This window comes from Pseudomonas sp. GW822-FHT03F08, from assembly GCF_058801265.1.
This window is the reverse complement of sequence record NZ_JBXANC010000001.1, coordinates 113,633-171,303: the sequence shown is the minus strand read 5'-3', so window position 1 is coordinate 171,303 and position 57,671 is coordinate 113,633. Positions and strand designations below refer to the sequence as shown.

The following is a 57,671-nucleotide window of genomic DNA, read 5'->3' as shown; positions in this document are numbered from 1 at the left end:
GCTCTTGCTGGCAATCGACTGCGCCGAGAAACCGCCCCAGCACAGCATGCCCATGATTTCTTCCAGGGCTGCGGGCGCCAGATAGGCGCGGTATTGGCCGGGTGGCAGGGTGCGCAGCGGTCGCCCCAGAAACTCGAGTTGCTCGCGGGCCTGCTGGAAGCGTTTGGCGAAACCTTCGCTGCTCCACTCGTGCCCGGCGTAGCTGGCTTTCACCGCTTCGCCGTTCTCGTGGAACAGGCTGAAGTCGAAGTTGAAGCTGTTGGCCTGATGCCAGCCAAACGCGCCGGAAGAACTGGCGAAACCACGGCTGATCGGGCCGGCAGCGTAGAAGCCGACCAGATCCAGACCTTCGGCTGCTTGAGCGATTTCCGCCACGACCTGTTCGGTGTCCGGCAGCGGATGCTCCTGCACGTTCTTGCTCTGCCAGCCGGTGTGGTTGAGCAGCAGATAGGGATCCTGAGGCAGCAACGGCAGGGTTTCGCGCAGTTGCTGCAGGCCTTCGGCCAGACGTTGCAGGTCGGTGGTCGGCTCGCCGGACAGGGTGATGTGCAGGTCGGCATGGCGACCGTCGTCGATCAGTTTCAGGCCGATACCGGCTTGCTGCACTTGCCCGGCCTGACGCACCTTGGCGTGGTTGAAGCGGACGAAGGCCGACGATTCGGCGTCGTAACTCAGAGTGAATTGTTCCGGCTCGCGCACGGTATCGCGCAGCCAGTTGACCAGAACCTTGAAGGCTTCGACCTGGCTCTTGGAAGTACTCATCAGGCGTCTCCCCCAAACACATCAACATTGCTGAACACGCAGGCCGGCGAAGCGTGGCCGACGCGGATCACCTGGTTCGGTTCGCCCTTGCCGCAGTTCGGCGTGCCCAGCACTTTGGTGGTGCCGGCGTTGCCGACGGCGCGCAGGCTCTTCCAGAAGTGCGCGGAAATACCCCGGTAGTTCGGGTTCTTCACCACGCCTTTGAGTTCGCCGTTTTCAATCAACTGGCCCCATTCGCAGCCGAACTGGAATTTGTTGCGTGCATCGTCGATCGACCATGAGCGGTTGGTGCTCATCAGAATGCCGTTTTCGATGCCGCCGATCAGTTGTTCCAGCGGCTGATCGCCCGGCTCGATGTTGAGGTTGGCCATACGGTCGATCGGTGGGCGATTCCAGCCACAGGCGCGGCTGTTGGCGACACCGTCCAGACCCGCGCGGAACTGCGACAAGGCACCGCCCAGCGGCCGTACCAACAGGCCTTCGCGAATCAGGAATTGCTTGCTGGCTTTGGAGCCGTCGTCATCGTGACCGTAACTCGCCAGTTCTTCGGGAATGCCCGGATCGAACGTCACGTTGAGCAGTTTCGAGCCGTATTGCAGGCTGCCGAAATCCGAGGTTTTGACGAAACTGGTGCCGGCGTAATTACGCTCGTCGCCGAGGATCCGGTCCAGTTCCAGTGGGTGACCAATGGATTCATGGATCTGCAGCATCATCTGGTCAGGCATCAGCAGCAGGTCGCGCGGGCCTTGCGGGGTGTTCGGCGCGAGCAGCAGTTGCAGCGCCTGATCGGCGACTTGCGGGCCGGCGCCGATCAGACCGCAACGGCTGATCACGTCGGCGCCGCCCTGCTGGCCGAAGTTCTCGCGGCCGAGGCTGCGGGTCTGGCTGTCGTTGCCGTCGTAGGCGGTGACGTCCAGGCCCGGATAAACGAAGCGCTGGGCCTGGCGCAATTCGGCCCCGACACTGCTCAGGTAGATCTGCTCGACGTGGGTGATGCCGATGCTCACTTCCCAATTCACCAGGCGCTCATCCTTTGGCACCGAGGCGGACTCCGAGCCGAGCAGCTCGAAGCATTCGCTCAGGGACGGGAAGGGTTGTTCAAGATTGGGTGAAAAGTAGTCGGCGCGGTCGCTGGACACCGGCTGCTGGCTCAGGTCGAGCAGGGCGTGGGGCTTGATCCGCCGGGCCTGCTGTTCGGCGCGCTCGAGGGCGGCTTGCAGGCCTTGTTGCGACAGGTCATTGGTCGCGGCGTAGGCTTCGACGCCGTTGACGCGAACGGTGAGCATCGCGCCTTCGTCGCGGCTCAGGCTCGGCGGCTCGGCAACGTTCTTGCGCACCGACAGGTACTGGCCGGACTCGCGTACATACCGCAGGGAAAAAAACTCGGCGCCCGTGCGCAAGGCAGCGAAGCGCTGCTTGAGCTGGGGGTGGAAATCGAACATCAGGGAACCTCCTTGTTATGGGAGTAGCGGCGAAGCGGATTCGGCGGGGAGGGGTGAAACGATTGCGCGAGGACTAGAGTAGGCCTGCGTGGGGGTAGGATCAAGTGAAGAGGGGGTGTAGGAGGATTTACTGCTTTGAGTCGGCTGATCGTTCCCACATTGCATGGGAACGATCACCGCCCGGTATTACGACTTACTGAGCAACAGCACTCACATCACGCAGTGCCTTGCCTTTCACCGGCGCATCGCCAGCGACGTAGTACGGCGCCTTGCTGCGCGGCAGTGGCTGACGGCCACGGATCTTGTCGGCGATTTTCTCGGCCATCATGATCGTCGGCGCGTTCAGGTTGCCGGTGGTGATGATCGGCATGATCGAGGCATCGACCACACGCAGACCCTGCATGCCATGCACGCGGCCTTCGCCATCCACTACGGCCATCTCGTCGGTGCCCATCTTGCACGAGCAGGACGGGTGGAACGCGGTTTCGGCGTGCTCGCGGATGAACTTGTCCAGCTGCTCATCGGTTTGCACTTCGATGCCCGGGCTGATTTCGCGGCCACGGAAAGCGTCCAGTGCAGGCTGTTGCATGATTTCACGGGTCAGGCGGATGCCGTCGCGGAATTCCTGCCAGTCTTGTTCGGTGGCCATGTAGTTGAACAGGATGCTCGGGTGCTGGCGCGGATCCTTGGATTTGACCTGGATGCGACCACGGCTCGGCGAACGCATGGAACCCATGTGCGCCTGGAAACCGTGCTCTTGCACACCGTTGCTGCCGTTGTAGTTAATCGCCACCGGCAGGAAGTGGTACTGGATGTTCGGCCATTCGAACTCTTCGCGAGTACGGATGAAACCGCCGGCTTCGAACTGGTTGCTGGCGCCGATGCCGGTGCCGTTGAACAGCCACTCGGCACCAATGGCCGGCTGGTTGTACCAGAGCAGCGACGGGTACAGCGAGACCGGTTGGGTGCAGGCGAATTGCAGGTACAGCTCGAGGTGATCCTGCAGGTTTTCGCCGACGCCCGGCAGATCGTGAACGACCGGGATGTCGAGGCTTTCCAGCAGTTTCGCCGGGCCTACGCCGGAGCGTTGCAGCAGTTGCGGCGAAGCGATCGCGCCGGAGCAGACGATGACTTCTTTACGGGCGCGGGCTTCAACGCGCTCTTCGGCAGCGCCGACCAGGTAACGCACGCCAACGGCGCGCTTGCCGTCGAACAAGACTTTGTCGGTCAGGGCGTGAGTGACGATGGTCAGGGTCGAACGCTTCTTGGCCACGTCCAGATAACCTCGGGCGGTGGAAGCACGACGGCCTTTCGGCGTCACGGTGCGGTCCATCGGGCCGAAGCCTTCCTGCTGGTAGCCGTTCAAGTCTTCGGTGCGCGGGTAACCGGCTTGTACGCCAGCTTCAACCATGGCGTGGAACAGCGGGTTGTTGCCCGCCTTCGGCGTGGTCACGCTGACCGGACCTTCGCCACCGTGGTAGTCGTTCGGGCCGATGTCGCGGGTTTCCGCTTTGCGGAAGTACGGCAGGCAGTCGAGGTAGGTCCAGTCTTCCAGACCTGGCAGTTTCGACCAGCCGTCGTAGTCCATCGCGTTGCCGCGGATGTAGCACATGCCGTTGATCAGCGAGGAACCGCCGAGGCCTTTGCCGCGACCGCATTCCATCCGGCGACCGTCCATGTACGGTTCCGGATCGGTTTCGTACGCCCAGTTGTAGCGACGGCCTTGCAGCGGGAAGGCCAGTGCGGCCGGCATCTGCGTGCGGAAGTCCATGCGGTAGTCCGGGCCGCCTGCTTCGAGCAGCAGGACGGTGACGCCTTCGTCTTCAGTCAGACGGGTCGCCAGGGTGTTACCGGCAGAACCGGCACCCACGATGATGTAATCGAATTCTTGGGACATTGAATGCACCCTCTTTGAAAGTTGGTCAGGTCAGACAGCCAGCGCTTCCCGTGTGGGAGCGGCGAGCAGACATGCCCGCGAAGGCGGCTTCGCGGGCAGCGCACGATGGCGGGTCTTAGAACACCGAGACGTAATCGCCCAGCTCGACCTGTACCGATTTGATGCGAGTGAAGTTGTTCAGCGAGCTGATGCCGTTCTCACGGCCAACGCCCGACTGCTTGTAACCGCCGACCGGCATTTTTGCGTCGGACTCGCCCCAGGCGTTGATCCAGCAGATACCGGCTTCCAGTTGATGAATCACGCGGTGGGCGCGGTTCAGGTCGCGGGTGACGATACCGGCGGCCAGGCCGAAGTCGGTGTCGTTGGCGCGGCGGATCACTTCTTCTTCGGTTTCGTAGGTCAGGATCGCCATTACCGGGCCGAAGATTTCTTCACGGACGATGGTCATGTCGTCGGTGCAGTCGGTGAACACGGTCGGTGCCACGAACGCGCCTTTGGCGAATTCGCCGTCGGTCAGACGGTCGCCGCCGCACAGAACGCGAGCGCCTTCTTCTTTACCCTTGGCGATGTAGCCCAGCACGTTTTCCATGTGCGCGAAGCTGACCAGCGGGCCGAAGTTGGTGTTTTCGTCTTCCGGGTTGCCAACGCGGATGCGGGCAACGCGCTCGACGATCTTGGCTTCGAAAGCGGCTTTCAGGTGGCTCGGTACGAACACGCGAGTGCCGTTGGTGCAGACCTGACCGGAGCTGTAGAAGTTGGCCATCATGGCGGTGTCGGCGGCGCGATCCAGGTCGGCGTCGTCGCAGATGATCAGCGGGGACTTGCCGCCCAGCTCCATGGTCACGTCTTTGAGCGACGAAGCCGAAGCGCTGGCCATGACCTTCTTGCCAGTGTCGGTGCCGCCGGTGAAGGAGATTTTCTCGATGCGCGGGTGCTCGGTCAGCCAGGTGCCGACTTCACGGCCGCTGCCGGTCAGGACGTTGAACACGCCGTTCGGAACGCCGGCTTCGGTGTAGATCTCGGCCAGTTTCAGGGTGGTCAGCGAGGTGACTTCGCTTGGCTTGAAGATCATCGCGTTACCGGCCGCCAGGGCTGGAGCGGATTTCCACAGGGCGATCTGGATCGGGTAGTTCCACGCGCCGATACCGGCAACCACGCCCAGCGGCTCGCGACGGGTGTAGACGAATGCGGTGTCACGCAGCGGGATCTGCTCGCCTTCGATGGCGGGTACCAGGCCTGCGTAGTATTCCAGCACGTCGGCGCCGGTAACGATGTCGACGTATTTGGTTTCGGAGAACGCTTTACCGGTGTCCAGGGTTTCCAGAGCAGCCAGTTCATCGTTGCGCTCGCGCAGGATGTCGACGGCGCGACGCAGGATGCGCGAACGCTCCATGGCGGTCATCGCGGCCCAGATTTTCTGGCCCTTTTCGGCGCTGACGACTGCGCGCTCGACGTCTTCCTTGGTCGCACGTTGCACTTGTGCGAGGACTTCACCGTTAGCCGGGTTGATGGCTTCGAAGGTGGCATCGCTGCCGGCGTCGGAGTACGCGCCATCGATGTAGAGTTTTTGCAGTTCGAAACGGGCCATAGTGTCCTCGCAAGTGCATAAGTGGTTGGCGTTGACCACCGCGATCAGGCTGCGGTGGCGTTCAGGGGCCGAGCGTTTTCTCTGTGCTCTAGCTCACCTTCTTGGCCAATTGGAAATCCATGTATTCGTAAGCGATCTGTTGCGCCTGCGCGGTGTCGAAAGCGTCTCCCGACAGCGCGCCGCGCAACCACAAGCCGTCAATCAGAGCTGCCAGTCCACGGGCGGCGCTGCGCGCATCTTCGAGCGGCAACACACGGCGGAACTCGCAGCACAGGTTGGAATACAGACGGTGATCGTTGATCCGCTGCAACCTGTGCAAAGACGGCTGGTGCATGCTGGTGGCCCAGAAGGCCAGCCAGGTTTTCATTGCCGGGCCATTGACCTGGCTGGCGTCGAAGTTGCCTTCGATGATCACCTGCAGATGCGCCCGGGGGCTGCTGTCTGCCAGCGCCTGACGGCGCGCGGTGACGTTCTCGCTGAGGACGCTCATCAGATACCGCATCGTGGCGGCAATCAGGCCGTTTTTGTCCTGAAAATAGTGACTGATGATGCCATTCGAGACACCGGCCAAACGGGCGATCAGCGCAATGCTGGCGTCCCCCATTCCGACCTGATCGACGGCCTGCAAAGTGGCTTCGATCAGTTGTTGGCGGCGGATGGGTTGCATACCGACCTTGGGCATCTTGCACATCTCCTTAGGCCTTCCAACGGGCGATAAACGCCGATCGGATTGAGGGCCAGTCTATTTTGTTTTGATTGAACGTTCAATCAACAAAGAATAAGATCTGCGACAAATCGTCGCTGCCTACAGATTTTTCCTACGTGTAAGTGGCGATAAACCGACATCCGAAAATGCTCGAAACCTGCGCGGGGCAAGGCGCGGTTCGACGTTCGATGGACGTGTTGAATGGGCAAGACGCTCGAGGCCAGGTTTCGGATGAACGTCCAGACCTCGGCCACGACGGCGATTCGCGGTGCCATCTCTGCAGGTTCGGGCTTTTTTCGGGGTGTCTTTATATCACCCGCCGGTCGGCTGCCAACTAACCGATTGGTCGGGTTCCGTGTTGCCTTGTGTTCTTCTCTCGCACTGCCTGGAGCATTTGTGCCATGAGTTCTGCCTCGCTTATAAAGACCCCGCCCGAGAAGGTGACGGTCAACGGTTGGGTGTTCTACACCTCTACCGCGTTGATTCTGTTGTTGACCGCCATTCTGATCATCGCCCCGCAAGAGGCCGGCAGATTGTTGGGAGTGGCTCAGGCCTGGTTGTCCCGCAGCTTCGGCTGGTACTACATGGTGGTGATCGCCGCTTACCTGGTGTTTGTGGTGGGCCTGGCGTTTTCTTCCTACGGCAAACTCAAACTGGGTAGCAAGGACGACACCCCGGATTTCAGCTATGGCGCCTGGGCGGGGATGCTGTTCTCGTCGGGTATCGGTATTTCGCTGCTGTACTTCGGCGCCTCCGAGCCGCTGGATCACTACTTCAACCCACCGGAAGGTGCGTCCGCTACCAACCTGGCGGCGCGTCAGGCTGTTCAGCTGACTTTCCTGCACTGGGGCCTGCACGGCTGGGCGATCTACGCACTGGTCGGTCTGGCTGTTGCCTATTTCGCTTACCGTCATAACCAGCCGCTGGCACTGCGTTCGGCGCTGTACCCGCTGGTGGGCGAGCGTTGGGTCAAGGGCGCTGCCGGTCATGCGGTAGACGGCTTCGGCATGTTCGTGACCCTGCTGGGTCTGGTGACCAACCTGGGGATCGGCTCGCTGCAAGTATCTTCGGGCCTGGAAAACCTGTTCGGCATGGAGCACAGCAACACCAACCTGCTGATCGTGATCATCGTGATGAGCACCGTGGCGACCATCGCTGCCGTGTCCGGCGTGGAAAACGGCATCCGTCGTCTGTCCAACCTCAACATCATTCTGTTCAGCGGCCTGCTGATTTTCGTGCTGCTGTTCGGCCCGACCCTGCACCTGCTCAACGGCTTCGTGCAGAACATCGGTGACTACCTCAACGGCGTGGTGCTGAAGACTTTCGACCTGTACGTCTATGAAGGCGACAGTGCCAAGTCCGACCGCTGGCTGGGCCTGTGGACTCTGTTCTACTGGGCATGGTGGATTTCCTGGGCCCCATTCGTCGGCATGTTCATCGCGCGGATTTCCCGTGGTCGTACCGTGCGTGAACTGGTGGCCGGCGTGCTGCTGATTCCGCTGGGCTTCACCCTGGCGTGGCTGTCGATCTTCGGTAACTCGGCACTGGACCTGGTGATGAACCACGGTGCGGTGGAGCTTGGCAAGACGGCGCTGGAACAGCCGTCGATGGCGATCTATCAGTTGCTTGAACATTACCCGGCGTCGAAAGTCGTCATCGGTGTGTCGATCTTTGTAGGTTTCGTACTGTTCCTGACCCCGGCCGACTCTGGCGCGGTAATGATGGCCAACCTTTCCTGCAAGGGCGGCACCGTCGACGAAGACGCACCGCACTGGTTGCGGATCTTCTGGTCGGTCGTGATCACCCTGGTGACCATCGGCCTGCTGTTCGCCGGTAACTTCGAAGCCATGCAGACCATGGTGGTGCTGGCCGGTCTGCCGTTCTCGGTGGTGCTGGTGTTCTTCATGTTCGGCTTGCACAAGGCCATGCGCCAGGACGTGCAGATCGAACAGGAGCAAGCGCAACTGGCTGAGCGCGGTCGTCGTGGTTTCAGCGAGCGCCTGACTCAACTGGACCTGCAACCGAGCCAGTCGGTGGTGCAACGTTTCATGGACAAACACGTTACTCCGGCGCTGGACGATGCGGCTGCACAGCTGCGTACCCAAGGCCTGGAAGTGCAAACGCTGCTGGGTAAATCCAAGCGTTGCATGGGCGTGCGCGTCGAGATGGAAGAGGGCAACCCTTTTGTCTACGAAGTGAGCCTGGACGGCTATCTGGCGACCCCGACCGAATCGGCCCAGTCCGATGAAGCGCGCCAGCGTTACTACCGCGCCGAGGTGTACCTGCACAACGGCAGCCAGGATTACGACCTGATGGGCTTCACGCAGGATCAGATCACTCGCGATGTGCTCGATCAGTTTGAAAGCCATCGGCAGCTCCTTGGCCGGGTGTACAGCTAATAGCGATTGTTCATTCCCACGTCCTGCGTGGGAATGATGAAAACAAAAACGCCGCGATCCTCTCGCGGCGTTTTTGTGTCTGCTCTCTTTACCCCAGGTTCTTGCCGAGCAGCGCGTGATACAGCTCGCTGTCCCCAAGAATCCCCACCACATGGTTGTTGTCGTGCAGCACCAGCTTGTTGCCGGTCTGGTAACGGATCTGCAAGGCGTCACGCATGCCGATGTTCGAATCCACCAGTGTCGGACGACGATCGAGGCCTTCCACCGCTTGCCCCGGCACCCAGTTCTGCAGGTCGAGTACCGAACCGTTCTTGCGTGCACCCTTGATGGTGTTGCCTTCAGCCAGGTCCAGCCACGAATCGCCGCCCGGATCGAGGCACACCGAACCGTTGATGCGTTTGCAGTTGTCCAGGGTGCGCATCAGGCTGCGACCGCAGAGCACGTTCAGCGGATTGGTGTGGGCAACGAAGGTGCGCACGTAATCGTCCGCAGGATTGAGCACGATCTCTTCCGGCACGCTGTACTGGATGATCCGGCCGTCTTTCATGATCGCGATGCGGCTGCCGAGTTTCAGCGCCTCGTCGAGGTCGTGGCTCACGAACACGATGGTCTTGCTCAGCTTGCGTTGCAGTTCCAGCAATTCATCCTGCAGACCCTGACGGATCAGCGGGTCGAGGGCCGAGAACGGTTCGTCCATCAGCAGAATGTCGGCGTCCATCGCCAGCGCGCGGGCCAGGCCTACACGCTGCTGCATGCCGCCGGACAGTTCGTTGGGTTTCTTGTTGCGCCACTGGGTCAGGCCGACCAGCTCAAGCTTGTCGTCCACCAGTTTGCGCCGTTCTTTCTCGGGACGGCCCTGCATTTCCAGACCGAAGCTGATGTTCTCGCGCACGGTCAACCAAGGCATCAGGGCGAACTTCTGGAAAACCATCGCAATGCGCTTGGTGCGCATCATTTTCAGTTCGGCCGGGGTGCAGGAGGCGATGTCGATCTGCTTGCCTTCGTGCTCGACGAACAGCTTGCCGCGGCTCACGGTGTTGAGGCCGTTGATGCAGCGCAACAGGCTGGATTTGCCGGAGCCGGACAGGCCCATCAGTACGCAGATTTCACCTTTCTCGATATCCAGGCTGGCTTTTTCAACGCCGACAATCTGCCCGGTCTTTTTCAGGATCTCGTTACGGGTCATGCCCTGATCCAGCAGCTTGAGCGCCTCGCGTGGATCCTTGGCGAAGATAACGTCAACGTTATCGAAGCGAATAATGCTCATGCGTCACCCCCTACTTTTGCGTCGGGTTGTTTGCAGATACGGTCGAGCATGATCGCCAGCAGTACGATCGCCAGGCCCGCTTCGAAGCCCAGGGCGATATCAGCAGTGTTCAGTGCGTTGACCACCGGTTTGCCGAGTCCGTCGGCGCCCACCAGTGCCGCGATCACCACCATCGACAATGAAAGCATGATGCACTGGGTGATGCCGGCCGCGATGCTTGGCATGGCGTGGGGCAGTTCGATCCGTGAAAGCAGTTGGCGACGCGAGCAGCCGAAGGCCTTGCCGGCGTCCATCAGTTCTTCCGGGACATCGCGGATGCCCAGGTAGGTCAGGCGGATCGGCGCAGCGATGGCGAACACCACCGTGGAGATCAGGCCCGGAACCACGCCCAGCCCGAAGAGGGTCAGGGTAGGAATGAGGTAAACGAAGGTCGGTACGGTCTGCATCAGATCGAGCACCGGCCTCATCAAAGTGTAGAACATCGGTTTATGCGCAGCGACGATGCCCAGCGGCACGCCGATGACCACGCAGACCAGGGTCGCGAACATGACCTGGGCGAGGGTTTCCATGGTTTCCTGCCAGTACCCCAGATTGAGGATCAGCAGAAAGGAGGCGATCACGAAGGCGGTGAGGCCCCATTTGCGTTGAATGAAGTGCGCGAGCAGAGCGATGAGGCCGATCAACACCAGCGGGTTGAACCAGGTCAGCGCAAACGTCACGCCGTGGATCATCGTTTCCAGGGTCACGGCGATTGCGTCGAAGGTGCTGGCGCCGTGTTGCGTCAACCATTCAACGAAGCCCGCGATGTACTGGCCTAAAGGGATTTTCTGATCAATCAGCATGGTAGTGAACGTCCGCATGCAAGGAAATAAACAGCCCGGACGGCCGGAGCCGTCCGGCATAAGCGATTACTGATTCAACTTGGCTTTCACGGCCTCCAGGCCAGGTTTACCGTCAATGGTGGTCACGCCAGCGAGCCAGGTATCGAGCACCTGTGGATTCTTTTTCAGCCAGGCCTTGGCGGCCGCGTCAGGCTTCATCTTGTCGTCCAGGATGTTGCCCATCAGGGTGCTTTCCATGTCGACGGTGAACTCCAGATTCTTCAGCAACTGACCGACGTTGCTGCATTCTTCGACGTAGCCCTTGCGGGTGTTGGTCGCAACGGTGGCCGCGCCGAAATCCGGGCCGAAGAAGTCGTCGCCGCCGGTCAGGTATTGAATCTTGAAGCGCTTGTTCATCGGGTGCGGCGCCCAGCCGAGGAAAACCACGGCGGTGTCGCGTTTCTGCGCGCGGTCGACCTGCGAGAGCATGCCCGCTTCGGACGATTCGACGACTTTGAAACCCGCGGCTTTCAGGCCGAAGGCATCCTTGTCGATCATGCTCTGGATCAGACGGTTGCCGTCGTTGCCCGGCTCGATGCCATAGATCTTGCCGTCGAGTTCTTTCTTGAATTTGGCGATGTCGGCGAAGTCATGCAGGCCCTTGTCGTACAGCGCCTGCGGTACGGCGAGGGTGTATTTGGCGCCCTTGAGGTTGGTGCGCACGACTTCCACGGTGCCGGCATCACGGTAGGCCTTGATGTCGTTTTCCATGGTCGGCATCCAGTTGCCGAGGAACACGTCCATGTTCTTGCCGTCGGCCAGCGACTTGTAGGTCACGGGCACGGAGATCATGGTGGTCTTGGTCTTGTAGCCGAGGGCGTCGAGCACCACGCTGGTGGTCGCGGTTGTTGCGGTGATGTCGGTCCAGCCGACATCGGAGAAGTTAACGGTACTGCACTGCGCCGGTTCTGCGGCTTGAGCCAGTAACGGCAGACTCAGCATGGCGGCCAACAACAACGACGGGGAACCTTTCATGGATGGACTCCTTGGTGTTTTTTTTGGCAGTGTTCCGACTGGACCACCGCACTTATAGGTTGCGGTTGGATGGCGTTCTGGAGACAGCTCTACCACGGCGCCTTGCAATCGAGTCGATACGATCATGTACCAGTGAAAATCTGACGCCTACAGGGTGCGTCGTATCCAGTACAGGGATGGTCGCATCCAGTGTCGGTGACGTCGTTTACAGCTTTTTTCAGCCCCGTTTGGCCATCTGAACCGCATAAAAACGGCGAAAACACGGGCGAAAACCGGCACGGCGTTAGTGGGCATGAGTGCGTCGGTGTCAGACGCCGAGCGACCCGGGAAAAGCCTGATGATGCGGGCATTCCGGCGGATCGCAGCTTGAGCGTAGCAGCTCCGCCAGCGGGCGCTTCACGCCCCGGACGGCACTCTCAGGAGCTCTGCATCAATGGCTATCAGCGTTTTCGACCTGTTCAAAATCGGCATCGGCCCGTCCAGCTCTCACACCGTCGGGCCAATGCGCGCCGCGGCGCTGTTCGTCGAGTCTCTGCGCGACAAATTCCTGCTGGAGCAAGTGCGGCGGATCGAGGTGCAGCTGTTCGGTTCGCTGTCGGCCACCGGTGTCGGTCACGGCAGCGACAACGCCGTGATCATGGGACTGATGGGCGAGTGGCCGGACGCGATCGATCCGTCGCAGATCGGCCCACGAATCCAGGCCCTGCGCGAAACTCACACCCTTTTACTGGATGGTCGTTTGTCGGTGCCCTTTATATGGGCCCGCGACATGCGCCTGATCGACGAAAACCTGCCGTTCCATCCCAACGCCATGACCCTGGTTGCCGAAGGCGATCACGGCGAGATTCATCGCGATACCTACTATTCGGTCGGCGGCGGTTTTGTCGTCGATGAGGCGCAGGCGTCCAGCGGTGTGGTGGATCTGGATCGCACCGAATTGCCTTATGACTTCTCCAGCGCCGTCGAGCTGCTGGAGCTGTGCAAGCAGAACAATCTGCGTGTCGCCGAACTGATGATGGCCAACGAGAAAGTCTGGCGCAGCGAAGAGGAAATCCGCGCCGGGCTGATGAAGCTCTGGCGGGCGATGCAGGATTGCGTCGAGCAGGGCCTCAAGCACGAAGGCATCCTGCCCGGCGGCCTGAACGTGCGGCGGCGTGCGGCCAAGTTGCACCGCAGCCTTCAGGAATTGAACAAGCCCAATGTGATCGGCTCGACCCTCAGCGCCATGGAGTGGGTCAACCTGTTCGCCCTGGCGGTGAACGAAGAAAACGCGGCCGGCGGGCGCATGGTCACGGCACCGACCAACGGCGCGGCCGGGATCATTCCGGCGGTGCTGCACTACTTCATGAAATTCAGCGAGGCAGTGACCGACGCCAACGTGGTCGACTATTTCCTCGGGGCGGCAGCGGTGGGGATTCTGTGCAAGAAGAACGCCTCGATCTCTGGCGCTGAAGTCGGTTGCCAAGGCGAGGTCGGTTCGGCCTGCGCAATGGCGGCGGCAGGGCTGGCGGAAATCCTCGGCGCAAGCCCGGAGCAATTGTGCAACGCGGCTGAAATCGGCCTGGAACATAACCTCGGCCTGACCTGCGATCCGGTGGGCGGTCTCGTCCAGGTGCCGTGCATCGAGCGCAATGCCATTGCGGCGGTCAAAGCGATCAATGCGGCACAGATGGCCCTGCGCGGCGATGGTCAGCACTTTATTTCGCTGGACCGGGTGATCCGCACCATGCGCGATACCGGCGCCGACATGCATGACAAATATAAAGAGACTTCGCGGGGCGGGTTGGCGGTCAGCGCGGTCGAGTGCTGATTCCTCTGAGAACACCAGACCAGTCAAAACTGCGCACCAAGCGAGCATCGGCAATAAAACGCGCCACCTTTTGGCGCGTCGCAATCAGATAAGAGTCTTTCCCACCTCCAGCGCGTGATTGATGCTGGCGACCGTCCGTCACCCGTGCCTGCGGTGACACTGTCCGACAATCGCGCCCGGCCCTGTTCCCACAAGTGCTACCGATTTGCTCACGCGCTTCGGGGCAGGGCTTTCACCGCCGCTGATGGCACTTCGAACTACCTTTCGTCGGACGGCTTGTATAGACGCGTCGCGACGTCGTTTTCAGGAGTTATTGAACGCACATTCAATTTCAGGCATGGCAATTGCTCTGTCATAACAAAGCCCCGTCTCACGCAAGAGAACGATGGCAATAACAAGAGCCTCCGCCTGAGGCCATCACCCGCTTTGTGTGAGGAGATACCGCGATGACGTCGTTCAACTCCGGGGCTCAACCCCAGAACCGTGCGCCTCAATCCATCGGCTTTCTGCTGCTGGACAATTTCACGCTGATTTCCCTGGCTTCCGCAGTCGAACCGCTGCGCATGGCCAACCAGTTGTCCGGTCGCGAGCTGTATCGCTGGACCACCCTCACCGTCGACGGTGGCCAGGTCTGGGCCAGTGACGGTCTGCAGATCACTCCCGACGCCTCCATGCACAAAGCCCCGGCTCTCGACACCATCATCGTGTGCGGCGGGATCGGCATTCAACGCACTGTTACCCGTGAACACGTCTCGTGGCTGCAAAGCCAGGCGCGCCAGTCCCGTCGCCTCGGTGCCGTGTGCACCGGCAGTTGGGCCCTGGCCTGCGCCGGCCTGCTCGACGGCTTCGATTGCAGCGTGCACTGGGAATGTCTGGCGGCGATGCAGGAAGCTTTCCCGCGCGTTGCGATGAGCACCCGTCTGTTCACCCTCGACCGCAACCGTTTCACCAGCTCCGGAGGCACCGCGCCGCTGGACATGATGCTGCACCTGATCAGCCGCGATCACGGTCGTGAACTGTCCGCCGCGATCTCGGAAATGTTCGTCTACGAGCGCATCCGCAACGAGCAGGATCACCAGCGCGTGCCGCTCAAGCACATGCTCGGCACCAACCAGCCGAAACTGCAGGAAATCGTCGCGCTGATGGAAGCCAACCTGGAAGAGCCGATCGACCTCGACGAACTGGCGGTGTACGTCGCCGTGTCCCGTCGCCAGCTCGAGCGCTTGTTCCAGAAATACCTGCACTGCTCGCCGTCGCGCTACTACCTCAAGCTGCGCCTGATCCGTGCCCGGCAACTGCTCAAACAGACGCCGATGTCGATCATCGAAGTGGCGTCGGTCTGCGGGTTTGTGTCGACGCCGCACTTCTCCAAGTGCTACCGCGAATACTTCGGCATTCCGCCGCGTGACGAGCGCGTCGGTTCCAACACCACCCAGCAGGTGGCGATGCTGCCGCTGCCGCAGGCCATCGTGATGTCGCCGCTGTCCGGGCCGATGTCGGCGCTTAGCCAGGCGCGCAACGAGTCGACCTTTGCCAGCGTGCGCCTCTGATCAGAGCGCGCGCTTGAAGTACACGACGCGCTCGGTTTCCTCGAAGCCGAGCGCCTTGTGCGTCGCTTGACTAGTCAGGTTGTCGACACCGGTGTCGGAAGCCATTTCCACGCAGCCGTTTTCCCGTCCCCACTGCGCAACGTGCTCGATCAACCGGGCGGCCACGCCATGGCGGCGCTGTTCTGGCACCACGTAGATGCCTTCCAGATACACCACCGGCGAGCTGTCGGTGCCGTTGACGTAATCGGTGCGCAATGAGGCTTCGGCGAGGCCGACCGGATGGTTCTGCGTGTCGTAGGCGACGAAGTTGATATAGCGCTGCGGCGCTTTCAGTTGCTGCTCGATTTCATCGCGATGTTCGTGTTCCGAAGCATCGGGCCAGAGGGCCTGGCGCAGGGGCAGCCAGCCCGATTGCTCGCTGGACTGGCAGTTTTGGATAAGGAACATCGGCGTTCGCTCGTGGTGGTCGTCAAGGCCACCACTCTAGCAAACGCCCGGGATGTCAGGCGCGGGTCTGCTGATACTGCGCCAGGGCCGGCAGCAACTGCTTGTCGATGGCTTCACGCACGGTCGGCTGAATACTCGCGCTGCTGGTGTACATCTGCTTGACCATGGTGCGCAACGTATTGGCCCGTACATCGTCCAGGCCCCGCACCGCGCACTCGCAGGCCTGCTGGGCAGACGAGCCCGACGGTACTTCGAATCCCAACGACTTGAGTTGGCCCAACAGGTCTTCCTGATCGATCAAATCGGCATACATCATGACGCGAATCCTTCTTCGGCAACGGAGGTCGTGACTCGATTCTGGTAGGCCTGCCCAGGCACGGCAAGGGCGATTTGTCGCAGTGTCCACATTGGCTATGAGCATGTCGTTTTCGGCTAACTTGCCGTGTCGGGGAGTGGGCACACTGAACCCAGCTCGCTTCACGAAGGTTTGGTCACCCTCGGCATGGCAGCTCCTCAACAGTACCCTCGCCCCGATCCTGTCACGGCTTGTATCGGGGCTTTTTTTGCCTGCGAATAACGCTGCCGCGGTCTAGCGCTGCAACACCAGAATCCGCGACAGCAACTCATCCCGATCGATGTAGCAGCCCTGAAAGTGCCGGGCCCCGGTGGTCGGGTCGAAGGCGTTGCGCGCATGCAGGGTGCGGCGGTTGTCGAAGCACCACAACTCGCCCGGATTGAGCCGCTGCATCAGCCGGAAGCGTGGCTCGCGGGTCATGGCGATGAAGCGTCGATACGCGCGATACAGCAGGGGCATTTGCTCGACTGAGGTGTCGAACGCGCCGCGCAGAAAGTTGGCCATGCGGATTTCCGCAACCCGGCCCAAGGCATCCAGGGCGATGATCGGGGCGAGGCAGCGATAGTCGCTGTGGCGGTCCTTGTTGCGAAATTCCACCGGGATCTCGCACAGCGCCTTGAACGACGAGGGATCTTCCTGACGCAAGGCTTCGGCAATCGCAAAACCGTCGACGAAAATACTCTCGCCACCCTCGGCGTCGTTCACCAGACAATGCAGAAATTGCAGCCCCGGTTGCAGCTCGCGAGTCGGCAGGTCGGTGTGCAACGGCAGGTTGAAAGCGGTGTAGGCATTGCTGTCGGCATCGGCCTTGGATTGCACGTTGAACAGCACGCCGAAATTGCTCTCGCGGATGAACGAAATGCGCTGGGCGATCAGCTTCAGCGAACCGGGTTCGGTGGGCACGCCGCGCACCTGGGTCAGACCGATGTCGCGCACGGCCAGCAACCATTGCAGCAGCGCGGCGTTGTCGTTCATCAGGGCTGAATAGTCGAACACCGGCAACTGCAAGTCGCTGCGCCAGAGAAAGGCTTTCGGTTTGGCGGCCAGGCGTTCGACGCGGGTCTCGTCGTCATAGGCGTGGGCCCGCAACCAACCCGCATCGAAGCAGCTGAGGTGGCCGTCCTGCCAGTCGATACGCAGGCAGCCATCGGTGTCGATGTGCGCGGCGGAGGGCGACAGATCCTGCGCCGCATCGACGATCTCGAACACCTGCTCGCGGGTAACGCTGTAGACGCACTGCGGACACGGGCAGTTGTCCCGCAGCCACACATGGTGGAACGGGCTGACGCGCCCGTCGGCCCATTCGATCAGGACGCGATCCGCCAGGTTCTGCACGCCGTTCAGCGCGCTGATCAACGGATAAGTACGGAAATCGGCAACTGCGGCGGCGGTTTGCATGGCGGCTCCTTGCGTTGGATGGATTTACCGGGCTGGCGGCAATGCGATGACCCGGCCGATGTAAGCCGGGGCGGGCAGGTCGGCCTGCTCGGCGACGATGGCTTGCAGGCGGCTCAGGGTGTCCGGGGTAAACGGAGCCGAACGCGGCCCGGCGAGGTCGACGTGCAGCAGCATCTGTTCGTTGCCGGCCAGTTCCTTGTCACCGCCGGCCAGGTGCAGGCTGTGATAGAGGTGCAGGCGTTTCTGGTCGTGACCGATGATCTGTGTGCGCACTTCGACCTCGGCATCGAGCTTCACTTCGTGCAGATAGTTGAGGTGCAGTTCGAGGGTGAACAATGAGTTACCGCTGGCCTCGCGGTTGTTGCTGTCCATACCGAGGCGGTCCATCAGGGCGTCGGTGGCGTAGCTGAAGATCAGCAGATAGAAGGCGTCACGCAGGTGGCCGTTGTAGTCGACCCAGTCGGGGATGATTCTGGTTTGGTAGGTGGTGAGGGTGGGCATATTTATCTCCAGGCACGTTCGTACCCACGCTTTGCGTGGGTACGATCAATCAACACATCACTCGCTGAAACTCATCCCGTGCTTCTCTTTGGTGGTCTTCACCGCCTCAAGCACCGCCAGCAGGCAATCATCACGATAGCGCTCCAGCGCCGAAATACTGTGTCGCCCCAGTTGATCGCTGGTGCCATCCACCACATCGTCGATCAACTTGTCCGTCAGTTCCGGTGCCGGCAGATAGGTCCACGGCAACTGCAACGCCGGGCCGAACTGCGACATGAAGTGACGCATGCCCGCATCGCCACCGGCCAGGGTGTAGGTCAAAAACGTACCCATGAACGACCAGCGCAGACCGGCACCAAAGCGGATCGCATCATCGATTTCACCGGTGGTCGCCACACCGTCGTTGACCAGGTGCAGCGCCTCGCGCCACAGCGCTTCGAGCAGGCGGTCGGCGATGAACCCCGGCACTTCCTTGCGCACATGCAGCGGGCGCATGCCGAGGGATTCGTAGACTTTCATCGCCGCTTGAACCGCTTCCGGCGCGGTGTTCTTGCCGCCGACCACTTCAACCAGCGGCAGCAGGTAAACCGGGTTAAACGGGTGACCGACCACGCAACGTTCCGGGTGGGTCGAACTCTCGTAGAACTCGCTCGGCAACAGGCCCGAGGTGCTGGAGCCGATCAGGGCATTGGGCTTGGCCGCCGCGCTGATCTTGCTGTGCAGTTCCAGTTTCAGTTCGAGGCGTTCCGGGGCGCTTTCCTGGATGAAATCCGCATCGCGTACGCATTCTTCAATGGTCGCCACAAAGCGCAGGCGGTCCTGCGAGGCGCCCGGCGCCAGACCGTTTTTCTCCAGCGCGCCCCAGGCATTGGCCACGCGTTTGCGCAGCGCCGCTTCGGCACCCGGCGCCGGGTCCCAGGCCACCACGTCGAGGCCATGGGCGAGGGCGCGGGCGACCCAGCCGCTGCCGATGACGCCGCTGCCCAGTGCTGCGAAGGTTTTGATTTCGGTGATAAAGCTCATGGTCACTTCCTGGAATGAGGCAAAAAAACGGTGGGCGCCAATGGCCCGCCCACCGGGGGAAAGGGTGGCTTCAGCCGCGCTGGGTCAGGCCCATTTTCTTGCGACCTTCCGCCGGGGTCAGTACGCGGGCGCCGAGACGGCTGAGGATTTCGCTGGCGCGTTCGACCAGTTGGCCGTTGGTCGCGAGCACGCCTTTGTCCAGCCACAGGTTGTCTTCCAGACCGACCCGCACGTTGCCGCCGAGCAGCACCGCTTGCGCCGCCATCGGCATTTGCATCCGGCCGATGCCGAAGCCGGCCCACACCGCGTCGGCGGGCAGGTTGTCGACCATGGCTTTCATGGTGGTGGTGTCGGCCGGCGCCCCCCACGGGATGCCCAGGCACAGCTGGAACAGCGGGTTGTCGAGCAGGCCTTCCTTGATCATCTGTTTGGCGAACCACAGGTGACCGGTGTCGAAAATCTCAAGCTCCGCCTTCACGCCCAGCTCGGTGATGCGCTTGGCGCCGGCGCGCAGTTGCGCCGGGGTGGAGACGTAAATGGTGTCGCCGTCGCCGAAGTTCAGGGTGCCGCAATCCAGGGTGCAGATTTCCGGCAGCAGCTCCTCGACGTGGGCCAGACGGGTCAGCGGGCCGACCAGATCGGTGTTCGGGCCGAACTCCATCGGGTTCTCTCCCGGGCCGATTTCCAGGTCGCCGCCCATGCCGGCGGTGAGGTTGACGATGATGTCGACGTCGGCTTCGCGGATGCGCTCCATGACTTCGCGGTACAGCGCCACGTCGCGGCTGAACTTGCCGGTCTGCGGGTCGCGGACATGGCAATGCACGACGGTGGCACCGGCCTTGGCCGCTTCCACAGCGGCTGCGGCGATCTGTTTCGGAGTGACCGGCACGTGAGGGCTCTTGGCGGTCGTGTCGCCAGCACCGGTGAGTGCGCAGGTGATGATGACGTCGTGGTTCATGGTGCGTTTTCCTTCAGGCGTGATGGGTCTGTTCGCAGCCCGTGGCGGGCTGCGAAGTGGTTCGTTCGTTGCGGTTTATTTACTGGTGAGCTGGAGGTTTTCAGCCGCCGGTTTGCCATCGAAGGTGGTGACGCCTTCGAGCCAGCGCTGTTTGTCCTGCGGGTGATCCTTGAGCCATTGCTTGGCCGATTCGAAAGCATCCTTGTGATCGAGCAGCGGCTGCATCATCCGGCTCTCGTCTTCGGCGGTGAACGTCAGGTTGCTCAGCAGGCGGCCGACGTTCGGGCATTGTTCGGCGTATTTCGGCGCGGTGACGGTCCACACGGTGGCCATGCCTTCGTTCGGGCCGAGGGCGTCGTCGCTGCCGGTCAGATAAGTCATCTTCACGTTGACGTTCATCGGGTGCGGCGCCCAGCCGAAGAACACCACGGCTTCCTTGCGGCGCACGGCGCGATCGACGGCGGCGAGCATGCCGGCCTCGCTGGATTCCACGAGCTGGAATTTGCCGAGGCCGAACTGGTTCTTGGCGATCATCGCCTTGATCTGGGTGTTGGCGCCCGAGCCTGGCTCGATGCCGTAGATCTTGCCGCCCAGTTCTTTCTCGAACTTGGCGATGTCAGCGAAGGTTTTCAGACCCTTGTCCGCCAGATAGGTCGGTACGGCGAGGGTGGCGCGGGCATCCTTGAGGCTCGGGGCCTGGAGGACTTTGACCTGATTGGCGTCGACGAACGGGGTGATGGTCTGGGTCATCAACGGGTTCCAGTAGCCGAGGAACAGGTCCAGACGCTGGTCGCGGATCCCGGCGAAGATGATTTGCTGGGACGCGCTGGTTTGTTTGGTGCTGTAGCCGAGGCCGTCGAGCAGAACCTGGGTCATGGCGCTGGTGGCGATCACGTCGGTCCAGTTCACGACGCCCATGCGCACGTTCTGGCACGCGGCAGGTTCGGCCGCCATGACACTGGCGCTTAAAAACGCGGTACCGCTGAGTGCGAGAACACAGCTGCTGATCAGTCGTTTCATGTCGGGTTCCTCGGCAGGTCGTTATTGTGGGTTCCGGCATCTGTCGTGCCGGTGATGCCAAATTACGCAGCAACGCCCCCACAAAAACGCACTGCGGCGACCAGCTCTTGCACTGCAGCGACCTGTGCTCTTGAATGCCGCCGACAACTGGCGTATCAACGTTGCACGCTACCCGCTGACCGAGTGCGCGCCATGTCCCAGGATTTCTACTTTCTGTTGATGCCGGGTTTTTCCGCCATCGGTTTCATCTCTGCGATCGAACCGCTGCGGGTGGCCAACCGCTTTCGCGGCGAGCTGTACCGCTGGCACGTGTTGAGCGCCGATGGCGGGGCGGTGCTGGCGAGCAACGGGATGTCGGTCAACGCCGATGCGGCGCTGGAGCCGCTGAAAAAAGGTGCGACGCTGCTGGTGGTCGCCGGGTTCGAACCGTTGAAATTCGCTACCCCGGCGCTGGAGCACTGGCTGCGCCGCCTGGACAACGAAGGCGTGACCCTCGGCGCCATCGACACTGGCAGCTTCGTCCTCGCCGAGGCCGGCCTGCTAGACGGCCATCGCCTGACCCTGCACTGGGAGGCCATCGATGCCTTCAAGGAATCTTATCCACAGCTCAGCGTCACCCAGGAGCTGTTCGAGATCGACCGTCGGCGCATCACGTCCGCTGGCGGCACCGCATCCATCGACCTGATGCTCGACCTGATCGCCCAGGCCCACGGCCCGCAACTGGCGATCCAGGTCAGCGAGCAGTTTGTATTGGGAAGGATTCGTCCGCGCAAGGACCACCAGCGTATGGAAGTCGCCACACGTTACGGCATCAGCAACAAGAAACTGGTGCATGTGATCGGCGAGATGGAGCAGCACAGCGAACCGCCGCTGACCACCCTGGAACTGGCGGAATCGATCAAGGTGACGCGGCGGCAACTGGAGCGCCTGTTCCGCCTGCACCTGAACGACACCCCGAGCAACTTCTACCTGCGTTTGCGGCTGGAGAAAGCCCGGCAGCTGTTGCGCCAGACCGACATGAGTGTGCTGGAAGTCAGCATCGCCTGCGGGTTTGAATCACCGTCGTATTTCACCCGCAGTTACCGGGCCAAGTTTGCCCGGTGTCCGCGGGAGGATCGGCGTACCGCTCAGGCTTGAGTTACTTTTTCAGCAAAGCGGAGCAGGCCGCCTTGTAAGCCTCGTGCTGATACTTGTTCAGCGTCCCCGGCAGCTCGAAGTTGTGCTTCTTGGCCTGGGCATTGATGGTCTGCGGCGACAGCAGCGTCACCTCACAACCGTCCAGCAACTGAAAAACGCCCTCGATCTTGAACGTGGTCGGCCCACCGGCAAACTCGCCCTTCTTGCTGCGCTTCTTGATCGCGATGCGATCGATGGCGTTTTCCCGCACAAACGACGCTACCTGCGCAGCGAACACTTTGACGTTGGCCGCCTCGTCGTCATCGTCCAGCGCGATTTTCTTGGTGCTCAACGCAACATGGCTCAGCGCCGAACCGTCGAGGGAGGCCACGGCGATGATCGCTTCACTGCCTTTGATTTCGATACCGCAGATGTTCATGTGAATCCCTTGATTGGCTGGAGAGGTGCAGCTTACAGCTCAAGTCCTCACTCCTGCCCAATCGACTCCAAAAACTCCGATCGCTCGTCACTCATCCGCGCCACACAATCATTCTGCGCAATCTTGAACGCCTTGCTGCCGTCCGTCGCCGGGAAGGCTTCTACGGCGCAATCGGCGTCGCGGGTTTTCAGCCATTGTTGCTGGGCGGTCTTGAGTTTGGCGGTGATGTCGGTCAGTTGCGCAGGGTTCTTGCCGTAGGTCGATTGCATGCGCTCGTTCAGGCTTTTGAAGTTGTCCTGGAGCAGGTCTTCGGCGGTGGTGCGGCTGTAGGTCGAGCATTCCAGGGTCTGGACGTCGTTTTCCACCGCGTCGCACGGGTTGTTGTCGGACTCTTCGGCGGCGTGTACGCCGGTCGCAATCAGTGCCAAAGCCAGGAAGATCGATTTCATTGATGTCGCCGCTCTAATCCAGTGGTGTTTCCGAGATGCGGCAGATTCTGGCTCAAGCTTGCGGGCTTGAACAGGTGGCTGGTCGGACCGGTTGGCGACCCTTTGTCGCGGATTGACGCTTTCGGCAATTCCCCTGTCGTTTTTGCACCCGGCTGGTCGCGCACCGAGGCATATGCTGGCCCCAAAGCGCCGGCAGACGATTCGGCGCATGAATCGCCAATAAGGGGACGCCTGATGAGCCCAGCCGAATTACACGCCGACAGCATCGTTATCGACGGTCTGATCATTGCCAAATGGAACCGCGAGCTGTTCGAAGACATGCGCAAGGGCGGTCTGACGGCGGCCAACTGCACCGTGTCGGTGTGGGAGGGCTTTCAGGCCACGGTCAACAACATCGCTGCCAGCCAGAAACTGATTCGCGAAAACAGCGATCTGGTGATCCCCGTCCGCACTACCGCCGACATCCGCAAGGCCAAGGAGCAGGGCAAGACCGGCATCCTCTTCGGCTTCCAGAACGCCCATGCGTTCGAAGACCAGATCGGCTATGTCGAGGTGTTCAAGCAGCTCGGCGTCGGCATCGTGCAGATGTGCTACAACACCCAGAACCTGGTGGGCACCGGTTGCTATGAGCGTGACGGCGGTCTGTCGGGCTTCGGTCGCGAAATCGTCGCCGAGATGAACCGTGTCGGCGTCATGTGCGACCTGTCCCACGTCGGCTCCAAGACTTCCGAGGAAGTCATCCTCGAATCGAAAAAACCGGTCTGCTATTCCCACTGCCTGCCGTCGGGGCTCAAGGAGCACCCGCGCAACAAGTCCGATGAAGAACTGAAGTTCATTGCCGACCACGGCGGTTTCGTCGGCGTGACCATGTTCGCGCCGTTCCTGGCCAAGGGCATCGACTCGACCATCGACGACTACGCCGAAGCCATCGAATACACCATGAACATCGTGGGCGAAGACGCCATCGGTATCGGCACCGACTTCACCCAGGGTCACGGTCAGGACTTCTTCGAATACCTGACCCACGACAAGGGCTACGCCCGCCGTCTGACCAACTTCGGCAAGATCATCAACCCGCTGGGCATCCGCACCGTCGGCGAGTTCCCGAACCTGACCGAAACCCTGCTCAAGCGCGGCCACTCCGAACGTGTGGTGCGCAAGATCATGGGTGAAAACTGGGTCAACGTCTTGAAAGACGTCTGGGGCGAGTAAGCCGCTTCTCTGAATACTTTCCCCCGGCCGTCCGCGCCGGGGGCAACACCCAAATTTTTCTGGAGTTAAGTTTCCATGGCCAAGATCGCCCCGCAATTGCCAATCGAAGTCGACAGCGAGACCGGTGTCTGGACCTCCGACGCCCTGCCGATGCTGTACGTGCCGCGCCACTTCTTCGTCAACAACCACATGGGCATCGAGGAAGTGCTGGGCGCCGACGCCTACGCCGAAATCCTCTACAAGGCCGGCTACAAATCCGCCTGGCACTGGTGTGAAAAAGAAGCCGAATGCCACGGTCTGGAAGGCGTCGCGGTGTTCGAGCACTACATGAAGCGCCTGTCGCAGCGCGGCTGGGGCCTGTTCAAGATCCAGGACATCGACCTCGATAAAGGCACCTGCAGCGTCAAGCTCGAACACTCAGCGTTCGTCTACGTCTACGGCAAGGTCGGGCGCAAGGTCGACTACATGTTCACCGGCTGGTTTGCCGGTGCCATGGATCAGATCCTCGCCGCTCGCGGCAGCAAGATCCGCACCGTGGCCGAGCAAGTCTACGGTGGCTCCGAAGAAGGCCACGACGACGGCCTGTTCACCGTCAAGCCGTTGTAAGTCGAGGAACCCGCCATGGCTTTCGAAGCAATGTTCCAGCCGATCCAGATCGGCAAACTGACCATCCGCAACCGCGTGCTCAGCACCGCGCACGCCGAGGTCTACGCGACCGACGGCGGCATGACCACCGAACGGTACGTCAAGTATTACGAAGAGAAAGCCAAGGGCGGCATCGGCCTGGCGATCTGTGGCGGTTCGTCCGTGGTGGCGATCGACAGCCCGCAGCAATGGTGGAGCTCGGTGAACCTGTCCACCGACCGGATCATCCCGCACTTCCAGAATCTCGCTGACGCCATGCACAAGCATGGCGCCAAGATCATGATCCAGATTACCCACATGGGCCGTCGCTCCCGTTGGGACGGTTTCCACTGGCCGACCCTGATGTCGCCGTCGGGCATCCGTGAACCGGTGCACCGCGCCACCTGCAAGACCATCGAGCCGGAAGAAATCTGGCGGGTGATCGGCAACTACGCGCAAGCTGCTCGCCGCGCCAAGGCCGGTGGTCTGGACGGCGTCGAACTGTCGGCGGTGCACCAGCACATGATCGACCAGTTCTGGAGCCCTCGCGTCAACAAGCGTACCGACGAATGGGGCGGCACTTTCGAGGGCCGGATGAAGTTCGGTCTGGAAGTCCTGAAAGCCGTGCGCGCCGAAGTCGGTGACGACTTCTGCGTCGGCATGCGTATCTGCGGTGACGAGTTCCACCCGGACGGCCTGTCCCACGAAGACATGAAGCAGATCGCCAAGTATTACGACGACACCGGCATGCTCGACTTCATCGGCGTCGTCGGCTCGGGCTGCGACACCCACAACACCCTGGCCAACGTGATTCCGAACATGAGTTACCCGCCGGAGCCGTTCCTGCACCTGGCGGCCGGGATCAAGGAAGTGGTCAAGGTTCCGGTGCTGCACGCGCAGAACATCAAGGACCCGAACCAGGCCACGCGGATTCTGGAGGGCGGTTACGTCGACATGGTCGGCATGACCCGCGCCCACATCGCCGACCCGCACCTGATCGCCAAGATCAAGATGGGCCAGATCGACCAGATCAAACAGTGTGTTGGCGCCAACTACTGCATCGACCGCCAGTACCAAGGTCTGGACGTGCTGTGTATCCAGAACGCCGCGACCTCCCGTGAATACATGGGCGTGCCGCACATCATCGAGAAATCCACCGGGCCGAAACGCAAGGTGGTAATCGTCGGTGCCGGCCCGGCGGGGATGGAAGCTGCTCGCGTGGCTGCCGAACGTGGCCACGACGTGACCCTGTTCGAGAAGAAGGAGTTCATCGGCGGGCAGATCACCACGGCCTCGAAAGCGCCGCAGCGTGACCAGATCGCCGGTATCACTCGCTGGTTCCAGCTGGAACTGGCGCGGCTGAAAGTCGACCTGCGTCTGGGCACTGCCGCCGATGCCGACACCATCATGGACCTGCGTCCGGACATCGTGGTGCTGGCCGTTGGCGGTCACCCGTACCTGGAACAGAACGAACACTGGGGCGCCGCCGAAGGGCTGGTGGTCAGCAGTTGGGACGTGCTCGACGGCAAGGTCGCGCCGGGCAAGAACGTGCTGGTCTACGACACCATTTGCGAGTTCACCGGGATGTCGGTCGCCGACTTCCTCGCCGACAAGGGCAGTCAGGTCGAGATCGTCACCGACGACATCAAACCGGGCGTGGCCATCGGCGGTACGTCGTTCCCGACCTACTACCGCAGCATGTACCCGAAAGAAGTGATCATGACCGGCGACATGATGCTGGAGAAGGTCTACCGCGAAGGCGACAAGCTGGTCGCGGTGCTGGAGAACGAATACACCGGCGCCAAAGAGGAGCGGGTGGTGGATCAGGTGGTCGTCGAGAACGGCGTGCGCCCGGATGAAGAAATCTACTACGCCCTCAAGGACGGCTCGCGCAACAAGGGCCAGATCGATGTCGAGGCGCTGTTCGCGATCCAGCCGCAACCTTCGTTGAGCAGCAACGGCGACGGTTATCTGCTGTTCCGCATCGGTGACTGCGTGGCGCAGCGTAATACCCACGCTGCGATCTATGACGCCCTGCGGTTGTGCAAAGACTTCTAAAGGCTTGCACATGACCCTGTGGGAGCGGGCTTGCCCGCGAATGCATGCTGTCAGTCATCTCTGTACCGACTGACCCAGCGCTTCGCGAGCAAGCTCGCTTCCACGGGAACACGCTGAACGTGTTTCTCCAGGCTGTACTGGTGGGAGCTTCACCATGTTGAACACCCTTCTTCCAATCCTGTTGTTCGCAGCCCTGGCCCTTGCGGTGCTGGGTGCGTTGCGGCGGGTGGCCATGTGGCGCCGGGGCCGGGCCTCGAAGGTCGATCTGATCGGTGGCCTGTTTGCCGTGCCCAAGCGTTACATGGTCGATCTGCACCACGTGGTGGCGCGGGACAAATACATCGCCAACACCCACGTCGCCACGGCGGGCGGTGCGGTGGCGTCGATCGTGCTGGCGATTCTGGTGCACGGTTTCGGCCTGCATAACCGCATTCTTGGCTACGCGTTGCTGCTGATGACGGCGGTGATGTTCGTCGGGGCGATCTTCGTTTATCGGCGTCGGCTCAACCCGCCGTCGCGGCTGTCGAAAGGCCCGTGGATGCGCCTGCCGAAAAGCTTGTTGGCGTTCTCGGCGTCGTTCTTCCTGGTGACCTTGCCGGTGGCCGGGATCCTGCCGGAGAACTTCGGTGGCTGGGTGCTGGCAGCGATTCTCGGCATCGGTGTGTTGTGGGGCGTGTCGGAACTGTTCTTCGGCATGACCTGGGGCGGCCCGATGAAACACGCCTTCGCCGGTGCGTTGCACCTGGCCTGGCACCGTCGCGCCGAACGTTTTGGCGGCGGCCGTTCCACCGGTTTGAAACCGCTGGACCTGAATGATCCGACCGCACCGCTGGGTGTGGAAAAACCCAAGGATTTCACCTGGAACCAGTTGCTCGGTTTCGACGCCTGCGTGCAGTGCGGCAAGTGCGAAGCGGCATGCCCGGCGTTCGCCGCCGGCCAGCCGTTGAACCCGAAAAAGCTGATTCAGGACATGGTCGTCGGCCTCGCCGGCGGCACCGATGCCAAATTCGCCGGCAGCCCTTATCCGGGTAAACCGGTCGGCGAACACAGCGGCAATCCGCATCAACCGATCGTAAACGGCCTGGTCGATGCCGAAACCCTGTGGTCGTGCACCACCTGCCGCGCCTGCGTCGAGGAATGCCCGATGATGATCGAGCACGTCGATGCCATCGTCGACATGCGTCGTCACCTGACCCTGGAAAAAGGCGCGACCCCGAACAAGGGCGCCGAAGTCCTGGAGAACCTGATCGCCACCGACAACCCGGGCGGTTTCGCCCCGGGCGGACGGATGAACTGGGCGGCGGACCTGAACCTCAACCTGCTCAGCGAAAAGCAGTCCACCGACGTGCTGTTCTGGGTCGGCGACGGCGCCTTCGACATGCGCAACCAGCGCACCCTGCGTGCTTTCGTCAAAGTGCTGAAAGCGGCCAAGGTCGACTTCGCGGTGCTGGGTCTTGAAGAGCGCGACAGCGGCGACGTTGCCCGACGTCTTGGTGATGAAGCGACCTTCCAGTTGCTCGCCAAACGCAATATCCAGACCCTGGCCAAGTACAGCTTCAACCGCATCGTCACCTGCGATCCGCACAGCTTCCACGTGCTGAAAAACGAGTACGGCGCGTTCGATGGCAACTACCTCGTGCAGCACCACAGCACTTATCTGGCGGAAATCATCCAGGCCGGCGCGCTGAACCTCGGTCAGCACAAAGGCAACAGCGTGACTTACCACGATCCGTGCTACCTCGGCCGCTACAACGGCGAGTACGAGGCGCCGCGCGAAGTGCTGCGCGCCCTTGGCATCGAGATCAAGGAGATGCAACGCTCCGGCTTCCGTTCGCGCTGCTGCGGCGGTGGTGGCGGGGCGCCGATCACTGACATTCCGGGCAAGCAGCGGATCCCCGACATGCGCATGGAAGACATCCGCGAGACCGGCGCCGAGCTGGTGGCGGTGGGTTGTCCACAGTGCACGGCGATGCTCGAAGGCGTGGTCGAACCGCGTCCGCTGATCAAGGACATCGCCGAACTGGTGGCCGACGCGTTGCTCGAAGACGCCGCGCCGAACAAGCCTGCCACGCCGGCCAAACGTGAACCTGCGGAGGCCCACTGATGAGCGACATTATCCGCCGCGACCCCCGCGCCGAATGGATCGCACGCAACCGTCTGCATCCGCTGCACGCGGCCATGCAACCGGCGCAACACAGCTGGATGGGGCCCAACGGGATCATCCGCAAGAACCTGCACGGTATCGGCTTCATCGGGCCGAACGGCATCAAGCGCATCGACCGCAGCGGCGCCCAGCAGGGCGGGGCGGTCAAACGCTCGGCAGCGGTCGAAGTGCAATTGCCGCTGCATCAGGTGCCGGCCCCGGCGTTCTACATCAGCGTGGTGCCCGACATGGTCGGTGGCCGCCTGAGCAGCCACGACCGTGATTTGCTCGGCCTGGCTCATCAACTGGCCGGCAGCGACGGCGCCGTGTTGGCCGTGGTCTTCGGCGAGCACAAGGAAAACGCTTTTGCCACGGCAGGCGTCGATCGCTTGCTGGTGCTGGAAGGCGAAGAATTCAGCGGTTATGCACCGGAACAACGGATCCAGGGCCTGCGCGCTGTGGATAACCAGTTCAACCCGCGTCACTGGCTGCTGCCGGACAGCCGCAGCGGTGGCGGCGAACTGGGTCGGCGCTTTGCCGCTGCACTGGGCGAACGCCCGGCCACACGGGTGTGGCAGGTCAAGGATCAGGAATGCATCGGCCGCGCCGGTGCCGGGTTGCAGGATCTCGCTCGTCCGGTGGCGCGGTTGATTCTGGCGTCCGCCGAATGCGCCGAACCGGTCAGCGAAACCCGTCACGAAGCGCTGCCGGTGGAGTTATCCACATCGGTCGCGCGCAGCCTGTCGCGGATCGAGGATCTGGGCGCGGTGGCGGTGGATCCGTCGGCGATCCCGATGGCCGAAGCCGAGTTCATCTTCTCTGGCGGCAACGGCGTCAAGGACTGGGAGCTTTTCCACAGGACCGCCGCCGCTCTCGGTGCCACCGAAGGCGCCTCGCGGGTGGCGGTGGACGATGGTTTCATGACCCGTGACCGTCAGGTCGGTGCGTCCGGCACCTGGGTCACGGCGCGGGTTTACGTGGCCGTGGGGATTTCCGGGGCGATCCAGCACCTGCAAGGCATCGGTGCCTGCGACAAGGTGGTGGCGATCAACCTCGATCCGGGCTGCGACATGATCAAGCGTGCCGACCTGTCGGTGATCGGCGAAAGCGCGGAAATTCTTCAGGCCTTGATCGCGGCGGTAGAGGCTTACCGCAACGAAGCCAAGCGCGATGCGGCTTAAGGAACGGTTATGAGCACAAAGATCATCAGTCTGGTTTCAATCGGCGCCCACCCGACCTCGGGCCGCCCGCGCCGCGCCGAACAGGACGCCCGCGCGGTGGAGCTTGGTCTGCAACTGGCTGGGGATAACCTGCAAGTGCTGCATGCCGGGGACATTGGCGAACCTGCGCTGCGCGCCTATCTGGGCATGGGCCTTACACAGATGCATGTGCTGGAACAACCGGCCGGCGCCGACGCGCTGCCGGCGTTGACCGACTATTTGCGTGACGCCGGTGCCCAGGTCGTACTGACCGGCAGCCAGGCGGAAACCGGCGAAGGTTCGGGGATGCTGCCGTTCCTGCTGGCCGAAGGCCTGGGCTGGCCGCTGGTGGTTGGGCTGGCACAGGTCGAGTCGATCAACGACGGCTCGGCGCTGGTGCTGCAAGCGTTGCCCCGTGGGCAGCGGCGCCGGTTGAAGGTACGTCTGCCGTTTCTCGCGACTGTGGATAACGCCGCGCCCAAGCCCCGGCAGAGTGCTTACGGCCCGGCGCGGCGTGGGGTTCTCCAGGCAAAAGACGTGGAAGTGGTGGACGACGAATTGCTTGCGGTGTCGACCCTGCAACCGGCCAAGCCACGGCCGAAACGGTTGAAGGTGATCAAGGCCAAGAGCGGGGCGGACCGGATGAAGGCGGCGACGGCCAAGGCCAGTGGGGGTGGGGGGCAAGTACTTAAGGGCGTGACGGCCGAGGCAGGTGCCGAAGCTATTCTCAAACTGCTGATCGAAGAAGGTGTTGTCCGCTAGAGTCCTGCATTTGACCCTCTTCCTTTGGAAGCGGGTTTTTACCCACAATCCCTGTTGGCGGATCTGTGGATAACGTGTTCGCCCATCCCTGAACCCCACGCCAACCAAGCCCTCCAGCCTTAAGATCAAAAAACAACCAGCCTAACTCGCGGTTTTTTCGAGCTTTTTCCTCAGGATCACTCCCCAAGTTGCCCCCAATCTCTGTTGGCGCTTCTGTGGATAAGATGTTCGCTATCCGCTGTAAGCCATATAAAACGTGGCTTGCGAAGAGTTGATCGAAAAACGATCAATTCAGCCTTTTGACTCGCAAGACCTCGCGTAAACCTCGATTTATCAAGGCCTCCAGCGCTTTTCCACAGATCCCGCCAAGTTACCCCCGAAGTCTGTTGGCGCTTCTGTGGATAAGGTGTTCGCCATCCTTTGCAAGCCACGCAATCCGTGCCTTGCAGACTTGTGATCAAAAAACACTCAATCGTTGCTGAAAACCCTGCTTCTGGATAAGTCACGGTTTTTCTTCACAAAACCGTCGATATTTTTCCGGGTCATCCACAGTTGTCCCCATTTGCTGTGGGTGGCTATGTGGATAACTTGTTCGCCAAACCCTGCGAGCCCCGCCGGCTATAGTCCAAACGGTAATTGATCAGATTTCATACAGTTCTAAAGCGCTGCCTTGACTTCAATCCGGCCGCTGTCTTCACTCCAATGGCACAAGGACCGCCGTCACTTATCCACATCTGGTTCAGGGAGAACGCGTGATGGATACCCAGCCACATCGCTCACCCCTCAATCCCCGCATGCTCCGCGCCTTACCGGCCCCGCTGCCGCGCAAGCGCACCTTGCGTCGTGCCGCCAATCAGCACGCCCGTCTCTAGCGAGTCGATATTGCCCACATCGCTGTACTGCCGCCGAAACCGGAGGCCAGGTGCCCGTTCGCCCATTGATTGCAGGCAACCGCAGAGTTGCCCCATCTGCCTGAGAGAGGAACCACCTCATGACACGGATCGCAACGCCCATCAGCGACATCAAGGAACACTACGACGTGATCGTCATCGGCTCCGGGTATGGCGGCGGCATTGCCGCTTCGCGGTTGTCCCGGGCCGGCAAAAAGGTGTGTCTGCTGGAACGCGGTCGGGAAATCCAGCCCGGCGAATACCCCAACACCATGATCGCTGCGACCGAAGAATTGCAGGTGAATGACCCGGACGGCCACATCGGCTCGCGCACCGGGTTGTTCGATCTGCACGTCAACGCGCAGCAGAACGTAGTGGTCGGCTGTGGCCTGGGTGGCACGTCGCTGATCAATGCCAACGTCTCGCTGGAACCTGAGCCCGGCGTCTTTGACGACCCGCGCTGGCCTCAGGAGGTGCGCGAACACCGCGACACCCTGCTCAAGGACGGTTACGCCCGCGCCCGGGAAATGCTCAAACCCAATCCTTACCCGAATACCGCGCCGACTTTGCCCAAGCTCGACGCCAACAAAAAATCCGCGGATTTCCTCAAGCAAGGCGCGCACTTCTACAAGCCGCCGATCAACGTGACCTTCGACAAACTGCCGAACAACCTCAACCACGTCGGCGTCGAGCAACTGCCGTGCAACCACTGCGGCGACTGCGTTTCGGGCTGTAACAACAAGGCCAAGAACACCACGCTGATGAACTACCTGCCGGACGCCTGCAATCACGGCGCCGAGATCATCTGCCAGGCCCAGGTGCGGCATCTGGAGCGCGATGGCGATGGCTGGATCGTGCACTTTCAGTACCTGGACAGCGGTCGCGAGAAATTCGACGCGCCGACGCTGTTCGTGAAGGCCGACATCGTCGTGGTGTCCGCCGGCACCCTCGGTTCAACCGAGATTCTGCTGCGCTCGCGGGACAAGGGCCTGGCGATGTCCGGGCAGCTCGGCGAGAACATGAGCGGCAACGGTGACATCCTCGGCTTCGGCCACAACTGCGAACAGACCATCAACGGCATCGGTTTCGGCACGCACCCGGCCAAGGAAATGAAACCGGTCGGCCCGTGCATTACCTCGATCATCGACATGCGCACCGAAGGCGACTGGCGCAGCCGCATGGTCATCGAGGAAGGTTCGATCCCCGGCGCGCTTGGCCGGCCGATGGTGCCGGCGATGGCCGGGTTTGCGGAGCTGATCGGCAAGCCCACCGACGACAGTTTCAGCGGCAAAGTGAAGTACAAGGAGCGCGAGGCCGAAAGCTTCCTGCGCGGCCCGTACTACGGCGCGCTGCACAACATGCAGACGTACCTGATCATGAGCCACGACAGCGGCCAGGGCCGTATGGTCCTCGACAGCAAGGATCAGCTGCGCATCGACTGGCCGGGTGTCGGCGAACAGGAAAACTTCAAGATCGGCAACGAACGCCTGCACCAGAGCACCCAGGCGCTGGGCGGGATCTGGGTCGAGAACCCGATCTGGACCAAACTGCTCAAGCACAGCATCGTCTCGGTGCATCCGCTGGGCGGTTGCGTGATGGGCAAGGACGCCGGGCAAGGCGTGGTCAACCACAAGGGCCAGGTGTTCAGCGGCGCCAGCGGTACCGATGTCTACGCCAACCTGTATGTGACTGACGGCGCGGTGATTCCGACGTCACTGGCGGTCAACCCACTGCTGACGATCTCCGCCGTCAGCGAGCGCAACATGGGCCTGCTGGCCGCCGATCGTGGCTGGCACATCGACTACACGCTGCCGTCGGCGCCGCGCAAACAGACCGCGCCGCCGACCCTTGGCGTGCAGTTCACCGAAACAATGAAAGGCTATTTCTCCCGGGCCTTCACTGCTGCGCAAAGCACCGACCTCAAGGTTTATGAGGCGGCCGCCAAGCGCGGCGAGGCGGATAATTCGCCGATCGACTTCACCCTGACCATCACTGCCAACGACCTCAACCGGATGATCAAGGAACCGGAACACGCCGCGACCATTGTCGGTACGGTGATCGCCCCGGCGCTGTCGCCGGAGCCGCTGACCGCCAGCAACGGCGTGTTCAACCTGTTCGAGCAATTCGAGCAGCAGGTCGACACGCGCCACATGAAATACGACATGAAGCTGACCGCCGAGGACGGCAGCGACTATTTCTTCAGCGCGTTCAAGACCGTGCCGGAAGACAACGGCGTGCTGAACATCTGGCACGACACCAGCACCCTTTACGTGACGCTCTACCGTGGACCGGACAAGTCGGGCGAGGTGATCGGTTCCGGGGTGATGCATATCCATCCGGCCGATTTCGCCAAGCAGATGACCACCATGAAAGTCCTCAATGCGCGCAACGAGCGCGAGCGCATCGAAGGGCTGGCGCGGTTCGGCAAGTTCTTCGCCGGGATTCTCTGGGAGAGTTACGGCGGGGTGTTCGCCGGTGACAAGTACTTCAATCCCGACGCACCGCCACGCTTGAAACGACCGCTGGATGCGCCGACGCCGGCTGTGCATTTCTTCCCCACCGAGGATGGCGTGGAACTGCGCCTGAGCCGCTATCAGGCCGGCAGCAAAGGCCCGGTGATGCTGGTGCATGGCTTGGGTGTGGGCTCGAATATCTTTTCCACCGACACCATCCAGACCAACCTGCTGGAGTTTCTGTGCAAGCACGACTACGACGTGTGGCTGCTGGATTTCCGGGTGAGCATCCTGCTGCCGGCCAGCAAGAAGGAATGGAACGGCGATCAGATCGCCCAGTACGACTTCAAGGCCGCCATCGGGCAGATCCAGCAGCAGACCGGCGCGAAGGACGTGCAATGCGTGGTGCATTGCTACGGCGCGACGACGTTCTTCATGTCGTTGCTCGCCGGTTTGCAGGGCGTGCGTTCGGTGGTCTGCTCGCAGATTGCCGCCGACACGGTGGTCGCGACCGCAACGGGCTTGAAGGCTGGTCTGCACCTGCCGGGCATGCTCGATGCGATTGGTGTGAAGTCGATGACGGCCTACGCCGACAGCAAGGAGAACTGGTTCAACAAGCTCTACGACAAGGCCCTTAACGGCTACGCGCGGATCGAAGCCCAGGGCTACTGCACCAACCCGGTGTGCCACCGCATCACCTTCATGTACGCCTCGCTGTACCGCCACGACACCCTCAACGAGACGCTGCATGACAACCTGCACGAACTGTTCGGCGAGTCGAACATCGAGACCTTCGAGCACCTGGCACTGATCGTGCGCAAAGGACATCTGGTGGATTTCAGGGGCAACGATGTGTACATGCCGCACTTCGACCGGTTGACCATGCCGATCTGCTTCATCAGCGGCGCGGAAAACCAGTGCTATTTGCCGGAGAGCACGCTCAAGACCTATCAGAAGGTTTGCGAGAAGCATGGGCCGGAGCGTTATAGCCGGCATGTGGTGCCGGGTTACGGCCATATCGATTGCATGTTCGGCAAGAACGCGGTGGTCGATGTGTATCCGATCATCCTTGAACACCTGGAGAAAACGGCCCTCGGCTGACTTGAAACCGAGTCGGCTGCAATCGCGAGCAGGCTCGCTCCCATCAAGGCGCACCGCCATCAAGTGTGGGAGTCGGCTTGCCAGCGATGGCGGGGTATCAGGCGCTACACCTCTCCAGTCTGCACAAGGAAATGGATGACATGGACAGCTACATCCGCTGGTTTCAACGTTTCATCTGGCTCGGCATTGCGATGAACATGGTGTTCGCGATCCCGGCGCTGTTCGCGCCGGGGTTGCTGACATCGGTGGTTGGCCTGCCGCCGCAACTCTCCGACCCGTGGCTGGAAAACGCCGGGATGCTGCTGGTGGGCATCAGCGTGTTCTACATGCCGTCGGGCTTCAACGCGCCGCGCTATGTGGTGCATTCCTGGTTGTGTGTGCTGACGCGGCTGATCGCCGTGGCGTTCTGGATCTACCTGATCAACACCAGCAGCCAGGGCTCGGTGTTCGTGCCGATGCTGATGGGTGACCTGAGCTTTTTCCTGATCCTCGGCATCCTGCTGTACCTCGGCACCACCCCGGAAAACCGCCCCCTTGCCCTGCTCTGTGACGGCTGGCGCGAATGGCGGGCGGCGTGGGCGCGGCATTGGCAGAGCCACGCGTTCAAGGTCGGCACGCTGGTCGTGGTCGCGTTGCTGGGGTTCATCGGCTACGAGACCTGGTATCAGATGCTGCGCGTGGTGCCGGAGCAGGAATATGCCTCCGACGAAGATCACTACAAATACGCGGCCATTGGCCTGGGCATCGAAGCGCGGATCCCGTATTACCTGTTCTCCGTACTGCCGCAGATGTGCCCGGAAAAAATGCCGAAACCTGGCGGCTGGGAAGTTTTCGGTTTCTTGTTCGAAAACGGCAAGGACCTGCCGATCGGCATGGCCAAGCGGCAGATCGGCTACCCGACCGTCGAGCCGAACTGTGCGCTGTGCCACACCGGCTCCTACCGGGCGAATGCCAGTGATGTCGCGGTCAATGTGCCGAGCGCACCGGCCAACACCCTGCAACTGCAAGCCTTCCAGTGGTTCGCCTACGATTGCGCCAGCGACCCGAAATTCACCACCGACGCGGTGATGGCGGCGATCAACAGCAAGTTCCAGCTCGGCTTTTTCGAGCGTATCTACAACCGTTACCTGATCATCCCGATGGCCAAGACCGCGCTGCTCAAACAGAAGCAGGCCTATGCCTGGCAGAAGCTGCGTCCGCCACAGGGGCCGGGGCGTACCGACACCTTCAACCCGACGAAAATGGTGGTGTTCGGCTTCCCGGATGACTCGACCATAGGCACCGTGGACCTGCCGCAAGTGTGGAACCAGAAACCCCGGGAATCGATGTACCTGCACTGGGACGGCAATAACAACAAGATCCACGAGCGCAACTACGCCGCTGCGATGGCGGTGGGTGCGACGCCGGAGTCGGTGCTGCCACCGAGTTTCAATCGCGTGACCAACTGGCTGCTCGGGCACAAGGCGCCGGCGTGGCCGTGGGCACTGGATCAGGCCAAGGTCGCCCAAGGCAAACCGATCTGGGAAACCAATTGCGCCGGTTGCCACGACTTCGGTCGCGTCGACACCGGGCAGGTCACCACCAACATCGACCAGCTCGGCACCGATCCACATCGACTGGACTCGTTCACTGTCGGGCTGGTGGCGGCGTTCCACACCTTCAAGAAACCGCCGTTCGATTTCGGCGCCTACCGCAAGACCCAGAGCTACAGCAACACGCCCACCGACGGCATCTGGCTGCGCGCGCCGTACTTGCACAACGGTTCGGTGCCGACCCTGTGGGATTTGCTGCAACCGCCGGAAAAACGTCCGCAGGTGTTCGTCACCGGCTCCGATGTCTACGACCCGGTCAACGTCGGCTTCGTGACCAGCGGCGCGCAGGCCAAAGCCTCGGCGGACTTCAAGTACGACACGCGCCTGGAGGGCAATCACAACACCGGTCACCTGTATGGCACGACGCTGTCGGACGACGACAAGCGCGCGCTGATCGAATTCATGAAAACCCTGTGAACCCCTACGGATAGAGGATTACGTCATGTCGGCAGTCGGTCATCTGAAGCATGAATACGACAAGGTCAAACTGCGTCTGCACGGCCTGTTTACCCGGGTGGAAATGGCCTGGATGAAGCTCATCAGCGAACTGGAGCCCGAGGAGTTCCAGGCCATCATCAAGTTGCTCCAGCGGGGTCACGATCAGGCGCAGTACGTGCTCAAGCACGGCGAGTTGCCGGACGACGTGCCGGCCGTGCCGTGGGAGTTATCCCACGGTCTGTCGATCCTGCGCATCGGCAACGCGACGCCGTTGCCGCAATCACCCGATCAACTACAGACCACGGTGCTCAAGGACGGCACGCTGCTGGGGTGTCGCAAGTGGGAGCTGCTGGATCTGCTGTGGAGCGAGGCGCTGCTCAAGTGGATCGAAAACCTGCGCCATCACGCGACCTTCGGCACCGATCCTGCGCTGGTGACAATGGAGCGCGAAGTGACGCTGGCGATTGCCGGCGACTGGGGCACCGGGCCGTTCAACAGTCATGCGCCAGCGGTGTCGGTGGCCAACCAGATGCAACTGGCCAACGCCGACTTCACCATTCACCTGGGGGATGTCTATTACGCCGGTACCCATTCCCAGGAAGACACCGACATGGCCGGCTGGCCGATGGGCACCCACGGTTCGTTCACCCTCAATTCCAACCACGAGATGTACAGCGGCGCCCACGGTTACTTCAAGGAACTGGCCACGCGTTTTCCGGGGCAGCAGGGCACCAGCTACTTTGCCCTGATCAACGACGACTGGCTGATTGTCGGGCTGGACACGGCGTACGCCTCGGATGTCATGAACCTGTACATGGACGGCACCCTGAACAAGCCGCAGATCGAGTGGATGAAAAGTCTGCCGAAACGCAAAAAGCTCATGGTGCTCAGCCACCATCAGGGCTTCGACATCACCGGGCACAACAAGACCGCGCTGTATCAACCGGTGTGCGATGCACTGGGGCGCGAGCCGGATTACTGGTACTGGGGACATCTGCACAACGGTATCGTCTATGCGCCACAGGGCGGGTTGCATGCGCGATGCGCCGGGCACGGGGCGATTCCCTACGGCACCACCAGTGAACTGAACGGGCATTCGGGGGTGCTGTTTTCGGAGACGCAGGATGCGAAGGACCCGGACTATCCGCTGCGGGTGTTGAATGGCTACGCGAAGATCAGGTTGGTGGGGGAGGAGATTTTCGAGGAGTTTATCGGTGAGGATGGATCTGTGAGGTGGTCATCGAAGTGACCTGTTTGATCGTTCCCGCGCAGGACACGGGAACGATCAATGACGCGAATCAACCCTGAACCGGAACACCTTTGAGATACGGCGCTGGCTCGGCTCCGAGGTTGCTCAGCAACCGCTCGCTGTACCAGTCGACGAAGTTGACCACACCGAACTCATAGGTCTTGGAGTAAGGCCCAGGCTGGTACGCGGTGGAGTTGATCCCGCGCTGGTTTTCTTCGGCCAGACGACGGTCCTGATCGTTGGTCGCGTCCCACACCTGGCGCATGCGCTCGACGTCGTAATCCACGCCTTCGACGGCATCCTTGTGCACCAGCCATTTGGTGGTGACCATGGTTTCCTGGGCGCTGATCGGCCACACGGTGAAGACGATGATGTGGTCGCCCATGCAGTGGTTCCACGAGTGCGGCAGGTGCAGGATGCGCATCGAGCCCAGGTCCGGGTTCTTGATCCGGCCCATCAGCTTGGCGCAGCCCTGTTTACCGTCCAGGGTCATCGACACGGTGCCTTTAAGCAGCGGCATGCGCACGATGCGGTTGCGCAGGCCGAAGCTGGCGTGGGCGTAAGGGATCTTCTCGGCTTCCCAGGCTGCAGCGGAGTCGGCGACGTGATCCTTGAACGCCTGGTCGGCGCGCGGGTCGGTGACGTCGTCCCACTCCAGCAGGGTTTTCAGCAGTTCCGGGTGCGACGCGTTGCAGTGGTAGCACTCGCGGTTGTTTTCCAGCACCAGTTTCCAGTTGGCCTTTTCCATCAAGGTGGTGGTAATCGCCACCTTGGTGTTCTCCATGTCGTACGGTTCCATGTAGTGGTTCAGCGTCGACAGGAAGTCATCGATGGCCGGCGGGTTCTCTGCCAGGCTGATGAAGATGTAGCCGCCGGCGGTCTTCACGTTCACCGGTTTGAGGCCGTACTGGTTCATGTCGAAGTCGGCGCCCATCTCGGTGCCGGCGAACAGCAGGCGGCCGTCCAGCTCATACGTCCACTGGTGGTAGTGGCAGACCAGTTTGGCGACCTTGCCCTTGTCGCTGGTGCACAGGCGTGAGCCACGGTGGCGGCAGACGTTGTGGAACGCGTGCACCACGCCTTCGGCGCCGCGGATCACGATGATCGGGTTCTTGCCGATCTGCAGCGTCAGGTAGTTGCCCTTGGCCGGGATCTCGCAGGTCATGCCGGCGATCAACCACTCTTTCTGGAAGATCTCCTGCATGTCGATATCGAACAGGCGCTCGTCACTGTAGAACGGTTGCGGCAGCGAGAAGGTGCGCTCGCGCTCTTGCAGCATTTGTGCGGTGGCCTTGCGTGCGGGTTCCAGCGGGTCGCCCAGGCTGATTTTTGCGGTGTCCATCGATGTAATCCTCAAGGCCATCTGCGTGGCCGCGAAAGTGGCTGATCAGGGTTGCAGCGCAAGGTGTAAAGAAACTGTTTGTGTTGGGGCGAGTGTGGGGCCGCCGCAGGCGAGAACCTTATCCATGGGCGACATGGTGCAATCTGTTCCCGACGCGCAACCCCCGGTGGTTGGGGGCTGGTCGCGATAAGTATGTCAATGTCGCGGATAGGTAAACGGGGCGTTCGCGCTATACGCAGAATCGCCACATGAAGGCCGACAGTCGGCCGTGGAGAACAAGCATGTCCAACAGCTTCCTGAATCCGGTCACCACTCAGACCTGGGCCAATGGCCGACACATTGTCCGTTGCGTCAAAGTCATCCAGGAAACCTGGGATGTGCGCACCTTCTGCTTCATGGCCGACCAGCCGATCCTGTTCTTCTTCAAGCCCGGGCAGTTCGTTACCCTGGAGCTGGAAATCGACGGCCAGCCGATCATGCGTTCGTACACCATTTCCAGCTCGCCGTCGGTGCCGTACAGCTTTTCGGTGACCATCAAGCGCGTACCGGGGGGCAAGGTGTCCAACTGGCTGCACGACACGCTGCATGAAGGCCAGGAACTGGCGGTGCACGGGCCGGTCGGGTTGTTCAACGCCATCGATTTTCCGAGCCCTAAAGTGCTGTACCTCAGCGGCGGTGTCGGCATCACGCCGTGCATGTCCATGGCGCGCTGGTTCTACGACACCAACGGCAACGTCGACATGACGTTCATCCACAGCGCCCGCTCACCGAAAGACATCATTTACCACCGCGAGCTGGAACACATGGCGTCGCGAATCGACAACTTCAGCCTGCACCTGATCTGCGAGAAACACGGGCTGGGCGAGCCGTGGGCCGGCTATCGCGGCTACCTCAACCACAAGATGCTGGAACTGATGGTGCCGGACTTCCTCGAGCGCGAAGTCTTCTGCTGTGGCCCGACGCCGTACATGACGGCGGTCAAGCGCCTGCTGGAAAACGCCGGCTACGACATGAAGCGCTATCACGAAGAATCCTTCGGCGCCACGCCACCGGAAGCCCGTGCCGATGCGGTGGAACAGGCCGAACAGGCAGCAGAAGCACCGGAAGTGCCGGCGGCGGATCTGCATCTGGTGGAGTTCACCTCTTCGGACAAGAGCATTCGCGTGGCACCGGGTGAGACTGTGCATGCGGCGGCTGCCAAGGTTGGGCTGATGATCCCGAAAGCCTGCGGGATGGGGATCTGCGGGACGTGCAAGGTGCTCAAGCTGGGTGGCGAGGTGGAGATGGATCACAACGGCGGGATCACCGAAGACGACGAGGCGGAGGGGTACATTCTTTCTTGCTGCAGTGTGCCGAAGGGGGATGTGCGGATCGAGTATTGAATTCAGTTTGCAGGCTTGGGGGCGATCTCCCATAGGGGAGATCGTATGAAGTCATTTGTTGCTGTTTTTAAATAACTTCGAATGCGGCGAGAAGTCCAAAGAATAAAAAAGTGAATCCGGAAATTCTCTGACATTTATATAGTGTAAGCAGCGTGCGTTTGAAGTCTGGCGGAAAATTTTTAATATCTTTTGCGCTCAGCTTCCCTTGATAAATGTAGATTTCGGGACGCTTCAGGAAACTAAAAATTTCCCCCATCATGTAGATGCGCCCCCGCATGCCTCCACGCCATAGCATCATAAGGCCTCCAGCGATCGAGCTGTTTTGAAGGCTGTTCATTATTAGTTCTATTTTTGTTTTTGCGATATACAACGAGATGCAGTTGATTGTTATGAGTGCGGCGAAGTTTATGATGTTTAGAATGATGAATGCACCTCTTGCAGTTTCAAAGTTCATTGGGTTTTCTCGTAAATCAACTCTCCGGCGATCTCGCCGCCTTTTTCGCCCATATAGCCGACCGTAAAAAATCCAGCTCCCGCAACCACTATCCCGCACAGTGCCCCACCGACTCCCGCACTGGATACCCCGAGTGCTACGCAGATTGTCGTGGCAGTACTCGCACCCAAGGCAGAGCCGGCAACTCCACCCAGGAAACTCCCCGCCTCGGTATATTTCACTTTTTCGCATGCCTTGGCACTCTGGTTCGTACAAACTTCTTGAACCTTTATTGCCGACGCCCCACCGCCTAAGGCTGTACCAATCCATCCTCCATATTTCACGTATTGCGATGCTTTGGTGACGGCCTGAAGGTCATGTGGTCGAGGGTTCAATCCTGGCTGCCCCACGAGGTATAGCCGGTGGTGCCCGCAATGTGGTGTACCCAACTGATGCCGCGGTAACGAATGGCCAATTGTTCTTGGGGTTGGGCGTCGTTTTGCAGAATGACGTGGGGCATCTCCTGCGAGAGTTCGGCGAGAACGGCCCCATCGAGGGCGATCGAATAAAACTTTTCCTGCTGACCTTGAGGCGAGGTTCGATAAAGGCTGATTGTGCATTCGAGTTCTTCGTAGTTCGAATGCGCCTGAGCCAGCAATGGGGAAGATTTGTCGACCGCTTTGGTGATGATGACCGGCTGGTGGACGGCTTTGCCGAGATTGTTGTCGCGGCGCATTTCATGGCTCAAGGCGAACACCATGATTTCATCGGTATGGGCTTTCTGGTATTTGTTGCCGACCGATTCCGGGGTCGAACATCCCGCTGAAATAAGGCCTTGAGTCTTGCCGGTGATGGTCATGTAGGCAGGGTTCGCCATAGTCAGCACTCCTCGAAAAAGGAGCAGGCAGTCTATGGCGAGGTCTGTTTGGTTTATGTAGGGCCTGGCGTAGGTTGTTTCTGAAAATGTTCAGTCGATAAACAGATCCGTCATCAACTTCGCGTCACTCTTCGGTTCAAACCGATAGTGATCGAATTCGCTCACGCCGCTTTCGCGCAAGATCTCCTCATCAATCAACAACCGCCCGGTAATCCGTCGCCCGCTGCTGTCCAGAATCACATGCGCCGCATCCGCCATGATCGCTGGCGTGCGCGCATGCTTGAACGACTCACGATTGCCCAGCTGAAACTCGATCGCGGCCGTGGCGATCATGGTCTGTGGCCACAGCGAGTTGACGCTGATCCCGTAGTTGGCAAATTCTTCGCTCATCCCGACAGTCAGCATGCTCATGCCGTACTTGGTCACGGTGTAGGGGCTGTATTGCGCGAACCATTTGCTGGCGAGGTTCAGCGGCGGTGACAGGTTGAGAATGTGCCCGGAGGATTTCTTCAGATAGGGCAGGGCCGCCTGGCTGCACAGCAACACCGCACGGGTGTTGATCTGGTGCATCAGGTCGAAACGCTTGAGTTCGATATGTTGAACACCGGTCAGTTTGATCGCCCCGGCGTTGTTCACCAGTGCATCAATGGCGCCGAAATGTTCGTTGGCCTGGGCCAGTGCCTGGCGCACGGCCTCTTCATCGCGCACATCCAGTTGCAGGGCCAAAGCCTTGCCACCGGCCGCTTCGACTTCCGCTGCGACGCTGTGGATGGTACCGGGTAGCTTGGCATGCGGTTCGGCGCTCTTGGCGGCGATCACGATGTTGGCCCCGTCCCGCGCGGCCCGTAGCGCAATCTCGCGCCCGATGCCACGGCTGGCGCCGGTGATGAACAGGGTTTTGCCTTTTAGCGACATGCGGATGCTCCTGCTTATTGTTATGTGAGCGATGGCTCGACAAACAATGTAGACGATGGAGCTGAAGCGGGAGGCAGAGGTGAGCTGTGGCGGGGAGCTGGCTCCCGCGCCACGGGGAGGGGATCAGGCCGACATGACTTCGCGGATGTCGCGCGCCAGTTCGCGCACGCGTTCTTCTTCGGTATCCCACGAGCACATGAAGCGGGCGCCGCCCTTGCCGATGAAGGTGTAGAAGCGCCAGCCGCGAGCGGTCAGGGCGGCGATGGCCGGTTCCGAAAGTTGCAGGAACACGCCATTGGCCTGGACCGGGAACATCAGTTCCACGCCCGGGATGTCGCTGACCAGTTCGGCCAGCAGTTGCGCGCAGTGGTTGGCGTGGCGGGCGTATTTGAGCCAGGCGTCGTTTTCCAGGATGCCGACCCACGGGGCGGACAGGAAGCGCATTTTCGAGGCCAGTTGCCCGGCCTGTTTGCAGCGGTAGTCGAAGTCTTCGGCCAGTTTGTGGTTGAAGAACAGGATCGCTTCACCCACCGCCATGCCGTTTTTCGTGCCGCCGAAGCACAGCACATCGACGCCGGCCTTCCAGGTCAGGTCTGCCGGCGAGCAGCCGAGGAACGCGCAGGCGTTGGAGAAACGCGCGCCGTCCATGTGCAGGTTCAGGCCCAGTTCCTTGCAGGTGTCGCTGATGGCGCGGACTTCTTCCGGGGTGTAGACGCTGCCGACTTCGGTGGCCTGGGTCAGGGTCACCACGCGTGGTTTCGGGTAGTGGATGTCCTGGCGCTTGAGGGCGACTTCGCGGATCGAGGCCGGGGTGATCTTGCCGTTTTCAGTGCCGGCGATCAGCAGTTTCGAGCCGTTGGAGAAGAACTCCGGGGCGCCGCATTCGTCGGTTTCGACGTGGGCGGTTTCCGAGCAGATCACGCTGTGATAACTCTGGCACAGCGACGACAGCGCCAGCGAGTTGGCGGCGGTGCCGTTGAAGGCGAAGAACACTTCGCAGTCGGTCTCGAACAGTTTGCGGAAATCATCCGAGGCGCGTGCTGTCCACTCATCGTCGCCATAGGCGCGCTGGTGGCCGTGGTTGGCCTGTTCCATGGCAGCCCAGGCTTCAGGGCAGATACCGGAGTAGTTGTCGCTGGCGAATTGTTGGCTCTTGTCGGTCATGGCCGGCTTCCGTGATCGAGGCGCTTGTGGCGCTTCGTGGGGTCAATGATGGTGCGCACTTTACCGAAGATCATCCGGGGAGCACACGGGATGTCGCTGACAGAACATTACAGGGATGCGGGTCGATTATGCACCTGAGCCGACGCGACGGCGCACTCGATCTGCTCAAGTGGCTGGCGCTGCTGAGCATGCTGCTCGATCACCTGCGATATGTCGGGATCAGCGCCGATTGGCTGTATGTGCCGGGGCGGCTGGCGTTCCCGTGGTTCTGCCTGGCGATGGCGGCGAATCTGGCGCGGGACGGGGCGCGCAAGACCGAATGGCGCTATCTGGGCTGGTTGTCGCTGTTCAGTCTGCTCAGCGAGATTCCCTACCGTTTGTACATTCCCGATCCCGACACCTTGAATGTGATGCCCACGCTGGCGCTGGGCCTGCTGGTGGCGCGGGGCTGGCAGGATCGAGCGCTGATTTCACGACTGCTGGGCATCAGCGCCTTGCTGGTGGCAGCGTTGTTCCCGGAGCGACTGATGTTCGGTCTGTTCGGCATCCTGCTGCCGCTGGCGATGTTGCTGGTATTTCGCAAACCCTGGTATTTCGGCCTGCTGCCGGGTCTGGTGTGTCTGGCGGCGAATCAGTGGCAGGTGCTCTACGAGTCCGCGCAGTTCGGCAACCGCGTGGCGATCTTCGGCATTGCGACATGCCTGATGGCGCCACTGCTCGGAATGTTCCTGTTGCGACATGTCACTTTCCTCCGCGCGCCACCCATGCGCCGCTGGGCGTATGCGCTCTATCCCGCGCATTTCATGGTTCTTCTGGGCTTGCGCCAGCTGCTTGTTTGAGTCCGTCGCCCCCGCCATGTCGTAAACGCACCTTTGCGTGGCGTCCGTAGGCATTTGACCTCCCTGCGCCGGCCATACCATCGCATCAAAGGGCACTGCCGAAACGCCGTGCCTTACCGAGACGAATGGCGCACAGATGCCGCTGGGAGAGACGCGATGTTCAGCAAGCAAGACCAGATCCAGGGTTACGACGATGCACTGCTGGCGGCGATGAATGCCGAGGAGCAACGTCAGGAAGATCACATCGAGCTGATCGCGTCGGAGAACTACACCAGCAAACGCGTCATGGAAGCGCAAGGCAGCGGCCTGACCAACAAATACGCCGAAGGCTATCCGGGCAAGCGCTACTACGGTGGCTGCGAGCACGTCGACAAGGTCGAAGCGCTGGCCATCGAACGCGCCAAGCAACTGTTCGGTGCCGATTACGCCAACGTCCAGCCGCACTCCGGTTCCTCGGCCAACAGCGCTGTCTATCTGGCGCTGATCCAGGCTGGCGACACCATCCTCGGCATGAGTCTGGCCCATGGCGGTCACCTGACCCACGGCGCCAAGGTGTCGTCCTCGGGCAAGCTCTACAACGCCGTGCAGTACGGCATCGACACCAAGACCGGCCTGATCGATTACGACGAAGTCGAGCGTCTGGCGGTCGAGCACAAACCGAAAATGATCGTCGCCGGTTTCTCGGCCTACTCGAAAACCCTCGACTTCCCGCGCTTCCGTCAGATCGCCGACAAGGTCGGTGCGCTGCTGTTCGTCGACATGGCCCACGTGGCCGGTCTGGTGGCTGCCGGTCTGTACCCGAACCCGCTGCCGTACGCCGACGTGGTCACCACCACCACTCACAAGACCCTGCGTGGTCCGCGTGGCGGCCTGATCCTGGCCAAGGCCAACGAAGAGATCGAGAAGAAACTCAACGCTGCGGTATTCCCCGGCGCCCAGGGCGGCCCGCTGATGCACGTCATCGCCGGTAAAGCCGTGTGCTTCAAGGAAGCGCTGGAGCCTGGCTTCAAGGCCTATCAGCAGCAAGTGATCGACAACGCCCAGGCGATGGCGAGCGTATTTATCAAACGTGGCTACGATGTAGTGTCCGGCGGCACCGACAACCACCTGTTCCTGGTCAGCCTGATCCGTCAGGGCCTCACCGGTAAAGACGCGGACGCCGCCCTCGGTCGCGCTCACATCACCGTCAACAAGAACGCCGTACCGAACGACCCGCAGTCGCCGTTCGTCACCTCCGGCCTGCGCATCGGCACCCCGGCGGTGACCACGCGCGGCTTCAAGGTGACCCAGTGCGTGACGCTGGCCGGCTGGATCTGCGACATCCTCGACAACCTCGGCGACGCCGATGTCGAAGCCAATGTCGCCCAGCAGGTTTCGGCCCTGTGCGCTGACTTCCCGGTTTATCGCTGAGCGTTCTGGAGTACATGACTATGCAACGCTATTCGGGCTTCGGCCTCTTCAAACACTCCCTCAGCCACCACGAAAACTGGCAGCGCATGTGGCGCACGCCGACCCCGAAGAAGGTCTACGACGTAGTCATCGTCGGCGGCGGCGGGCACGGTCTGGCGACTGCCTACTATCTGGCCAAAGAGCACGGCATCACCAACGTGGCCGTGGTCGAGAAGGGCTGGCTGGGCGGCGGTAACACCGCGCGCAATACCACCATCGTTCGCTCCAACTACCTGTGGGACGAGTCGGCGCACCTGTACGAACACGCGATGAAACTGTGGGAAGGCCTGTCTCAGGACCTGAACTACAACGTGATGTTCTCCCAGCGCGGCGTCTACAACCTGTGCCATACCCTGCAGGACATTCGTGATTCCGAGCGTCGGGTCAGCGCCAACCGCCTCAACGGCGTCGACGGCGAACTGCTCAACGCCAAGCAAGTCGCGGACGAGATTCCGTACCTCGACTGCTCGAAAAACACCCGCTACCCGGTGATGGGCGCAACCGTCCAGCGTCGCGGCGGCGTGGCCCGTCACGATGCCGTGGCGTGGGGCTTTGCCCGTGCCGCCGACGCCTTGGGCGTGGACTTGATCCAGCAGACCGAAGTGATCGGCTTCCGCAAGGAAAACGGCGTGTGCATCGGCGTTGAAACCAACAAGGGTTTCATCGGCGCCAAGCGCGTCGGCGTGGTCACCGCCGGTAACTCCGGGCACATGGCCAAACTCGCCGGTTTCCGTCTGCCGATCGAATCCCACCCGTTGCAGGCACTGGTGTCCGAGCCGATCAAACCGATCATCGACAGCGTGATCATGTCCAACGCCGTGCACGGTTACATCAGCCAGTCCGACAAGGGCGACCTGGTGATCGGCGCCGGTATCGACGGCTACAACGGCTACGGCCAGCGCGGTTCGTACCCGGTGATCGAGCACACCATCCAGGCCATCGTCGAGATGTTCCCGGTGCTGTCGCGGGTACGCATGAACCGTCAGTGGGGCGGCATCGTCGACACCACGCCGGACGCCTGCCCGATCATTTCGAAAACCCCGGTGCCGAACATGTTCTTCAACTGCGGTTGGGGTACCGGCGGCTTCAAGGCCACACCTGGCTCGGGCAACGTGTTTGCCGCGAGTCTGGCCAAGGGTGAAATGCACCCGCTGGCCGCACCTTTCTCCATCGACCGTTTCCACAACGGTGCGTTGATCGACGAACACGGCGCTGCGGCTGTCGCCCACTAACAGGAGAAATCCCATGTTGCATATCTTCTGTCCTCACTGCGGCGAACTGCGCTCCGAAGAGGAATTCCACGCATCCGGCCAGGCGCACATCCCGCGTCCGCTGGACCCAGGCGCCTGCACTGATGAAGAGTGGGGCGACTACATGTTCTTCCGCGACAACCCTCGCGGCCTGCACCACGAGTTGTGGGATCACGTCGCCGGTTGCCGCCAGTACTTCAACGTCACCCGCGACACCGTGACCTACGAGATTCTCGAAACCTACAAGATCGGCACCAAGCCGCAATTCACCGACAAGGCTGACACTGCGAAAACAGCCACGACGGCGCTGGGAGAGAAGGTATGAGCCAGACCAATCGCCTGTCCAACGGTGGACGGATCGACCGCAACAAAGTGCTGAGCTTCACCTTCAATGGCCAGGTCTACAAAGGTTTCGAAGGCGATTCGCTGGCCGCTGCACTGCTGGCCAACGGCGTCGACATCATTGGCCGCAGCTTCAAGTATTCGCGTCCACGCGGCATCTTCGCCGCCGGTGCCGAAGAGCCGAACGCGGTGCTGCAGATCGGTGCTACCGAAGCCACCCAGATCCCCAACGTGCGCGCTACGCAACAGGCGTTGTACCAAGGCTTGGTTGCCACCAGCACCAACGGCTGGCCGAGCGTCAACAACGACATGATGGGCATTCTCGGCAAGGTCGGCGGCAAGCTGATGCCACCGGGTTTCTACTACAAAACCTTCATGTATCCGCAATCGTTCTGGATGACTTACGAGAAGTACATTCGTAAGGCAGCAGGTCTTGGCCGTTCGCCGACCGAGAATGATCCGGACACCTACGACTACATGAACCAGCACTGCGACGTGTTGATCGTCGGCGCCGGCCCGGCCGGTCTGGCGGCTGCCCTGGCGGCTGCGCGCAGCGGTGCGCGGGTGATCATCGCCGACGAGCAGGAAGAGTTCGGCGGCAGCCTGCTCGACTCCCGCGAAAGCCTCGATGGCAAGCCTGCGGTGGAGTGGGTCGCCAGTGTCGTTGCCGAATTGAAGAACACCCCGGACGTGCTGCTGTTGCCGCGCGCCACGGTCAACGGCTACCACGACCACAACTTCCTGACCATTCACGAACGCCTCACCGATCACCTCGGCGACCGTGCGCCGATCGGCCAGGTGCGTCAGCGCATTCACCGCGTCCGCGCCAAGCGCGTGGTGCTGGCGACCGGTGCTCACGAGCGTCCGCTGGTCTACGGCAACAACGATGTGCCGGGCAACATGCTCGCCGGTGCTGTGTCGACTTATGTGCGCCGTTACGGTGTGGCACCGGGCAAAAAACTGGTGCTGTCGACCAACAACGATCACGCCTACCGCGTGGCACTGGATTGGCTCGATGCCAGCCTGCAAGTGGTCGCCATTGCCGACGCCCGCAGCAATCCGCGTGGTGCGCTGGTGGAAGAAGCGCGCGCCAAAGGCATCCGCATCCTCACCGGCAGCGCCGTGATCGAGGCCCGTGGCAGCAAGCACGTCACCGCTGCCCGCGTGGCGGCGATCGATGTCAAAGGCCACAAGGTCACCAGCCCGGGCGAATGGCTCGACTGCGACCTGATCGCCAGCTCCGGCGGTTACAGCCCGGTGGTTCACCTGGCGTCGCACCTCGGCGGCAAGCCGATCTGGCGCGAAGACATCCTCGGTTTCGTACCGGGCGAAGCACCGCAGAAGCGCGTGTGCGTCGGTGGTATCAACGGCGTCTACGGTCTCGGCGATTCCCTGGCCGACGGTTTTGAAGGTGGCGTGCGCGCTGCGTCCGAAGCCGGGTTCCAGACCGTTGAGGGCGTGTTGCCGAAAGCCTTGAGCCGTCACGAAGAGCCGACGCTGGCGCTGTTCCAGGTGCCGCATGAAAAGAACACCTCACGGGCACCGAAGCAATTCGTCGACCTGCAGAACGACGTGACCGCCGCCGCCATCGAACTGGCGACCCGCGAAGGTTTCGAGTCGGTCGAGCACGTCAAGCGCTACACCGCGCTGGGCTTCGGCACCGATCAGGGCAAGCTCGGCAACGTCAATGGCCTGGCGATTGCCGCCCGTTCGCTGAACGTGACCATCCCGCAGATGGGCACCACGATGTTCCGTCCGAACTACACGCCGGTGACTTTCGGCGCGGTAGCGGGCCGTCACTGTGGGCACATTTTCGAACCTGTGCGTTACACCGCACTGCATCAATGGCACCTGAAAAACGGCGCCGAGTTCGAAGACGTCGGCCAGTGGAAACGTCCGTGGTACTTCCCGAAAAACGGCGAAGACATGCATGCCGCCGTCAAACGCGAATGCAAGGCTGTGCGCGACAGCGTCGGTCTGCTGGACGCTTCGACCCTGGGCAAGATCGACATCCAGGGCCCGGACGCCCGTGAGTTCCTCAACCGCGTTTACACCAACGCCTGGACCAAGCTCGACGTGGGCAAGGCCCGTTACGGTCTGATGTGCAAGGAAGACGGCATGGTCTTCGATGACGGTGTGACGGCGTGTCTGGCCGACAACCATTTCGTCATGACCACCACCACCGGCGGCGCGGCTCGCGTGCTGCAGTGGCTGGAGCTGTACCACCAGACCGAATGGCCAGAGATGAAGGTGTACTTCACCTCCGTCACCGACCACTGGGCGACCATGACCCTGTCCGGCCCGAACAGCCGCAAGCTGCTCAGCGCCGTGACCGACATCGACCTCGCCAACGAAGCGTTCCCGTTCATGACCTGGAAAGAAGGTCTGGTCGGCGGTGTGCCGGCGCGGGTGTTCCGCATCTCGTTTACCGGTGAGCTGTCGTACGAAGTCAACGTCCAGGCCGACTACGCGATGGGTGTTTTGGAGAAGATTGTTGAGGCGGGGAAGGCGTTCAACCTGACGCCATATGGCACTGAAACCATGCACGTGCTGCGGGCCGAGAAGGGCTTCATCATCGTCGGCCAGGACACCGACGGCTCGATGACCCCGGACGACCTGAACATGGGCTGGTGTGTCGGTCGCACCAAACCGTTCTCGTGGATCGGCCAGCGCGGCATGAACCGTGAAGACTGCGTGCGTGACCAGCGCAAACAGCTGGTGGGCCTGAAACCGATCGACCCGAACGTATGGCTGCCGGAAGGTGCGCAACTGGTGTTCAACACCAAGCAGTCGATCCCGATGACCATGGTCGGCCACGTGACCTCCAGCTACGCGCACAACTCCCTCGGTTATTCGTTTGCCATGGGCGTGGTGAAGGGCGGTCTGAAGCGTCTGGGCGAGCGGGTGTTCGCACCGCTGGCGGATGGCAGCGTGATCGAGGCGGAAATCGTTTCTTCGGTGTTCTTCGATCCGAAAGGCGATCGCCAGAACATCTAATTGATCGCTCCCGCGCCTGGCGCGGGAGCGGCACAGAATTCAGGAAGGGTGCTTTATGACCGCAGCCAACGTTTACCAACAACGCCCGACCACCGGGGCCAAGGCCGAGTCGTCGCTGCATCACGCCGACCTCGCCAGCCTGGTGGGCAAGGGCCGCAAAAGTGCCGGTGTGACCGTGCGCGAGAAGAAACTCCTCGGCCATCTGACCATTCGTGGCGACGGCCACGATGCCGCGTTCGCTGCCGGCGTGCACAAGGCCCTGGGCATTGAGTTGCCGGGCGCCCTGAGCGTGATCGTCAAAGGCGAAACCAGCCTGCAATGGATGGGCCCGGACGAGTGGCTGCTGATCGTGCCGAGCGGTGAAGAGTTCGCCGCCGAGCAGAAACTGCGCGAAGCGCTGGGCGATCTGCACATTGCGATCGTCAACGTCAGCGGCGGCCAGCAAGTGCTCGAACTGAGCGGCCCGAACGTGCGTCAGGTGCTGATGAAGTCCACCAGCTACGACGTGCACCCGAACAACTTCCCGGTCGGCAAGGCTGTGGGCACGGTGTTCGCCAAGTCGCAGCTGATGATCCGTCATACCGCCGAAGACACCTGGGAACTGCTGATTCGTCGCAGCTTCTCGGATTACTGGTGGTTGTGGTTGCAGGATGCGTCCGCCGAATACGGCCTTAGCGTTCAGGCGTAATGATCGTTCCCACGCTGCGCGTGGGAGCGAGTAGAGGAGAAAAACGACAATGAGCCGCGCCCCGGATACATGGATTCTGACCGCCGACTGCCCCAGCGTTCTCGGCACCGTGGACGCGGTGACGCGTTTTCTGTTCGAGCAGGGCTGCTACGTCACTGAGCACCACTCGTTCGACGACCGGCTCTCGGGTCGCTTCTTCATTCGTGTGGAATTCCGTCAGCCCGACGGTTTTGACGAGCAATCCTTCCGCGCCGGCCTCGCCGAACGCGGTCAGGCGTTCGGCATGATCTTCGAACTGACCGCGCCGAACTACCGGCCGAAAGTGGTGATCATGGTCTCCAAGGCCGATCACTGCCTCAACGACTTGCTCTACCGCCAGCGTATCGGCCAGCTATCGATGGACGTGGCGGCAGTGGTGTCCAACCACCCGGACCTCAAGCCGCTGGCCGACTGGCACCAGATTCCCTACTACCACTTCCCCCTCGACCCCAACGACAAGCCGTCGCAGGAGCGTCAGGTGTGGCAGGTGATCGAAGAGTCCGGTGCCGAACTGGTGATCCTCGCCCGCTACATGCAGGTGTTGTCGCCGGAGCTGTGCCGCAAGCTCGATGGCAAGGCGATCAACATTCATCACTCGCTGCTGCCGGGCTTCAAGGGTGCCAAGCCGTATCACCAGGCCTACAACAAGGGCGTGAAACTGGTGGGTGCGACGGCGCACTACATCAACAACGACCTGGACGAGGGGCCGATCATCGCCCAGGGCGTCGAGGCGGTGGATCACAGTCATTACCCCGAAGACCTGATTGCCAAGGGCCGCGACATCGAAGGCCTGACTCTGGCGCGGGCCGTGGGTTATCACATCGAGCGACGGGTGTTCCTGAACGCCAACCGCACCGTCGTTCTTTGAGTCACAGACAACGCAAGACCAACAAGCAATAACCCGAGCACTTAACGCGCTGCCTGCCTGGGCGGCGCGGTTCCATAAAAACAACAGCGAGGTGAAAGCATGTCTGGCAATCGTGGTGTGGTGTATCTCGGCGCTGGCAAGGTCGAAGTACAGAAAATCGACTATCCGAAAATGCAGGATCCGCGCGGCAGGAAGATCGAGCACGGTGTGATCCTGCGTGTGGTTTCAACCAACATTTGCGGCTCCGACCAGCACATGGTGCGCGGCCGGACCACGGCGCAGACCGGTCTGGTACTGGGCCATGAAATCACCGGTGAAGTGATCGAGAAGGGTTCCGACGTCGAGAACCTGAAGATCGGCGATCTGGTGTCCGTTCCGTTCAACGTGGCTTGCGGGCGCTGCCGTTCCTGCAAGGAACAACACACCGGCGTCTGCCTGACCGTCAACCCGGCCCGCGCCGGCGGTGCCTACGGTTACGTCGACATGGGCGACTGGACCGGCGGCCAGGCCGAGTACGTGCTGGTGCCGTACGCCGACTTCAACCTGCTGAAACTGCCGGACCGCGACAAGGCCATGGAGAAAATCCGTGACCTGACCTGCCTCTCCGACATTCTGCCGACCGGTTACCACGGTGCCGTTACCGCTGGCGTTGGTCCGGGCAGCACCGTTTACATTGCCGGCGCCGGCCCGGTCGGTCTGGCCGCTGCCGCTTCGGCCCGTCTGCTGGGCGCGGCGGTGGTCATCATCGGCGACGTCAACACCATCCGCCTGGCCCACGCCAAGGCTCAGGGTTTCGAAATCGTCGACCTGTCGAAAGACACTCCGCTGCACGAGCAGATCGCCGCACTGCTGGGCGAACCGGAAGTGGATTGCGCCGTGGACTGCGTGGGCTTCGAAGCCCGTGGTCATGGCCATGACGGCGTCAAATCCGAAGCCCCGGCCACCGTGCTCAACTCGCTGATGGGCGTGGTGCGCGTAGCTGGCAAGATCGGTATTCCGGGCCTGTACGTGACCGAAGATCCGGGTGCCGTGGATGCTGCCGCAAAAATGGGCAGCCTGAGCATCCGCTTCGGCCTCGGCTGGGCCAAATCCCACAGCTTCCACACCGGCCAGACCCCGGTGATGAAGTACAACCGCCAACTGATGCAGGCGATCATGTGGGACCGCATCAACATTGCCGAAGTGGTGGGCGTGCAGGTCATCAGCCTCGATCAGGCGCCGGAAGGCTACGGCGAGTTCGATGCGGGCGTGCCGAAGAAGTTTGTGATTGATCCGCACAAGTTGTTCAGTGCGGCGTAAGCATCAAGGTATAAAGAAAGGCGACCTACGGGTCGCCTTTTTTACTGAATGTTGAATGCGCAGAGCGTGAGCTTTTCGGAGCTGCACTGGTTTTCTTTCCAGTTGCCTTTGGCGACGGGGCGAGCCTTTTTCGCCTCTTTCAACGTTAGCTGCATCGTGCGATCAGACTGGTCCTTGTAATCGCAAGTCAGGACTGGGTCATCTATTTTTGCCCCGGTGAACGATGCCGTTTTCAGATCGAACTCCTCCGCACCAGTACCCATCCATGTCGTGCCTTTGGATGCCGGTGCCGTGAATACGTACGTCCCGCTTTCGGTGCTGACTTGGTCAATTTGCGCTGCCTTTGGGCAAATCAAGGTTTGCGCATGGACAGAAGACATGATGAAAAAAGAAAGTGCACCCAGCAATAGTTGTGATCGCATCTTTTAAACCCTCTGGAGTAAAAAGACCTCTGGACCTTGAGCCGGACTTGATTGACTTCATAATCCCGCCAATGCCCCTTGATACAATACCGGCCCCGTCGGCTGCCCGGTCGGCGATCCACCTTTCGGTTCAAGGCTCACCGCCAGCGCAATCGGCTTGCCGATCAGCGCCTTCTGCGCGTCGTTCAATTCAACCTTGCCTTTGCCACCTGCCGGGATCACGCCCAGCGAGATCGGCTTGCCATCGGCGGGAATCGCCCACAGCTCCAGGCTGCGCTGAGGATCGACAGCCGCCAATGTCAGCGGCTCGACTTGCAGGTAATCATCATGGGCTTCCACTTTCAGCGCCGGTTTCGCGTCGGCGCTCAGCAGGGTGGCGCGGTAGCGGGCGTCGTCGTGGGTGTACAGCGAGCCGAGGAACACCAGCACCACGATTGAAGCCAGTGCTGCCGTCACCCGCAACCAGTTCCAGAACGGACGCTTCTCGGGGACGTGCAGCACCTGCGGCTCGATACGCGCAGTAACGCCGTGCCACACGCGCTCCGGCACTGGAACCTGCGGCAACGTTTCGGTGAGGCTGGCGAGGCTTTCCTGCCAGTGCGCCAGTTCGGCGCGCAGGGCCGCGTCTTCCAGCAGCAACTGCTCGAAACGCCGACGGGCCGGCGCAGCCATCAAGCCGATGGCGTAATCGGCGGCGAGGGCGCGGCGCAGGGCAGGGGTCTGGTAGTTCATGATTCAAGGCACCGGCGCAGGCGTTCCATGCCACGGCGAATCCATGATTTGACCGAGCCGAGCGGCGCCGCCAGATGCTCGGCCAGTTCCGAGCAGGACAAACCCTGAAAGTAGGCCACGGTAATCGACTGGCGCTGCATGCCTTCGAGGGTTTCCAGGCAGCGGTTCAGGGCTGTGGCTTCGCGGGCGCTGTTCAATTGGTCATGGGCCGACGGGCTTTCGTCCGCCAGGGCGTCCTGTTCAACATCGGTCAGAGGCCGGTCTCGGTGTTTACGCAACTGGTCGATGGCCTGGTTGCGGGTGATGTTGATCATCCAGGTCATTGGCGCCGACAGGTGCGATTCGTAGCGCGAGGCGTTGTTCCAGATCCGCACGAAGCTTTCCTGCAACACTTCCTCGGCCAGATCCGGTCGCCCCATGAAACGCAGAGCCACGCCGTGCAGGCGCGGGCCAACGCTGCGGTACAGCGTTTCGAAGGCACGGCGGTCGCCCAGTGAACACTGGGCCAGCAATTGCCGCAGCTGATCGGTGTCGGCGAAGGTAATGACAAGTCTCCAGACAGGGCGGGCGCTGGTTTCGGGTAGTTCACAGGCTAGTTCAGCTACTGCGCTCGTGCCATTCATCATGGGGTATCCGGGGTTTCACGTTTCATATACGCGGCCGGGTTCAGAATGGATGCGCTACGCTCGGAACATGCCGGCGGATACTCGGTCAAACCGGCAGTTTGTCCCTTCGCTGACGAAGGGTTTTTACGCCACAAGAGGATGTCTGAATGAAGATTTCACGCGGTTTTGCCCTGGCATCGCTCCTGACCCTGGCGGCAGGTCCGGTATTTGCCGGTTTCAGCCTGAGCGACGTTGCCGGTGCGGTATCGGGCATGCAGGGCGGTGACAAGGCTGCGGCAGCGGCGCCAACCTCGGAAACCGCCGGTCTGTTGAGTGCACTGAGCGCGCTGAATGTCACGCCGCAGCAAGCGGTCGGCGGTACCAGTGCCATGCTGGGGCTGGCGAAAAACCAGCTCAGCAACACTGACTATTCGCAGTTGGCCAAGGATGTGCCGGGGATCGACAAACTTTCCGGTGGTGGCGGCAATCTGGCGGCGTTGAGCGGGTTGCTCGGATCGTCCGGCAAGTCCGCCGGGCTGGAAAACGCGCTGGGCAACGTCAAGGACACCAATGACTTGAACAATGCCTTTGGGGCGTTGGGCATGGACAGCGGCATGGTTGGCCAGTTTGCCCCGATACTGCTGCAATACCTCGGTCAGCAGGGTGTCGGCGGCTCGCTGCTGCAAAGCCTGGGCAGCATCTGGGGCACCGGCGCCGGCAGTTGATTCAACGGCGCTCGCCGCGCAGTTCGGCGATGCGCTGGTCTTTCTCGGTCCAGAGCTGGTTGACCCAGTTCTGGATCTTCTCGCGAAACGCCGGATCGTTTTCGTAGTCGCCCTGCCACAGCGCCGGGTCGAGTTCACGAGTACGAATATCGATGATCACCCGCGGCACGTTACCGCTGATCAGGTCCCAGAAACCCGGAATCTTCGGCTGTGGATAAACCACGGTCACATCGAGAATCGCGTCCAGCTGTTCACCCATCGCCGCCAGCACAAACGCCACGCCGCCCGCCTTGGGCTTGAGCAGATGGCTGAACGGTGACTGTTGCTGTGTGCTTTTTGCCGCGGTATAGCGAGTGCCTTCCAGATAGTTGACCACCGTCACCGGCTGACGCTTGAACAGTTCGCACGCGGCTTTGGTGATTTCCAGGTCCTTGCCGGCCAGTTCCGGGTGCTTCGCCAGGAACGCTTTGGTGTAGCGTTTCATGAACGGGTAATCCAGCGCCCACCAGGCCAGGCCCAGGAACGGCACCCAGATCAATTCCTTCTTGAGGAAGAACTTGAAGAACGGCGTGCGTCGGTTGAGGGTCTGGATCAGCGCC

49 protein-coding genes (2 of these 49 running past the window's edge) are annotated in these 57,671 nt (G+C 61.4%); 23 read left to right on the top strand and 26 right to left on the bottom strand.

What is annotated here, in order from left to right:
• The 5 genes from AC1RME_RS00740 to betI form a co-directional block, all read right to left on the bottom strand.
• Positions 1-762: the 5' portion of a TldD/PmbA family protein gene (locus AC1RME_RS00740; protein WP_493090254.1), read on the bottom strand. Its footprint begins 576 nt before the window's first position; 762 of the gene's 1,338 nt are visible here — the first part of the coding sequence; its start codon is at positions 760-762; its stop codon lies beyond the left edge, outside the window.
• A complete protein-coding gene (locus tag AC1RME_RS00735) occupies positions 762-2,204 on the bottom strand; it encodes a TldD/PmbA family protein (protein WP_493090252.1) in 1,443 nt (480 codons plus the stop codon). The genes AC1RME_RS00740 and AC1RME_RS00735 overlap by 1 nt, the downstream gene beginning before the upstream one ends.
• A gap of 193 nt (positions 2,205-2,397) precedes the next feature.
• The gene (betA, locus tag AC1RME_RS00730; RefSeq protein WP_102619738.1) at positions 2,398-4,101 is read right to left on the bottom strand and encodes a choline dehydrogenase; all 1,704 of its coding nucleotides are present in this window, start codon (positions 4,099-4,101) and stop codon (positions 2,398-2,400) included.
• 115 nt (positions 4,102-4,216) lie between these two features.
• Entirely contained in the window at positions 4,217-5,689 is a 1,473-nt protein-coding gene (betB, locus tag AC1RME_RS00725) for a betaine-aldehyde dehydrogenase (protein ID WP_096817745.1), read from the bottom strand.
• Between the two features lie 88 nt (positions 5,690-5,777).
• Positions 5,778-6,371 carry a transcriptional regulator BetI gene (betI, locus tag AC1RME_RS00720; RefSeq protein ID WP_085731629.1) on the bottom strand — a complete coding sequence of 198 codons (594 nt, stop codon included), beginning with the start codon at positions 6,369-6,371 and terminating at the stop codon, positions 5,778-5,780.
• A gap of 425 nt (positions 6,372-6,796) precedes the next feature.
• Here betI and betT point away from each other — a divergent pair, with 425 nt between their 5' ends.
• Positions 6,797-8,794, top strand: coding sequence for a choline BCCT transporter BetT (gene betT / locus AC1RME_RS00715; RefSeq protein WP_493090249.1), 1,998 nt, complete (start codon positions 6,797-6,799; stop codon positions 8,792-8,794).
• A gap of 88 nt (positions 8,795-8,882) precedes the next feature.
• Here the strand turns inward: betT and choV are convergent, their stop codons facing one another.
• From choV to AC1RME_RS00700, 3 genes are all read right to left on the bottom strand, one after another.
• Positions 8,883-10,061, bottom strand: coding sequence for a choline ABC transporter ATP-binding protein (gene choV / locus AC1RME_RS00710; RefSeq protein ID WP_096817748.1), 1,179 nt, complete (start codon positions 10,059-10,061; stop codon positions 8,883-8,885).
• On the bottom strand, positions 10,058-10,903 hold the full coding sequence (choW, locus tag AC1RME_RS00705) for a choline ABC transporter permease subunit (RefSeq protein WP_085709139.1): 846 nt from the start codon (positions 10,901-10,903) through the stop codon (positions 10,058-10,060). Before choW ends, choV begins: the two co-directional genes overlap by 4 nt.
• Before the next feature lie 66 nt (positions 10,904-10,969).
• Positions 10,970-11,917: a choline ABC transporter substrate-binding protein gene (locus AC1RME_RS00700; protein ID WP_096817750.1), complete on the bottom strand. Its 948-nt coding sequence runs from the start codon at positions 11,915-11,917 to the stop codon at positions 10,970-10,972.
• 433 nt (positions 11,918-12,350) lie between these two features.
• Between AC1RME_RS00700 and AC1RME_RS00695 the strand changes: the two genes are divergently transcribed.
• Both AC1RME_RS00695 and gbdR read left to right on the top strand, forming a co-directional pair.
• A complete protein-coding gene (locus AC1RME_RS00695) occupies positions 12,351-13,727 on the top strand; it encodes an L-serine ammonia-lyase (protein WP_102619740.1) in 1,377 nt (458 codons plus the stop codon).
• Positions 13,728-14,173: 446 nt separating this feature from the next.
• On the top strand, positions 14,174-15,277 hold the full coding sequence (gbdR, locus tag AC1RME_RS00690; RefSeq protein ID WP_065260190.1) for a choline metabolism transcriptional regulator GbdR: 1,104 nt from the start codon (positions 14,174-14,176) through the stop codon (positions 15,275-15,277).
• Here gbdR and aac(6') read toward each other — a convergent pair whose 3' ends face one another.
• The 7 genes from aac(6') to AC1RME_RS00655 form a co-directional block, all read right to left on the bottom strand.
• Positions 15,278-15,724, bottom strand: a complete 447-nt coding sequence (gene aac(6') / locus AC1RME_RS00685) for an aminoglycoside 6'-N-acetyltransferase (RefSeq protein WP_493090247.1) — start codon at positions 15,722-15,724, stop codon at positions 15,278-15,280.
• A 55-nt stretch (positions 15,725-15,779) separates the two neighbouring features.
• Positions 15,780-16,040, bottom strand: coding sequence for a hypothetical protein (locus tag AC1RME_RS00680; protein WP_096817966.1), 261 nt, complete (start codon positions 16,038-16,040; stop codon positions 15,780-15,782).
• Positions 16,041-16,313: 273 nt separating this feature from the next.
• The gene (locus tag AC1RME_RS00675; protein WP_493090245.1) at positions 16,314-17,477 is read right to left on the bottom strand and encodes a gamma-butyrobetaine dioxygenase; all 1,164 of its coding nucleotides are present in this window, start codon (positions 17,475-17,477) and stop codon (positions 16,314-16,316) included.
• A gap of 24 nt (positions 17,478-17,501) precedes the next feature.
• Positions 17,502-17,978: a thioesterase family protein gene (locus AC1RME_RS00670; protein ID WP_085709143.1), complete on the bottom strand. Its 477-nt coding sequence runs from the start codon at positions 17,976-17,978 to the stop codon at positions 17,502-17,504.
• Positions 17,979-18,035: 57 nt separating this feature from the next.
• Complete coding sequence (locus tag AC1RME_RS00665) at positions 18,036-19,001, bottom strand: L-carnitine dehydrogenase (protein WP_007959763.1); 966 nt, start codon at positions 18,999-19,001, stop codon at positions 18,036-18,038.
• Positions 19,002-19,071: 70 nt separating this feature from the next.
• On the bottom strand, positions 19,072-19,959 hold the full coding sequence (cdhC, locus tag AC1RME_RS00660; protein ID WP_011336296.1) for a 3-dehydrocarnitine:acetyl-CoA trimethylamine transferase CdhC: 888 nt from the start codon (positions 19,957-19,959) through the stop codon (positions 19,072-19,074).
• Between the two features lie 75 nt (positions 19,960-20,034).
• Positions 20,035-20,979, bottom strand: coding sequence for a choline ABC transporter substrate-binding protein (locus tag AC1RME_RS00655; RefSeq protein WP_096817760.1), 945 nt, complete (start codon positions 20,977-20,979; stop codon positions 20,035-20,037).
• A 192-nt stretch (positions 20,980-21,171) separates the two neighbouring features.
• On the opposite strand from AC1RME_RS00655, the gene AC1RME_RS00650 reads away from it, so the two are divergent.
• On the top strand, positions 21,172-22,116 hold the full coding sequence (locus AC1RME_RS00650) for a GlxA family transcriptional regulator (protein ID WP_085688589.1): 945 nt from the start codon (positions 21,172-21,174) through the stop codon (positions 22,114-22,116).
• Between the two features lies 1 nt (position 22,117).
• Here AC1RME_RS00650 and AC1RME_RS00645 read toward each other — a convergent pair whose 3' ends face one another.
• Complete coding sequence (locus AC1RME_RS00645) at positions 22,118-22,534, bottom strand: DUF3010 family protein (RefSeq protein ID WP_273539085.1); 417 nt, start codon at positions 22,532-22,534, stop codon at positions 22,118-22,120.
• 47 nt (positions 22,535-22,581) lie between these two features.
• Positions 22,582-22,983, bottom strand: a complete 402-nt coding sequence (locus AC1RME_RS00640) for a lysozyme inhibitor LprI family protein (RefSeq protein WP_096817968.1) — start codon at positions 22,981-22,983, stop codon at positions 22,582-22,584.
• Between the two features lie 234 nt (positions 22,984-23,217).
• On the opposite strand from AC1RME_RS00640, the gene AC1RME_RS00635 reads away from it, so the two are divergent.
• The 9 genes from AC1RME_RS00635 (at position 23,218) to AC1RME_RS00595 (ending at position 38,704) form a co-directional block, all read left to right on the top strand.
• Positions 23,218-24,195: a dipeptidase gene (locus tag AC1RME_RS00635; protein ID WP_007959776.1), complete on the top strand. Its 978-nt coding sequence runs from the start codon at positions 23,218-23,220 to the stop codon at positions 24,193-24,195.
• Between the two features lie 75 nt (positions 24,196-24,270).
• Positions 24,271-24,801 (top strand): DUF5943 domain-containing protein, encoded by a 531-nt coding sequence (locus tag AC1RME_RS00630; RefSeq protein WP_007959778.1) that lies wholly within the window; start codon positions 24,271-24,273, stop codon positions 24,799-24,801.
• Between the two features lie 15 nt (positions 24,802-24,816).
• Positions 24,817-26,877: a dimethylglycine demethylation protein DgcA gene (gene dgcA, locus AC1RME_RS00625; RefSeq protein ID WP_007959780.1), complete on the top strand. Its 2,061-nt coding sequence runs from the start codon at positions 24,817-24,819 to the stop codon at positions 26,875-26,877.
• Positions 26,878-27,031: 154 nt separating this feature from the next.
• Positions 27,032-28,981, top strand: a complete 1,950-nt coding sequence (dgcB, locus tag AC1RME_RS00620) for a dimethylglycine demethylation protein DgcB (RefSeq protein WP_493090242.1) — start codon at positions 27,032-27,034, stop codon at positions 28,979-28,981.
• Entirely contained in the window at positions 28,981-30,201 is a 1,221-nt protein-coding gene (etfA, locus tag AC1RME_RS00615) for an electron transfer flavoprotein subunit alpha (RefSeq protein WP_493070054.1), read from the top strand. The genes dgcB and etfA overlap by 1 nt, the downstream gene beginning before the upstream one ends.
• 9 nt (positions 30,202-30,210) lie before the next feature.
• Positions 30,211-30,981: an electron transfer flavoprotein subunit beta gene (gene etfB / locus AC1RME_RS00610; protein ID WP_096817768.1), complete on the top strand. Its 771-nt coding sequence runs from the start codon at positions 30,211-30,213 to the stop codon at positions 30,979-30,981.
• Between the two features lie 991 nt (positions 30,982-31,972).
• Positions 31,973-35,425, top strand: a complete 3,453-nt coding sequence (locus AC1RME_RS00605) for an alpha/beta fold hydrolase (protein ID WP_493090240.1) — start codon at positions 31,973-31,975, stop codon at positions 35,423-35,425.
• 140 nt (positions 35,426-35,565) lie between these two features.
• The gene (locus AC1RME_RS00600; RefSeq protein WP_493070050.1) at positions 35,566-37,434 is read left to right on the top strand and encodes a c-type cytochrome; all 1,869 of its coding nucleotides are present in this window, start codon (positions 35,566-35,568) and stop codon (positions 37,432-37,434) included.
• A gap of 25 nt (positions 37,435-37,459) precedes the next feature.
• On the top strand, positions 37,460-38,704 hold the full coding sequence (locus AC1RME_RS00595; RefSeq protein ID WP_493090238.1) for a metallophosphoesterase: 1,245 nt from the start codon (positions 37,460-37,462) through the stop codon (positions 38,702-38,704).
• Between the two features lie 49 nt (positions 38,705-38,753).
• On the opposite strand, the gene gbca is transcribed toward AC1RME_RS00595, so the two are convergent.
• A complete protein-coding gene (gbca, locus tag AC1RME_RS00590) occupies positions 38,754-40,046 on the bottom strand; it encodes a glycine betaine monooxygenase oxygenase subunit (RefSeq protein ID WP_096817776.1) in 1,293 nt (430 codons plus the stop codon).
• Between the two features lie 281 nt (positions 40,047-40,327).
• Here gbca and gbcB point away from each other — a divergent pair, with 281 nt between their 5' ends.
• Positions 40,328-41,428, top strand: a complete 1,101-nt coding sequence (gbcB, locus tag AC1RME_RS00585) for a glycine betaine monooxygenase reductase subunit (RefSeq protein WP_096817778.1) — start codon at positions 40,328-40,330, stop codon at positions 41,426-41,428.
• 67 nt (positions 41,429-41,495) lie between these two features.
• Here the strand turns inward: gbcB and AC1RME_RS00580 are convergent, their stop codons facing one another.
• The 4 genes from AC1RME_RS00580 to AC1RME_RS00565 form a co-directional block, all read right to left on the bottom strand.
• A complete protein-coding gene (locus AC1RME_RS00580; RefSeq protein ID WP_493090236.1) occupies positions 41,496-41,882 on the bottom strand; it encodes a hypothetical protein in 387 nt (128 codons plus the stop codon).
• 370 nt (positions 41,883-42,252) lie between these two features.
• A complete protein-coding gene (locus AC1RME_RS00575) occupies positions 42,253-42,738 on the bottom strand; it encodes an Hcp family type VI secretion system effector (protein ID WP_493090234.1) in 486 nt (161 codons plus the stop codon).
• Between the two features lie 90 nt (positions 42,739-42,828).
• The gene (locus AC1RME_RS00570) at positions 42,829-43,653 is read right to left on the bottom strand and encodes an SDR family oxidoreductase (protein WP_096817785.1); all 825 of its coding nucleotides are present in this window, start codon (positions 43,651-43,653) and stop codon (positions 42,829-42,831) included.
• A gap of 123 nt (positions 43,654-43,776) precedes the next feature.
• On the bottom strand, positions 43,777-44,817 hold the full coding sequence (locus AC1RME_RS00565; protein ID WP_011336276.1) for a threonine aldolase family protein: 1,041 nt from the start codon (positions 44,815-44,817) through the stop codon (positions 43,777-43,779).
• Positions 44,818-44,945: 128 nt separating this feature from the next.
• Here AC1RME_RS00565 and AC1RME_RS00560 point away from each other — a divergent pair, with 128 nt between their 5' ends.
• The 8 genes from AC1RME_RS00560 to fdhA all read left to right on the top strand — a co-directional run bounded on the left by AC1RME_RS00560 (position 44,946) and on the right by fdhA (position 54,588).
• On the top strand, positions 44,946-45,656 hold the full coding sequence (locus AC1RME_RS00560; protein ID WP_493090232.1) for a TraX family protein: 711 nt from the start codon (positions 44,946-44,948) through the stop codon (positions 45,654-45,656).
• Between the two features lie 156 nt (positions 45,657-45,812).
• Positions 45,813-47,066 carry a serine hydroxymethyltransferase gene (glyA, locus tag AC1RME_RS00555; protein WP_096817789.1) on the top strand — a complete coding sequence of 418 codons (1,254 nt, stop codon included), beginning with the start codon at positions 45,813-45,815 and terminating at the stop codon, positions 47,064-47,066.
• 20 nt (positions 47,067-47,086) lie between these two features.
• On the top strand, positions 47,087-48,337 hold the full coding sequence (locus AC1RME_RS00550; RefSeq protein ID WP_003206307.1) for a sarcosine oxidase subunit beta: 1,251 nt from the start codon (positions 47,087-47,089) through the stop codon (positions 48,335-48,337).
• A gap of 13 nt (positions 48,338-48,350) precedes the next feature.
• The gene (locus AC1RME_RS00545; RefSeq protein WP_016986286.1) at positions 48,351-48,680 is read left to right on the top strand and encodes a sarcosine oxidase subunit delta; all 330 of its coding nucleotides are present in this window, start codon (positions 48,351-48,353) and stop codon (positions 48,678-48,680) included.
• Complete coding sequence (locus AC1RME_RS00540) at positions 48,677-51,694, top strand: sarcosine oxidase subunit alpha (protein ID WP_096817790.1); 3,018 nt, start codon at positions 48,677-48,679, stop codon at positions 51,692-51,694. The genes AC1RME_RS00545 and AC1RME_RS00540 overlap by 4 nt, the downstream gene beginning before the upstream one ends.
• A gap of 55 nt (positions 51,695-51,749) precedes the next feature.
• The gene (locus AC1RME_RS00535; protein WP_096817792.1) at positions 51,750-52,382 is read left to right on the top strand and encodes a sarcosine oxidase subunit gamma; all 633 of its coding nucleotides are present in this window, start codon (positions 51,750-51,752) and stop codon (positions 52,380-52,382) included.
• A 49-nt stretch (positions 52,383-52,431) separates the two neighbouring features.
• Positions 52,432-53,289, top strand: a complete 858-nt coding sequence (gene purU, locus AC1RME_RS00530) for a formyltetrahydrofolate deformylase (RefSeq protein ID WP_008086918.1) — start codon at positions 52,432-52,434, stop codon at positions 53,287-53,289.
• Between the two features lie 99 nt (positions 53,290-53,388).
• The gene (fdhA, locus tag AC1RME_RS00525) at positions 53,389-54,588 is read left to right on the top strand and encodes a formaldehyde dehydrogenase, glutathione-independent (protein ID WP_096817794.1); all 1,200 of its coding nucleotides are present in this window, start codon (positions 53,389-53,391) and stop codon (positions 54,586-54,588) included.
• Positions 54,589-54,629: 41 nt separating this feature from the next.
• On the opposite strand, the gene AC1RME_RS00520 is transcribed toward fdhA, so the two are convergent.
• From AC1RME_RS00520 to AC1RME_RS00510, 3 genes are read right to left on the bottom strand one after another with little or no spacing between them, the layout of a single operon-like run.
• Positions 54,630-55,010 (bottom strand): DUF3757 domain-containing protein, encoded by a 381-nt coding sequence (locus AC1RME_RS00520; protein ID WP_096817795.1) that lies wholly within the window; start codon positions 55,008-55,010, stop codon positions 54,630-54,632.
• Positions 55,011-55,067: 57 nt separating this feature from the next.
• Positions 55,068-55,742: an anti-sigma factor gene (locus AC1RME_RS00515; RefSeq protein WP_493090229.1), complete on the bottom strand. Its 675-nt coding sequence runs from the start codon at positions 55,740-55,742 to the stop codon at positions 55,068-55,070.
• On the bottom strand, positions 55,739-56,365 hold the full coding sequence (locus tag AC1RME_RS00510; protein ID WP_493090485.1) for a sigma-70 family RNA polymerase sigma factor: 627 nt from the start codon (positions 56,363-56,365) through the stop codon (positions 55,739-55,741). The genes AC1RME_RS00515 and AC1RME_RS00510 overlap by 4 nt, the downstream gene beginning before the upstream one ends.
• A gap of 149 nt (positions 56,366-56,514) precedes the next feature.
• Between AC1RME_RS00510 and AC1RME_RS00505 the strand changes: the two genes are divergently transcribed.
• On the top strand, positions 56,515-57,072 hold the full coding sequence (locus AC1RME_RS00505; protein WP_096817801.1) for a DUF2780 domain-containing protein: 558 nt from the start codon (positions 56,515-56,517) through the stop codon (positions 57,070-57,072).
• A gap of 1 nt (position 57,073) precedes the next feature.
• Here the strand turns inward: AC1RME_RS00505 and yihG are convergent, their stop codons facing one another.
• Positions 57,074-57,671 carry the 3' portion of a 1-acylglycerol-3-phosphate O-acyltransferase, YihG family gene (gene yihG / locus AC1RME_RS00500; protein WP_493090227.1) on the bottom strand. It continues 290 nt past the right edge of the window, so the window shows 598 of its 888 coding nt (coding positions 291-888); its start codon lies beyond the right edge, outside the window; it ends in the stop codon at positions 57,074-57,076.

Bases quoted from the DNA above. Each gene is read 5' to 3' on its own strand.
- AC1RME_RS00735 (WP_493090252.1), bottom strand. From the start codon at position 2,204: ATGTTCGATTTCCACCCCCAGCTCAAGCAGCGCTTCGCTGCCTTGCGC.
- betA (WP_102619738.1), bottom strand. From the start codon at position 4,101: ATGTCCCAAGAATTCGATTACATCATCGTGGGTGCCGGTTCTGCCGGT.
- betB (WP_096817745.1), bottom strand. From the start codon at position 5,689: ATGGCCCGTTTCGAACTGCAAAAACTCTACATCGATGGCGCGTACTCC.
- betI (WP_085731629.1), bottom strand. From the start codon at position 6,371: ATGCCCAAGGTCGGTATGCAACCCATCCGCCGCCAACAACTGATCGAA.
- betT (WP_493090249.1), top strand. From the start codon at position 6,797: ATGAGTTCTGCCTCGCTTATAAAGACCCCGCCCGAGAAGGTGACGGTC.
- choV (WP_096817748.1), bottom strand. From the start codon at position 10,061: ATGAGCATTATTCGCTTCGATAACGTTGACGTTATCTTCGCCAAGGAT.
- choW (WP_085709139.1), bottom strand. From the start codon at position 10,903: ATGCTGATTGATCAGAAAATCCCTTTAGGCCAGTACATCGCGGGCTTC.
- AC1RME_RS00700 (WP_096817750.1), bottom strand. From the start codon at position 11,917: ATGAAAGGTTCCCCGTCGTTGTTGTTGGCCGCCATGCTGAGTCTGCCG.
- AC1RME_RS00695 (WP_102619740.1), top strand. From the start codon at position 12,351: ATGGCTATCAGCGTTTTCGACCTGTTCAAAATCGGCATCGGCCCGTCC.
- gbdR (WP_065260190.1), top strand. From the start codon at position 14,174: ATGACGTCGTTCAACTCCGGGGCTCAACCCCAGAACCGTGCGCCTCAA.
- AC1RME_RS00680 (WP_096817966.1), bottom strand. From the start codon at position 16,040: ATGATGTATGCCGATTTGATCGATCAGGAAGACCTGTTGGGCCAACTC.
- AC1RME_RS00675 (WP_493090245.1), bottom strand. From the start codon at position 17,477: ATGCAAACCGCCGCCGCAGTTGCCGATTTCCGTACTTATCCGTTGATC.
- AC1RME_RS00670 (WP_085709143.1), bottom strand. From the start codon at position 17,978: ATGCCCACCCTCACCACCTACCAAACCAGAATCATCCCCGACTGGGTC.
- AC1RME_RS00665 (WP_007959763.1), bottom strand. From the start codon at position 19,001: ATGAGCTTTATCACCGAAATCAAAACCTTCGCAGCACTGGGCAGCGGC.
- cdhC (WP_011336296.1), bottom strand. From the start codon at position 19,959: ATGAACCACGACGTCATCATCACCTGCGCACTCACCGGTGCTGGCGAC.
- AC1RME_RS00655 (WP_096817760.1), bottom strand. From the start codon at position 20,979: ATGAAACGACTGATCAGCAGCTGTGTTCTCGCACTCAGCGGTACCGCG.
- AC1RME_RS00650 (WP_085688589.1), top strand. From the start codon at position 21,172: ATGTCCCAGGATTTCTACTTTCTGTTGATGCCGGGTTTTTCCGCCATC.
- AC1RME_RS00645 (WP_273539085.1), bottom strand. From the start codon at position 22,534: ATGAACATCTGCGGTATCGAAATCAAAGGCAGTGAAGCGATCATCGCC.
- AC1RME_RS00640 (WP_096817968.1), bottom strand. From the start codon at position 22,983: ATGAAATCGATCTTCCTGGCTTTGGCACTGATTGCGACCGGCGTACAC.
- AC1RME_RS00635 (WP_007959776.1), top strand. From the start codon at position 23,218: ATGAGCCCAGCCGAATTACACGCCGACAGCATCGTTATCGACGGTCTG.
- AC1RME_RS00630 (WP_007959778.1), top strand. From the start codon at position 24,271: ATGGCCAAGATCGCCCCGCAATTGCCAATCGAAGTCGACAGCGAGACC.
- dgcA (WP_007959780.1), top strand. From the start codon at position 24,817: ATGGCTTTCGAAGCAATGTTCCAGCCGATCCAGATCGGCAAACTGACC.
- dgcB (WP_493090242.1), top strand. From the start codon at position 27,032: ATGTTGAACACCCTTCTTCCAATCCTGTTGTTCGCAGCCCTGGCCCTT.
- etfA (WP_493070054.1), top strand. From the start codon at position 28,981: ATGAGCGACATTATCCGCCGCGACCCCCGCGCCGAATGGATCGCACGC.
- etfB (WP_096817768.1), top strand. From the start codon at position 30,211: ATGAGCACAAAGATCATCAGTCTGGTTTCAATCGGCGCCCACCCGACC.
- AC1RME_RS00605 (WP_493090240.1), top strand. From the start codon at position 31,973: ATGACACGGATCGCAACGCCCATCAGCGACATCAAGGAACACTACGAC.
- AC1RME_RS00600 (WP_493070050.1), top strand. From the start codon at position 35,566: ATGGACAGCTACATCCGCTGGTTTCAACGTTTCATCTGGCTCGGCATT.
- AC1RME_RS00595 (WP_493090238.1), top strand. From the start codon at position 37,460: ATGTCGGCAGTCGGTCATCTGAAGCATGAATACGACAAGGTCAAACTG.
- gbca (WP_096817776.1), bottom strand. From the start codon at position 40,046: ATGGACACCGCAAAAATCAGCCTGGGCGACCCGCTGGAACCCGCACGC.
- gbcB (WP_096817778.1), top strand. From the start codon at position 40,328: ATGTCCAACAGCTTCCTGAATCCGGTCACCACTCAGACCTGGGCCAAT.
- AC1RME_RS00580 (WP_493090236.1), bottom strand. From the start codon at position 41,882: ATGAACTTTGAAACTGCAAGAGGTGCATTCATCATTCTAAACATCATA.
- AC1RME_RS00575 (WP_493090234.1), bottom strand. From the start codon at position 42,738: ATGGCGAACCCTGCCTACATGACCATCACCGGCAAGACTCAAGGCCTT.
- AC1RME_RS00570 (WP_096817785.1), bottom strand. From the start codon at position 43,653: ATGTCGCTAAAAGGCAAAACCCTGTTCATCACCGGCGCCAGCCGTGGC.
- AC1RME_RS00565 (WP_011336276.1), bottom strand. From the start codon at position 44,817: ATGACCGACAAGAGCCAACAATTCGCCAGCGACAACTACTCCGGTATC.
- AC1RME_RS00560 (WP_493090232.1), top strand. From the start codon at position 44,946: ATGCACCTGAGCCGACGCGACGGCGCACTCGATCTGCTCAAGTGGCTG.
- glyA (WP_096817789.1), top strand. From the start codon at position 45,813: ATGTTCAGCAAGCAAGACCAGATCCAGGGTTACGACGATGCACTGCTG.
- AC1RME_RS00550 (WP_003206307.1), top strand. From the start codon at position 47,087: ATGCAACGCTATTCGGGCTTCGGCCTCTTCAAACACTCCCTCAGCCAC.
- AC1RME_RS00545 (WP_016986286.1), top strand. From the start codon at position 48,351: ATGTTGCATATCTTCTGTCCTCACTGCGGCGAACTGCGCTCCGAAGAG.
- AC1RME_RS00540 (WP_096817790.1), top strand. From the start codon at position 48,677: ATGAGCCAGACCAATCGCCTGTCCAACGGTGGACGGATCGACCGCAAC.
- AC1RME_RS00535 (WP_096817792.1), top strand. From the start codon at position 51,750: ATGACCGCAGCCAACGTTTACCAACAACGCCCGACCACCGGGGCCAAG.
- purU (WP_008086918.1), top strand. From the start codon at position 52,432: ATGAGCCGCGCCCCGGATACATGGATTCTGACCGCCGACTGCCCCAGC.
- fdhA (WP_096817794.1), top strand. From the start codon at position 53,389: ATGTCTGGCAATCGTGGTGTGGTGTATCTCGGCGCTGGCAAGGTCGAA.
- AC1RME_RS00520 (WP_096817795.1), bottom strand. From the start codon at position 55,010: ATGCGATCACAACTATTGCTGGGTGCACTTTCTTTTTTCATCATGTCT.
- AC1RME_RS00515 (WP_493090229.1), bottom strand. From the start codon at position 55,742: ATGAACTACCAGACCCCTGCCCTGCGCCGCGCCCTCGCCGCCGATTAC.
- AC1RME_RS00510 (WP_493090485.1), bottom strand. From the start codon at position 56,365: ATGAATGGCACGAGCGCAGTAGCTGAACTAGCCTGTGAACTACCCGAA.
- AC1RME_RS00505 (WP_096817801.1), top strand. From the start codon at position 56,515: ATGAAGATTTCACGCGGTTTTGCCCTGGCATCGCTCCTGACCCTGGCG.